A 57,671-nucleotide genomic window follows, 5' to 3' on the forward strand; every position below is an offset into this window, starting at 1 on the left:
TTCCGCCTTTTCTTCTTTAGTCAGGCTTTCCCTGTTTTTATATTTATTAAACAGATTCTTAATACCATCCACCGGATTATTTACAATATCTTCTACAGATTCTATTACATCATTTACTTTTCCGGCTTTCTCCAATTGTTCTTTAGTTAGTAGATCGTCTGCATTTATTTGCTTGTCATTTACAGGTTTTTCGGGTTGTTTAGCAACCTCATCACCCCTCTTTATTTCAACAGGTGGAATTTCTTTTTCTGTTTCCGGTCGAATAATTTCATCCTCTGGCTGTTCTGGCAACTCCGGCAATGTCACATCCTGATCATCGGTAGCCGGTTGTACTGTCAGGCTATCAATTATTCCTTTATTATTCCAGTATGCAATTAGCTGAGGCAATTGTTTTTCGTAATGTTCAGCAAAGAAAGCCATATATTGCTCCAATCCCAGGCGAGGAAGCATACCTGTATAGTTGTCTACCGAAATAGGTAGTACAAGAATAGACGTATCCACCTTGTGCATCAATCCGTCTTCGCCAAAAGCCTTATTCATATACGATCTGATATTGGCAAACGATTCGAATCCTTTGATTTGTAGCATATCATAAGGCGGTTCTGTATCGAAGTTCAGGTCGAATGTTTGGATTACATAATTGGAAAAATTATAATCAGCCACCTGATAGAGTAATTCATTTCGGTCTATCGTATTCGATTTATACATTAATAAGAGCAAATACTCTGTATCCAGACTGTCGCTATACGCTAAAACCTTCCCGTTTTCGCCCACCATAACACTATCCCCCAGATAAGCCTTACTCCAGTCAAACTCCGTGATAGGCGTACCATCTGATAATATAATCCGGCCTTCTTTTATCCTTTCCAGAATGTCTGTTGCCAGTGGGGTGACATCAGCTTTCGGATATTTTTTCACCACTTCGGCCAGATTATCACCCAATGCCTTTACATCGCGGGTCTGAGCATAAGACAGTGCATTCAGGAAAGCAAACTTAGGCATCATATCCGTAAATGGATATTTGGCTTTCATTGCCTGATAATTGTTTCTTACAATCTGCACATCTGCCCTTTGATAAGCAGCGTAGGCTTCATTATACAACGAATCCTGCAAAAATGGCATATGCCTGAAATTCCACTCAAAATCAGGTTCGGACAATGGTATGGCATATTGCCCCTGAGGAAATTCTGTCAATAACTTATTCCGGTAAACAGCCAACATATCCTGATCCCCAAGTTGCATATAAATCAGCAATAACTGGTAATATATTTCTTCCAGATTAGGTGTAGCCGGGTAACGGCTTATATCGGCATTAAAAGTCTCTATGGCCAGAGGCAAGTCTTCCAGTTTGTCTTTATATATTTTCCCCATATTGAATAGGGCATTCTCTATTAATTCGTTCGACTCTTTCACAGCCTCCTCGGTAAGGGGCAATTGCTGCAAATAATAATCGACAGAATATTTATCTTCGATAGCACTCATCTCTCCCGGCTCCGTTACATTTCCTTGTCCTAAACCCGTTTGTCCCGAACTGATCGAATCTGACATGCTTATTTCATCCAGTTTATCAAAAGAGGAAATACCCGACTTGCTACGTCTTCGCCAGTCATCTTCGAGTTTGCGGTTGCCCCATTGCTTCTGAAAAGCGACTTTTCCCTGGGCTACAGTCTGATCATTATAGAAATAGAATTGAGTATCTGCACCTTGCTGACCAGCCGTTCCTGTCTGAAATGTTTGATTTTGGGGAATATTATGAGACAAACTTGTTTCCAGTTGGTCCCAACTTGTGATTCTGTTCCCCAGTTCTTCTGCCTGCTTTAGTCTTTCATCTTCTCTAAGGCGTTCCTCCTCTTCTTTTTTTAACTCGTCTATTTTTTTATGAATAATCTCAAGACGTTGTTCTTCGGGAAGGCTCGCCAAATGCTGCAAGCTATCCTGCTCATATACAACGATGGCATGTACAACCAACTCGTCCAAGACCTCGGAACGAAAAGAAACACGCGGATAACTTGCATCGTTTTTTTTCAACTGAGGTAAAGCCTCGGAATAACATGGCTGGGCCGGAATAAAATCTCTCCTGCCAAAATAAATATCCCCCAGCGCTACCTGCGCCATAGCTTTGTCATATCCGTTACGGACACTTTCTTTTATCGCGGTACGGTAATTTTCTATCGCTTTAGCTGTATCTTGCTGTTGCAGGTATATATTCCCGATGGTATTGTATACCTGATCCTTATAATCCTTATTCTTCGAACTTTTAGCCATACCTCTAAGAGAAGATATCACATCGGAAGTCTTCCTGGAGGTATCGAGCTGTAATTCCTGCAATTTGGAATTAAATGTGAACTTATAAGGAGTATTCATCCCGTATACATTCGAGAAAGCCTTGGCGGCGGCGGTTTTATTTCCCGTTTCGATATATAATTGTCCCAGCAGATATTTCAGGCGGAGCTTTTGATTCTTATCTTTTTCTTTCTTTATAGCATATTCCAGATGTGGTATCGCCTCCACGTATTCTTTATTTCTTATCAAAAAATTGGCTTTCACAGCCGAATACAACGCTTTCTGGTTTTCGGGAGCTCCTCCCGCAATTTCCATCTTATGCAATATATTGCCGGCCTCGTACATCCATCCCATCTCGGTGTATGCTCTGCTGATCCACAATTGGCATTCGGCTACAATATCGGGGTCAGAACTGTATATCTTGGTAATATACATAAAAGTGGTTATCGCCCGCAGGTAATTGGCTTCATAAAATTCGGCCTTAGCCAGCAGAAGCCATACCTGATCCATAAAAGGAGTATATTCCTTTTGCTGAAGCCATGCCTGATATTTCGTGTCATTCCTGCGTTTAGGGTCACGGCGGGGCTTGGCTTTTATGGAATGCAATTTTATAGCCTTCGTCGTTTTATCTATCGTAGTTGTAAAACTTCCGCCGGGAGCCTGCATAGTGGCAGAATCCGAATTGTCAGGAAAAATATACAACATCTGAGAAAAATTATCTTCCTGCCCCTGACTCCTCGTCTTCAGGGTTTCCTTATATGCTTCATTCGCATTGAAATGGATATTGTACCGGGTATTTACCGAATGGTAGAAACGTGTCAAACCGGTGTTCTTCTGGTTAGAACACGACATGAAAAAGAATACTAACAGTACACTTAGTCCGAGACATAGTGCACATACCGTTTTATTTTGTGACACGTATAGTTCGACGGCTGATTGTTACATATAATAAAACACAAAAATAAGCAATTTATTGTTTGGTCCGCACTTTGCTCCGAAAAAGCCAATTAGGAGAAAGAGTGTCAGATAAAAATTCCAATCACGTATCAGTATTATTGGAATTATACAATACTTTATACTTTGCCTATGGAAAAATAGATATATTTGCCTCTAAATTATAAAACAATCAATATACAACGGGTATGACAATATTCCAGAATCAATTTGATGACATCAAGAAACTCATTGGCTTTGAAGATTTCGTATTACTCACTAAACGCATAATCGATCTTACTTTAGACACCGGAAATATCAGTTTCTATAAAAAAACCTTGGACTTACTCGACTGGCTTGACCAGAATGCTGATAGTACCGAACAAAAGACAGAACGATTTTCATCCATACTGGACGATCTCTATCAGGAACTGGCTAATAAACCGACAGCGACTGATGCAGATAAACTTTTGCTTTCGACATATAATCTTATCAAATCCTATAAAAACTCTTCTTTTGCACTTGGCCCTGTTTCCTTTGATATAAAAGCAGGAGAAATTATCGGACTTGTCGGAGAAAATGGAAATGGTAAGACAACACTTCTGCGTTCGTTATGTGGAGAACTTCAACCTACAAGCGGCCATATAAAGTATCTCTTTTCGCATGTCAGTGGCTATGATCTGCGTTCAAAGCTGATTTATATTCCGCAACGGACAACTTCGTGGCAAGGCTCGTTATTATCTAATCTGCGCTTTACGGCTGCATCATACGGTATTATAGGTGAAGAAAACATCCTCACGGTTGAGTTAATCGTGGCACGTATGGGATTACGCAAATACCGTACTTACAAATGGAAGAATCTTTCATCGGGCTATAAAATGCGTTTCGAACTTGCACGTGCATTATTACGGAAACCCAAGTTGCTGTTAATAGACGAACCCCTAGCCAATCTGGATATATTAGCACAACAAATCGTACTCGACGATTTCCGTGATATAGCATGTTCCCCTTTTCGTCCGTTAGGTATCGTCCTCAGTTCGCAACAATTATACGAAGTAGAAAAAGCCTCTGACAGAGTTATTTTTCTTAAAAACGGTACACCCCGAAATCTGGATCAGGAGACGGATATAGCATATGCCGAAATACCGAAACTAATTATAGAGTTCGAATCGGGCTGGAAGCAGGACCAATTATATGCTGCATTTGCTGCCATTGGAATAGAAAAACTACAGATAAACGGAGGAACATATGTCGCCAGTTTTCCCGCTTGGGTTACGCAGGACGAATTTCTCAGGCTGATACTCGAACAGCAGTTGCCACTGACATACTTCCGCAATATCTCCAACTCTACACGTAGATTCTTCCTCTCTTAAAAAAACATTATCATGACAAAAAACATACAAAAATATCTACTGCTACACTACCCTAATATATGGAATATAAGGATAGTCCCAATGCTGTTTATAATGGTAGTCGTCCATCTCATTTTTTTCGGAATCGGTTATTTATCAACCGATATTTCGTTCGGAAAAACTCATTATTACTCTCCAGCGTCCGACTTAGGAATACTCTATCCTACATCAATCCTCATTAGCCTATTAATCCTCATTGGGTGGCTAGTTTTATTTAACAGAAACAACGGATTCAAGATATTCTACCCTAAAAAAACAGGACAATTATATGGAGAATGGTTAATGATCTTCCTTATCACCACATGCATTTCATGTATTCCACTTACACTTACTCAAGGTTATATCTTTAAATGGAACTCTGTATCAAGTTATGATGAAGCCACCAAAGCGATGGAACTACTGGATAAGGTTCGTGTACTGATACCTGGCGAAACAAAGAATTTTTCGTACAGCAGCGACTACGACAGTCCGATCCCCATCCCTCATAACATAATGCTAGATCCTGACACGCTCGACCTAAACCTGTATGAAGTCGATTATAACCGTAACGATGGTATCAGGATAGAAGGATATACTGGACCATCTCTTCTTTTTTATAAAGATTACAAATTCAACAGTTATTACTACTACCATAAGGATATACAGAACATAGAAGTTTCCGAAAGGCAAAAGATAAACCGCCAGAAACAGGTAAAAGAATGGCTTATCAATGGTCAAAAAGATAGTATATATACCATTATGCTCGCTTTTGAGAAACTTCAAAAGAAACATGGTTTACCTATAAAACTCACACCCGACAAGTGGATGGAAAGAATATACAATCCTCCGTTTTTTCCGGTGAATCGTTCTACATTGATAGCTAATTATCAGCTCGGTGAAGATGAAGTATACTATACAGATGAATATCCGGTTGCTGCCGCCGACTCAGATTCGGATGTCATTGCAGGCTATCCGGAATATTATCATACACAAACAACGCCCTCTCTCCCCTCTGAGGACTTGTCAGCCGGATACAGCCATATATTGGATTATTACGATTATAACTATAATAACGAACTTCAGACAATAGTCTTTATATGCCTGTATATGTCATTGGCTGCATCCATCTTTATATTTTCATTCAGGGTTACAGGAAGAAAGGAATGGTTGACAATGCTCATCTCTATGGGGATACTTATATTTATATCAGTACTTTTGGCTGCCGGTTTTTATGAAATAACAAGATGGGCAGATTCCGAAGTTATATCTATATTCATGATATCACTCTGGTTAATATTATTCCTGATTTTGGTAACGAAAATCATATTTAAAATTGTTACTAAAGGAAAAAAAGGTCGCTCAGGTATTTATATAAATCTCCTGATATGGATGATTCCATGCCTTATCCCATTAATTTATGCTATCTTAATTGCTTTCGAAGAGCTAACCCGAAACTACGAAGATCGTTATTACGGAAAAGACGAGCAGTTTATGACAATGCTGTGGATAAATATTCCTTTTATTATTCTTGCCATGTGTCTTGTTTCAGTATTAGTACGCAGGTGGAAAAGTATTGCTGAAGAATAATCTTTGCCAGAGGCGACGAATCGAAATACTAAAAAACAAGAAGGGATTGCTTCATCTGAAACAACCCCTTCTTATATGTTTAGAATATTTTATCCCTGCAATGCCGAAGCTCCGCCGATAATATCCAGCAACTGGTTAGTCACCGCCTGTTGGCGGGACTTGTTGTATTGGATTATCAAATCCTGAACCAGTTCATCCGCATTATCCGACGCTATCTGCATAGCCATTGTACGGGCAGCATGTTCCGACGCGTTAGCATCCAGCAACGCTGCATACAGACGCGAATACAGAACCGTAGGGATCAGACTCTCCAATATCTCTTCTTTCGAAGGTTCCAGAATATAATCGGTCTGAACAGCATTTTTGGTTGCAGTGTCATCCGACTGTGCATGGCTAAGGTCGAAGGGTAAGAAATCTACATTTATCAGTTTCTGGGAACCTGTGGATATAAAATGGTGGTATATCAAAACCACTTCGTCTATCTCCTTGTCAATATACTTCTTTATCAGATCTTTTGCCAAATCCTGTACCATCACATATGATGGTTTATCAGCCATTTCCTTATAATCTCCCTGAGATACCAGTCCCTGCTTTTTCACAGCATCAGCTATTTTTTTACCTATAGGATATATGAGGATATTATCCTTTCCCAACGCTTTATACTTATTGTATGTAGCATTAAATTCCTTCACAACATTGGCATTATAGGCTCCACACAACGAAGAATTGGAAGCAAAAGCTACTATTGCAACCCTTTTCACATCCCTTGTCTGGGTAAAAGGCGAATCGTAACTAGTATCCGAAGAAAGCAGATTAGTCAGAATGGCATCCAACTTTGCCTGATACGGTAGAAAGTTGCTGATGGCAGCCTGAGCTTTGTGAAGCTTGGATGACGCTATCATCTTCATCGCAGAAGTAATCTTCTTCGTACTTTTTACCGAAGTAATCCTGGTTTTTATTTCTTTAAGAGATGCCATAATTCAATCATTTTCTATATTGAGCGGCTGTATCTTTTGCAACCTGCTTAATAATATTCTCTATATCTGCGTTGATAACACCTTTTTTCAGTTGGTCCAATACATCTGCCTGATGCTGCATTTCCAATGTTCTCAGGAATTCAGTTTCAAAGTCATGGACTTTATCTTCAGGCACATGTCTCAACAGCCCGTTTGTACCGCAGTATAATATTGCGATCTGGCGTTCTACCGGCATTGGCGCATATTGCGGCTGAACAAGCAGTTGGGTATTCTTCTTACCTTTGTCGATGGTCATTGCCGTTACAGCATCCAAGTCTCCGCCAAATTGGGTAAATGCTTCCAGCTCGCGATACTGAGCCTGGTCTATCTTCAATGTTCCGGCCACCTTTTTCATCGCCTTCACCTGAGCCGAACCACCCACACGAGATACCGATATACCAACGTTAATAGCAGGACGCAAACCTGAGTTAAACAAGTCAACATCGAGGAAGATCTGGCCGTCGGTAATAGAAATCACATTGGTAGGGATATATGCCGACACGTCACCCGCCTGCGTCTCGATAATAGGCAACGCAGTAAGCGAACCTCCCGCTTTTACTTTACCTTTAAGGCTTTCGGGCAAGTCGTTCATTTGCTCGGCAACTTCCTGCTGGCTGATAATCTTAGCCGCACGCTCCAACAAACGTGAGTGCAAATAGAATACGTCTCCCGGATAGGCTTCACGACCCGGAGGACGGCGAAGGATCAGGGATACTTCACGGTAAGCTACCGCTTGTTTTGACAAGTCATCATAAACCACAAGGGCATGACGGCCTGTATCACGGAAGTATTCTCCGATAGCAGCTCCCGCAAATGCACCGAAATACTGCAAAGCCGCAGGTTCGGCTGCCGTAGCAGAAACAACAACGGTATATTTCATAGCGCCTTTTTCGCGAAGCGTTTCAACGATATTGGCTACTGTCGACGCTTTCTGACCGATAGCTACATAGATACAATATACAGGGTCTCCGGCTTCAAAGTTCGATTTCTGATTGATAATCGTATCTATGGCGATTGCTGTTTTTCCGGTCTGGCGGTCACCGATGATAAGTTCACGCTGGCCTCTCCCTATCGGAATCATAGCATCCACTGCTTTCAGTCCTGTTTGCAACGGCTGCGCAACAGGCTGACGATAAATAACCCCCGGGGCTTTACGCTCCAGCGGCATTTCGAGTAGTTCGCCTGTAATAGGACCTTTTCCATCCAACGGCTGACCAAGCGGGGTGATAACACGTCCGAGCATCCCATCCCCCACATTGATGGAGGCGATTCTCTTTGTACGTTTTACCGAAAAACCTTCTTTGATCTGATCGGACGGGCCAAGTAATACGGCTCCCACATTGTCTTCTTCGAGGTTCATCACAACAGCCATAATGCCATTGTCGAACTCAAGAAGCTCATTGGCTTCCGCATTCTTTAGTCCATATATGCGAACAACACCGTCCCCTACTTCAAGAACAGTACCCACCTCGTCGAATTGTACGCGGTTGCTAATGTTCTCAAGCTGCATTTTCAGCACTTCAGAGACTTCACTTGCTTTTATATTTTCAGACATATTTTTTAATTTGTAAATTTCAAAATTTGAAAATCAGCAAATAACATTTTCGAATTTGCTAATCTACTAATTTGCTAATTAGCTATTTGGCACATTAATTCATCTTACTGTTTTCGGCGACAAACTGTTGTTTAATCCGCTTCAGCTGAGTCCTCACACTGGCATCGAGCCGGTATGTATCGACATAGAGGACAAATCCTCCCTCAATATCAGGGTCTACACTTGTTTCAAAATCAAGGGTTCCGGGTTTGATCGTTTGCAGCAAACTCTTCATCTTCTCTATTACAGCAGCGTCTACAGGTGTAGCTGTCACCAGTTTTCCCGTATTGATATGTTTCGACTCACAATACAAGTCCACATAACTCAATGCTATATTCCGAAGATATACTTCCCTTTTATTTTTCACAACAAGATCGACAAACCGGACAAACACATCGCTGCCTTTTCCCCCTATGGAGGCTTTTATCAGCGCGAGCTTATCATCAGCGTTCAACGTAGGGTTATCCATTGCCATACGCAACCGGGGCTCGGCTGCAAATGCAGCTGCAAGCACCTTCATCTCCGAAAAGATAATATCTTCGGATTTATTGTCGATAGCAAATTGCAACAACGCTTTAGCATATCGCTTAGAGATCATCCCTTCATTCATAACAGTTAAGATTTAGATACCATAGCCTCATCAACCAGGCGATCAATCATTGACATCTGAGCTTTAGGGTCTTTCAGTGATTCGCGAAGAACTTTTTCGGCCACATCGACGGAAAGCTCAGCTACCTGGCGACGAATGTCGCGGATAGCCTGCTCTTTTTCCGCTTGTATCTGTTTCCTTATTTCTTCGAGTTCTTTAGCCCCTGCCACTTTTGCTTGTTCACGCGCTTCGTTTACAATACGGTCGCGGGTGTCGGCAGCATCTTTCAAGATCTTCACCTGTTCTGCTTTGGCCGAGTTAAGAAGTTCATCACTTTTTTCTTTTATCTTGGCCAACTGCTCATTCGCTTTATGGGCTGCATCCAATGAGTCCTGTATATAGTTTTTGCGTTCATCCACCATTTTGGTAATCACAGGGAAACCAAATTTAGCCAGGATAAAGAAAACGATACCGAACGAAAGGAGCATCCAAAAGAGAAGCCCAGATTCAGGTAATAGTAAATTCATATTTTATTTACTTTTAAGGTCTCAGACCTATTTGTTATTTTCTTTCTTATATTGTATTAAAGGATAAATCCGCATACAACAACAGCAAACAAGGCAACCCCCTCTACTAACGCTGCCGCAATGATCATAGATGTACGGATATCTCCGGCTGCATCCGGTTGACGGGCAATACCTTCCATAGCAGAACTACCGATTTTACCGATACCGATGCCTGCTCCGATTACAGCTAATCCTGCTCCAAGTGCAGCACCAAAACCTGTTAAGCTTGCAGCTTCTGCTGCTTGTAATAAAGTTGATAATAACATAACCTTTTAATTTTAAATTATTTAATTATTTATTTTGATTCAATTATTTCTAATCAATGTTTTTCTTCTGCTTGATGATGCGATTCGGCTTGTGCCAGACCGATAAATACAGCCGACAACATAGTAAACACATAAGCCTGAATGTATGCAACCAGAATTTCTACCAGACTGATAAATACAGTCAGCAATACGGAAACTACAGTCATCGAACCAAGGATTACATTGCCCAAATTGACCGTAACAAATATGAGACATGTCAATCCCAGCACAATGGAGTGTCCAGCTAGGATATTTGCAAAAAGACGAATCATCAATGCAAACGGCTTGGTAAAAACACCTACCAACTCAATAGCAGGCATGATCGGAATCGGAACTTTCAACCATGTAGGCACATCTGGCCAAAATACTTCTTTCCAATATTCCTTCGTTCCGAAAAGATTCACAGTGAAGAATGTAAACAGTGCCAATATCAGCGTGATGGCAATATTTCCGGTCACATTCGCCCCTCCCGGAAATATAGGTATCAATCCCATTATATTATTGAAGAAGATGAAAAAGAATACAGTGAGCAGATAAGGTGAAAACTTTCTGTAATTCTTACCCACGCAAGGTTTAATAATATCATCCTGAACGCTCATTATGAACATTTCCATAAAACCGACAAAACCCTTCGGAGCTTTCTTTTCCCCGCTTTTCGCCTGTTTCTTATACCAGCCGGCTACGCTCATCACTATGACAAGCAACAAGATAGAACTTATTATCAGACTGGTTGCATTTTTCGTTAGTGAAAAATCCCATGGGCGGACTTCTTCTCCGGCAGCATTCTTTTCTACTATCTTGCCTTTATAGTTACCTTCGGGGGCAATATAAAAACCTTCGTATGCTTCGTGCCCGTGATGGAATTTAGTTGACATAAATATGTGCCACCCGCTTGTTTCCCCTTTTACGATGATCGGTAAAGGTATAGTCAGATGGAAATCGCCAAAAGTAGCCATATGCCATTCATAGGAGTCGGCCAAGTGGTCGAGAATCAATTCTTTTACATTCAATTCGCCTTCCCCCTGCTCTACCTTAGCTTCATGTCCTTCTTCTGCGGCTACAGACTGTATGCCCGCGACTGCAAAGAGAAAGACTATGGCTATAACATATTTCAAATAGTGTTTCATATACTATTGTTGTTTTTTCTTTATCCGTTTTTCTATCTTAGTGAACAAATAGGCTTCAAAAGCCAGAAACAAAAGATAGAAAATCATAAAAATAAGAACGAAACTCTTTATATTTTCCTTGACGATAATTGCATATGCCCCAACAAAAATGAGTGCAGCAAATATCTTTATCACCTTTGTCAGCATATATGTATTCAGCATCTGCCGCGAAGTTGCCTTCCGGCTTGCCGATTCCACATAGACGAGAATCAAAGATTCCAACAACAGGAAAAAGAGCAAAATTCCTTCGTACCAGTGCGGATAATACTGCGGAAACTGATAGTACAACAAAGCACCGATCAAAGCCCCTGCAATAAGGCCGAACGCCAGTAACGAAGTAATTAATTTGGCTTTAAAAAAGTCCATTCTTTAAGCTACGCAAATTGTCACAACTCCGTTGTTTACTTCTGCTATACCGCCATTCACCTCTACTGTTTTTTCCGATCCGCCGACCGTGTAAATAATTACACCTTCTTTCAATGGTGAAATCAACGGTGCATGGTCGGGATAAACTCCGAAGCTACCCGATATACCGGGTATGACTACCGAAGCCACAGCACCCGAAAACAGTTTCTTTTCGGCTGATATAATATTAAGTTGGAGTTCTGTTTTTTTCATATTTTCAATTAGTAAATTATTCCGCCGCCTGAGCCAGTATTTTCTTGCCTTTTTCTATAGCATCTTCGATTGTTCCTACATTCAAAAACGCCTGTTCAGGCAAGTAATCCACTTCTCCGTCCAATATCCGCTGGAAACCTTTGATCGTATCCTGAATATCGACGATCACACCCGGTACCCCGGTAAATTGTTCTGCCACATTGAACGGCTGAGACAAGAAACGTTGGATACGTCTTGCGCGGTTCACAGTTTGCCTGTCCTCATCGGAAAGTTCTTCCATACCCAGAATGGCAATAATATCCTGTAGTTCCTTATTGCGCTGAAGTATTTCTTTCACCCGTTGGGCTGTATCGTAATGCTCCTGTCCTACAACGATAGGGTCAAGGCTCCGGGAAGTAGAACCCAGCGGGTCCACAGCCGGATAAATACCCATTTCGGTAATCTTACGGTCGAGAACGGTCGTAGCATCCAAGTGGGAGAATGTTGTCGCAGGCGCAGGGTCGGTCAAGTCATCGGCAGGCACATATACAGCCTGTACCGAAGTAATAGACCCATTCTTAGTAGAAGTAATACGTTCCTGCATCGCTCCCATCTCCGTAGCAAGAGTAGGCTGGTAACCCACTGCCGAAGGCATACGTCCCAAAAGGGCCGAAACTTCCGAACCGGCTTGTGTAAAACGGAATATATTATCAATAAATAAAAGGATATCTTTTGGTCCGTCTGATTTCGCATCGCGGAAGGATTCTGCGATGGTCAGTCCTGAAAGGGCTACGTCGGCACGTGCTCCCGGAGGTTCGTTCATCTGTCCGAACACAAGTGAAATCTGGGATTTTTCAAGTTCCTTAGGATCTACTTTCGACAAATCCCAATGACCCTCTTCCATACTTTTTTCAAACTCTTCTCCGTAACGTACAACTTTCGACTCTATCATTTCACGCAACAGGTCATTTCCTTCACGGGTACGTTCCCCTACCCCAGCAAATACCGAATAACCGTTGTGTTTTTTTGCAATATTGTTAATAAGCTCCATAATCAGTACGGTCTTGCCCACTCCGGCTCCACCGAACAAACCTACTTTACCTCCTTTTGCATACGGCGCCAGTAAGTCTACTACTTTGATCCCGGTGAAAAGAACTTCGCGTGTAGTCTGTAGTTCTTCAAATTTCGGAGGTTCCCTGTGGATAGGATTCCCATTGGCCTTATCCAAAGTACTCATACCATCAATGGCATCACCGACAACATTCATCAGACGGCCTTTTACCTGATCTCCGGCAGGCATTCTGATAGGTGACCCTAAAGGTATTACATCCAGTCCCCGGCTCAAACCGTCGGTACTATCCATAGCTACGGCACGTACAGTGTCTTCGCCTATGTGTTGTTTAACTTCGAGAATCAAAGAACGACCATCAGGCCTTTTAATTTCAAGGGCATCGTTAATATTCGGAAGATTGAGTGCCGGATTGGCTGTGTCGAAAAACACATCCACCACAGGTCCGATTATTTGAGATACATGCCCAACAATTTGTGACATAAGCTTTCTATTTATTATTTATTTTCTATTATTTCCGTCTTTAAAAAATATGCACTATGCAAGCCTCGAAGAATTGCCCTTGCAACTCCCTACCACTTTTTATAAAAGTTCTAAAATTAATAAAACTTTTGAAGAATCAGTAAATATTGAAGATCTTTCTGTATAATTTGTGGCACCAGACTCCTCTATAAATGTCGGGAACAAATATAGATATATTAATTTTTAATAGTAATTTTGCCAACAAAAAAAATAAGTACACTTATCACTTTTAAACTTTAGTTAACTACAATGTTTTAAATAGTTAAAAATACGCTATCTGTAATTTTGAGCTTAGAGATATTTTACATGAGTGATTAATAATATGATATAATGCTTGCAGTCTTACTATCGTGGAGTATAATATTCTATATCTTATTTTCGGCAGGGGATATACTAATCTTCCTGTATAATAAGATATGCCGGACAAAGGAACGCTACGGTTTTCTGGACACTTTCATTCTGGGCATTTGCTTTGTTTCTGCCATATTATCCCTCACGTCGATCTGGTTACCGTCCAATCATTATATATTATTTACTTTTGGTATTATCACCATTACATACTGGCTGATTCAACGCAACAGGCTCAGATCGTACATCATTACCTTTACTAATATGGTAAAGAGCCTTAAGCCTATACACAAAATACTATTCCCGATAGTCTTTATAGCTATCCTGATATATATACTTTTTCCGTCAGGCTTCTTCGACTCCATTCTTTATCATCAACAGAATATAAGGTGGAATGAAGAATACAGCGCTGTTCCCGGCTTGGGGAATCTGGAAGACAGATTCGGGTTCAATTCGAATTATTTGCTATTATCTGCTATCTTCTCCTTCCGTTTCATTTTTGGAGAAGCAGTATATACAGTGCAGTCTCTATTATATGCGCTCATACTATGCTGGATAATATTTAACATTTCAGTATCGAAAGGCAGTCTAAAATTCCTCGTATTATTAATCTTATTTCTTTACATAGTCCCTATAGACGGATACATGTTATCGGATACCAGTACGGACATTATCCCATTCCTCTGCCTATTCTATTATATAGCGAGAACTTCACTGAATCCCGGATGGATAAACGAAAAACCTTTGCTTGCCTTCATACTGCCAATTACACTTATCACATATAAATTATCGTCAGCTATATTTTGCATAGTATGTCTTATCATACTTTTGGAATTGATCAAGCAGCATAAAAACCGTATAATAACATTTCTCCTTTCGGCTTCCTTCCTGATAATATCGTTCTGGTGCATAAGGAATGTAATAATAACTGGGTATCTGGTTTATCCGGTATATCAGATCGATTTATTCAATTTTGACTGGAAGATGCCCCAAACCGCACTTGTTCTACAGAAGATCCATATATATGAGTGGGCAAAATATATCTTTGATATAGAGACGATAGGGATGGTATTTGATGTAGGGCTGAGAGGCAATATCGTTATCTTTGGAAGCCTCTGCATAAATCTCCTCATCTTTGCAACCGTGCTCGTCTCACCTGCTTTTATATTATACTGCTTATTTCATAAGAAGAGTATCAACAAGAACTTGTACTTTATATATGGGGTATCTGTTTCATGTATCATTTTCGGGTTAATATCGGCTCCCGATTTCAGGTTTATGAATGGGTATATATTCGGTTGCGCATTCCTTTTAATATGCATATCCTTGTCTGTGATAAATAAACCGAATGTATTATTTACGAATGCAGGTAAAGTTATTACACCACTTACAGTACTGGGATTATTCTTTTTTTGTATATGGATAAAGCAACAGAATTTAATTTTTGCATACGAAGCAGATAGATTGAAAAGCCTCATGCTTCTTCCTGTTAATCTTAAAGAAGATACATTTGATGAGTACAAAATGGGAAACACGACTATCTACCTTACAAAGAATCCATATGCCGCTACTTACGATAAACTGCCCTCCACAAACCCACAAGGTTTACCATTCTATCCTTATACAGGAAATAAGATGCAGAATATAGAAACAATAGAACTCAGGGGCAAAACCCTACAGGATGGATTCAGGACAAAGGAAGAGTATACAAATATACTGAACGAGAATACCGGAAAATATATAGAGCAATACCTTATCGAGCATCGAAAGAAGTATCCGGAAGGATATTTCAATAATAAATAAACCTGTTTTTAAATCGGGAAACAGATACTTTCTATTTATCATTTTTAATCGTATTTTTGTAAAGCGAATTTATTCATTATAAAATAATCGTCTTAAAATAAAGAAATGGGAAAAGTTTTAATTATCGGAGCCGGAGGTGTTGGCACAGTTGTGGTACACAAAGTTGCCCAGAATATGGATGTCTTCACTGAAATAATGCTGGCCAGCCGAACAAAATCGAAATGTGATGCTATAGCTGAAGCCATAGGTGGGAATAAAATACAGACAGCACAGGTTGATGCTGACAATGTTGAAGATTTGAAGAGGCTATTTAATTCTTTCAAACCGGAATTGGTTATCAATGTCGCATTGCCTTATCAGGACCTTACAATTATGGATGCCTGCCTTGCTTGCGGTGTCAATTATCTGGACACAGCTAATTACGAACCGAAAGAAGAAGCTAAATATGAATATAGCTGGCAATGGGCTTATCAAGAAAAATTTAAAGAAGCCGGACTTACAGCAATACTTGGTTGCGGATTCGACCCCGGAGTAACCAGTGTGTTCACAGCCTATGCCGCCAAACATCATTTCGACGAGATACATTACCTCGACATCGTAGATTGTAACGCTGGTGATCATGGAAAAGCTTTTGCAACGAACTTCAACCCGGAAATTAATATACGTGAAGTTACCCAGAAAGGTAAATACTGGGAAGATGGAAAATGGGTGGAGACAGAGCCTCATGCCATACATAAGCCATTGAATTACCCTAATATCGGCCCAAAGGAATCGTACGTGATCTATCATGAAGAATTGGAGTCACTCGTGAAAAACTTCCCTACACTGAAACGTGCCCGTTTCTGGATGACATTCGGACAAGAGTATCTCACACATTTGCGTGTCATACAGAATATAGGTATGGCGCGTATCGATCCTATTATTTACAACGGAGTGGAAATCGTACCTATCCAGTTTCTGAAAGCCGTATTGCCTGACCCGGGAGAACTCGGAGAAAATTACACAGGCGAAACATCTATCGGATGCCGTATCAAAGGTATTAAAGATGGAAAAGAACGCACATATTATGTCTATAACAATTGCTCCCACGAAGCAGCCTATAAAGAAACCGGCGCACAAGGGGTAAGCTATACTACAGGTGTACCGGCAACCATAGGAGCAATCATGTTTATGAAAGGCCTTTGGCGCAAACCGGGAGTATATAACGTAGAAGAATTTAATCCGGATCCGTTTATGGAACAGTTGAATAAACAAGGTCTGCCTTGGCACGAACTGTTCGATGTAGATCTGGAAATGTAATCAGATATAACCAGAAGCCTCTATTTCTGAGGCTTCTTTTTTTTACTGTAAAACAAATCAATTATCTCAAAAAAAGTATCTATCTTTGGACAATAATATAATAAAGATTGTCATGAGAAAATATATGCGAGATCATCATTTTATACCCGAAGACAATCTATTTATTTGTAATAACGATTTTAATATATAGATAATTTATCCTCGAAAAAGTTCTCTTTTTCGGGGATTTTTTTGATATCAACAAAGTTCTTAATAATATATTATCTCAGTAGAATTAGTTATCGCATTTAAACTTAATAAAGTAATAAATAGGTCTGTGACCTTAAAAACCGGATTAAATATATGTGCAACAAAAGCCTGGTATCCATTACTGATTATTCCAGAGAAGATATTCTGAGAATAATCAATCTGACTAAAAAGTTTGATGAAAACCCTAACCGAAGATTACTGGAAGGAAAAGTCTGTGCCACCCTTTTCTTCGAACCCTCTACGCGTACACGCCTTAGCTTTGAAACTGCGGTAAACAGACTGGGGGGACGCATTATTGGCTTTTCCGATGCTGCAACTACCAGTTCTTCGAAAGGGGAAACCCTCAAAGATACGATTGCCATGGTAAATAATTATGCCGATATCATTATTATGCGCCATCATCTGGAAGGAGCTGCACGCTACGCTTCGGAAGTATCTTCTATACCAATCATCAATGCAGGGGACGGAGCCAACCAGCATCCGACACAAACGATGCTCGACCTCTACTCTATATTTAAAACGCAGGGCACTTTGGAGAATCTCGAACTAACAGTGGTCGGAGATTTGAAATACGGACGCACCGTGCACTCTCTTATAATCGGGATGTCACACTTCAATCCTACATTCAACTTTGTAGCCCCTGAAGAGTTAAGACTACCTGAGACATACAAAAATTTCTGTGATTCGCACAATATCAAGTACGAAGAATACACAGACTTCTCTCCCGAAGTAATAAACAATGCAGACATACTCTACATGACCCGTGTACAACGCGAACGCTTCACAGACCTGATGGAGTATGAAAAAGTCAAGAATGTGTATATTCTCAAGAAAGATATGATAGCCGATACAAAAGAGAACTTGAGAATATTGCATCCTCTTCCTCGTGTCAATGAAATACAACAGGATGTGGACGACAGCCCTAAGGCCTACTATTTTGAGCAGGCAAAGAACGGAGTTTTTACCCGCGAAGCCGTTATATGTGATGCATTGAATATTAATGTAGAATAATTGCAATTAAAGACATGAAAGAACAAAGGAAAGAATTACAGGTAGCTGCTCTCTGCAATGGCACAGCTATAGACCATATACCTTCAAATGTAGTTTTCAAAGTAGTTTCACTACTCGAACTTGAAAAGCTAAGCAATCCTATTACCATAGGCAATAATCTGGAGAGCAAAAAGATGAATACCAAAGGCATCATCAAGATTTCCGACAAATTCTTTGAAGAAGAAGTCATTAACAAGATAGCCCTGATTGCGCCCAATGTTGTATTAAACATTATTAAAGACTATACAGTCGTGGAGAAGAAACGAGTTATCCTCCCTCAGAAGATAAAGGGCATAATGAAGTGTAACAACCCCAAATGTATTACCAACAATGAACCCATGCCTACAAAATTCGATGTTATCGACAGAGAGAATATTGAGTTGCAATGCCATTATTGCAGTGTAAAAATAAAGAAAGACGAGATTATCCTGAAATGAAACAAGACTGGAAACCGGGAACTCTTATATACCCCTTGCCTGCTGCCATGATTAGTTGCGGAAGTCATCCGGATGAGTATAATATCATTACCCTCAGCTGGCTGGGAACGATATGCACCAATCCGCCAATGTGCTATATATCTGTTCGCCCCGAGCGTCACTCCTATAATATCATCAAACGGGATATGGAGTTTGTGATAAACATCACCACCGAAGAACTGGCTTATGCAACAGACTGGTGCGGTGTCAGGTCAGGCAAAGACTTCAATAAATTTGAAGAGATGAAACTGACTGCAGGAAAAGCTTCTGTAGTACAGGCCCCAATCATTGAAGAATCACCTTTAAATATAGAGTGCCGGGTAAAAGAAATACTTAGTCTCGGTTCACACGATATGTTTATTGCCGACGTAGTAAACGTGAAAGCCGATGAGAAGTACATTGACAGCACAACGGGCAAATTCAGTCTCGAAGATGCAAATCCCATAGCTTATTCACACGGCCAGTATTACGAACTGGGCAATAAAATCGGAGGATTCGGCTGGACTGTCAGAAAGAAGAAAGACGAGGAATTATAAATATCCTATCACTATATAAATACCTCCAGCCCGTCATAGGATAAGAATACATTCTCAGGCAGAGTTCGCTGCACCACATCATGTAAACCTATGCCATGCGACATGTGGATAAGGTAAGCCCTCTTAGGTGCTATCTTCTCAATTTCCTCCAATGCTTGCGACAGGCTCAGATGTGATATATGTTCTCCCATGCGTAATGCATTTATGACCAATATATCCACGCCCTCCAATTTGGAATACTCTTCTTCCGGAATAAATTTTACATCGGTGAGATATGCAAATTTACCGATACGATAACCCAGAATAGGGAGTTTATAATGCATAACACCGATAGGCTGCACCTCCACATTCTTAATTATAAAAGATCTATCCTTATCTACTTCATGTAACAATAATGCAGAAACCCCCGGATACTTATGTTCCAGAAAAAAATAAGGAGTACGCTTCCTTAGAGCATCTAATGTAATATCATTGGCGTAAATATCAACATCTGCAAATTTGCAAAACGGCCGCAAATCATCTAATCCTCCAACATGGTCGTAGTGCTCATGCGTAAGCAATACGCCATCGATAGCAGCAAATTCCTCATGTATAATCTGCTCTCTGAAATCAGGGCCACAATCAATCAACAATCTTGTGTCATCTATACTCACCAAGACAGACGCTCGTAAGCGTCTGTCTTTTATATTATCGGAGGTACATACCTCGCATCGACATCCTATTTCAGGTACTCCTGTAGACGTCCCTGTCCCCAAGAATTTAATCCTCATTCTTTCAATTTATTCTAATTCGCTTATTTAAGTATCAAAATCCATAAATCGTCGAGAGGTATTCCAAAACGGCTTATACGCCTTGTCTTTGAAACTCCTTCTGTATATTTTTTTGTTACTTCTTCCAGTTTTTGAATAGCATCTGTCTCAGAATCATAACTACCTAACAAGGCATAATATATTCCCTGATTACTCTTCGCTACAGTAGAACGTTCTCCTAATCCATTAAATGTCCGCTTAATGAATTCAGCATTGTTCAGGCTCTTGAAAGTCCCCAGCACAATAGCATACTTCTTCATATATCCGTTATCTGCCTCATCTACCAATTTCACATCCACAGAACGAAACAGCTTCCAGTCTGAATCATTGAACGCACGAAATGATGTCGATGGTTTTGATGCTGGTGTTGCCGTTTCTGTTTTCGGAGCAGTTGTGGCAGCTTTCGATGCTGCAGCTACGGGAGCAGTTGTCGTACCCGACGGCGTTATAGTCGCACGCGCGGGTTCTGTAGCCTTTTTCGCAGGAGGAGGTGTAACTGAGGCAACCATCCGAGTTTTCTTCACCATCGGGAAACTCTGAATTTTCGGTTCCGGAGAGCCTTTCCCAACTTCAGGAACCCTGTCTAAAGTTTCAACACAGCCAAATAGAGCCTGAGAAGCTGAAGAATGAGGATCCAATTCCAATGTAACAACCGGATGCAATAACGATTTTCCGCCCTGCATGATATCCGTTACTCCTGCCAGATTTTTCATCACAGAGTCTAACTCGGCTACTGTAATTTTTTCGATTATAATATCCGGGTCTGCAACCCGGCTGGTTTGCACCGGCATTTCTCCATGTGCTTTATTCACTGAACGATAAAAACTTTTATATTTTTTATCTTGATTTTTCTGGGATTTGCATGGTAAAGCAAGAAAGATAAAAGCTAAAAGTAAAGTTGTGTGTACCGATATTTTCATAAAATCTATGTGTTTTGCGAATGAAATAGTAAGTCTTTATTGCTGTTTGATATGCAAAGATAGAAAAAAACAAAAGGAAACAATATTCTTATACAAAGAAAGTTACAAAACTACACCACTTTTAACTTGGTAAGATTAACCGCTTCTTTAAACTTTTGATTATTCACAATTACATAACAATTTCAGGAGTTCTGAAAGGGTTTCTCTTAACCCCTCACATATAGATAATTTTTTTTGAACAAGATAACAAAAAAACAGGGAAAACATTAATTGCTCCCCCTGCCTTATACTATTTATCTGTTGAATTAGTACTCTCTCTGAAGTATCCACCAGTCATTGAATGGGATACCATATTTAGCTTTCAATGTCGAAGGTTCTCCCAGTTCCGCATATTTTGCTAAAATTTCATTTTTCTTTGCTACAGCTTGCTCTTTAGAATCGTAACTTGCAATAATCACACGGTACATACCCTGTTCGTTACGAGCCAGAATAATATTGTAACCATCGTTTCCGAATCTTTCTTTCAATGATTCTGCTCCGGGCTTCATTGCCATAGCAGCAACTACAACACTATATGCTTTCAACCCTGCTGCATCGCTTTCATATACCGGAGTAACTTTCTCTTTTCGTACAGATTCATTCGTACTTGCAGTATATGTTGGCGTGGTTTCTGCCGGTTTAGAAACAGCAGCCGATGTTGTATTATCTTCCACATCCCTTTCTTTAGCTGCCTCGTATACCGATTTATAGGCACTCTGCTTTGGCTTACATGAACCAAAACCTATAACAAAGGCAATAGCCAATCCGATTCCAATTAATTTTTTATTCATAACTTTTTATAATTATCTTAGTTTTAACAATTAGCACAAAAATAATACATTAACTATTTAAAATAACAGTTTCTTGACTCAAATAGTTCCTTTTTCACTTTAATTAATAAATTCAAAACCGGTATACGGTACCAATGCGTCCGGTATACGAATACCTTCGGGCGTTTGATTATTTTCCAATAAAGCGGCAACTATACGCGGCAAAGCCAAAGCACTTCCGTTCAGAGTATGCACCAACTGTATTTTTTTATCGGCGTCACGGTAACGGCATTTCAAACGGTTGGCCTGATAGCTTTCGAAATTAGATACAGAACTTACTTCCAGCCATCGTTGTTGTGCCGCAGAGAATACTTCGAAGTCGAATGTAAGAGCTGAAGTAAAACTCATATCTCCGCCACACAGACGAAGAATACGCCAAGGCAAGCCCAACTCTTCTACCAATGACTGAACATGAGCAACCATTTCTTTCAGCGATTGATAAGAATGTTCCGGTTTATCGATACGCACAATCTCCACCTTATCGAACTGATGTAAACGATTCAGTCCTCTTACGTCTTTTCCATATGAACCTGCTTCACGACGAAAACAAGCCGAATATGCAGTGTTCATCACAGGAAAATCCTTCTCTTCCAAAATTACATCACGATAAATATTTGTTACCGGAACTTCTGCCGTCGGTATCAAATATAAATCATCTACAGTAGCGTGATACATCTGACCTTCTTTGTCCGGCAACTGGCCTGTACCGTAGCCAGACGCGGCATTTACCACATACGGAGGCTGTACTTCGAGATATCCGGCTTCGCGAGCCTTATCCAGAAAATAATTAATCAATGCACGTTGCAGGCGCGCTCCTTTTCCTTTATAAACAGGAAAACCTGCACCCGATATCTTTACACCAAGTTCGAAATCTATCAAATCATACTTCTTCGCCAGATCCCAGTGAGGAAGGGCATCTTCCCCCAAATCGGGAATGACACCTCCTGTACGTTCCACTACATTATCTTCAGGTGTGCGGCCTTCGGGCACCTCATCGGCGGGAAGATTGGGTATAAGCACCAATAAATCCTGCAAATCCTGTTCGGCCTGACGCAAAGCATCCTCTAGTATTTTATTTTCGCCTTTCAATTCCGACACCCTGTTTTTTGCGGCTTCGGCTTCAGTTTTTTTCCCTTCCTTCATCAGTTGCCCGATATGTTTGGATAAGTTATTGGATTCGGCGAGGCTTGCATCAAGTGTTGTTTGCGTTTTCTTTCTGGTCTGGTCTATATCCAGTACCTTCTCTATTATTTCTTTTCCGTCGAAATGTTTCTTAGCCAGTTTTTTAATAACCAGCCCCGGATTCTCACTAATGGTTTTCAGCGTCAACATTCTATCTGTTTTTTCAGGTCATAGACCTATTTTATTATTTCCGTATGTTTAATAACAATATTCGAGTTACAAAGTTAAAAATATTTTAAGTCCCGCCCATTGTTTCAGATTCTTTTTATCAGACATATTTCCTGTTAACAGCCCTTAATCCCAAAAGAGAAGACCATAGAAAGTAAAAGGTAACAAAAGTAACACAGAAAACAATTAATAATTAAGAATGAAGAATTAATAATTAGAAACTCTTTATTTTATCGACCACTGTCAACTGTCCATTGTCAACTTTCAACTGATTGAAAAGGTAACAAAGGTTACAGTTTTTGCATTCTTTTGTAGGGGCGGAATATTTTCCGCCCGCAGACCTTTTTCTATTTCGGGCGGAAGATATTCCGCCCCTACAGTTTTCCCAAAAAGTAACAAAGGTAACACATGTATCAGCAAACAATAAGCAGTTAATAACTTGTATCTCGTCTACTCGTATCTCATATAACTTTCAACTTACTACTCATTACTTACTACTTTCCCCTTCCTCAATCCGTTCTCGATGTGTATCCCGGAGGCAGAAACGGATAAAGATTCACCTTGGGTTTCTCCACCGGAGCGGCGGATGGTTGAGCGACAGTCATCTGTTCTATAACTTGCCCTTGTTCAGTTTGCTCTTGCCCATTTTTCACTTTTAATTCTTCACTTTTCACTTTTAGTTCTTCCTCCAGTTTCCTGTCCACGGCCGCCACTACCTCCGCATTGAGCGAGCCGCCCGGACGGAAGCCGTTCTCCTGTAAGATCATCAGTTGCCGTTTGGTTTCTTCATCCTGTACTTCGATGACCAACGGACGGCGCTCCGATGCCAGTAACCGGTCTTTGTCTTTCTTCCTTTCCTCCCGGTCAAGTACGTACTTTATAGCACGGATGCTCGGCGGGCAGAATTTCTTTTCCACTACACGGCATTTCTCCACATCGTTTACAGGATCGTTCTTATCGGGAACATAGGTGATCTTCTCTTTTTTCTGCACGTAGCCCTCGAGCAGTTGTTTCAGACCTATGCGTGCCGAAGCTATCATCACATCTTCGCGGTGGTCGATGGCCTCTTCTACCGCTTCTCCGAATTCAGGCTTTACCTTTTTCCATTCGTAAAATGTCTTACGGCTGATTTGAAATGATTTGCAGATTTCAGATATGCTGCACAAGTCCTGCTCTATCATCCGGATAATCTCTGTTGCAATTTTTTCTTTATACTTCATAAGATACTTAAATATTAATGTTAATAATTAGTTTCTTATATAGATAAAGTTTTTTTGATAAATTTGAAGTTCGTGCGGATGTCCCGTGCGAGCAGGTGAGCAGATGAATTTATGGAACACAATATGGTAGAAAATGAATGGATATACATAACAAAACAATTCTTTTTAAAAGAATTACCCAAATTTCATCTTAAATCGAGTAATTCATATGGTCCATATTGGAATATAGAGTTTGTTGATTGCAATATAGCAGTTGAAATTGGTGGGGACATAGGATTTCATATACAGATATATATATATGATTCAAAACATGATCTCTGCCAATATGATAGAAGTGTCAATGACAAAATGAAAACAACCAAAGAAAATATTCTTTACCAACTTAATATATTAAAGCGATTTCTATACGAAGTAATATAATTTTTTTCCCCTGCTGCCGCGCGATTGTATCGCGTGGTAATATATAAGTAAAAAGAAAATGACAGATAGTATGAGTCGTAATTATAAATTCAAAAATCCGGATGATATATATTTCATCAGTTTTGCTGTTGTAAATAGGTGGCGGTATTACCACGCGATGCAATCGCGCGGCAGCAGCGCGTAAGTGGATGGAAAAATGGATTTAATATTTTTTGTTCATCAAAACTTCTATTGGCACATCGTCCCTTTTTATTGTACGAACACTGCATTGATATACCAAAAATAAGATTACCGCTATAATAAGAAAAGATAACAGAAAATTCCAAAGACTTTGGAGATTAGGAGCTATAATGGTCTCATATTTCCTTCTCTTCCCTATTAATCGGAAGTATAAATAACGGATCCCAGCACCTATTCCAAAGAAGATATAAAATATAACAATAGGAAAATAAACCATGTATCAAAAGTATATAAAATAATTTAGTAACGTATAATAAATAACATGGCATTCTAAATTAGGGCAAACGGAATCCCCTGCTCGCACAGACGTCGCGTGTCCATATATTGCGTAGTTATAGCTTTACTATTTTTTGCCCTATACGGCCGGCAATACATCAATAAATATTTTATATATTTGCCTGCTATGAAAAATAAGGGCGACTTTCCATTTTTATTTTTCGAAGTAACAAATAGGTTTGCGGCCTTAATGATTCCGGCTAAATAATGATTGCAATACTCGTATCCTGGCTTATTATTTTATTCGTCCTGTTTTCCACAGGGGACTTTTTCATATACTTATATCAAGCCTTATGCCGAAGTAAATCAAATTATTCTTTGACTGACCGCTTCCTTATCGGGATGTGCGCCATTCTCATTCCCTTATCATTATCGTCGCTATTTATCCCGTCTAATCAATTTGTATTATTTACGTTTTTAGGTTTATTGATTATATATTGGGTTTTCAGGAAAAAGCACTTGCAAAAAACGGTTAATGGCGTTCTAAAAAAGATACAGGGACTTTCTATTATCCGGTTATTCATTATAGCTCTGGCTTTGTTTTCGTTCTGCATCCTGTGCCTCTATTCGTCCTTCCTCAGTTTCGATCCCAATTATTACCATTACCAAAATATCCGGTGGAATGAAGATTTTGCCGTTATTCCCGGATTGGGGAATTTCGAAGACAGATTGGGATTCAACTCTAACTACCTGTTGATTAGCTCCATATTTACATTACGTTTCCTGTTCGGGCAACCTGTTTATGGTTTACAGAGCGCATTGGCTATACTACTGGCCATATGGATATTATATGAAACAATAAATAGCCGATTCGAAATTAAGCGCCTGATTCTGCTCGTTTTATACTTTCTCTTATTTTATTTTTCGAAAGAAGGCATTGCAGATACTTCTACCGATACAATTCCTAATCTGGCCGTCTTCTATCTTATATCGAGCCTGATATTATATCCGGACAATCTGAGAAAAAAGCCGTTGTTGTATATATTTGTTATCATCAGTCTGGTAACGTATAAACTACTCTTCGCTCCGCTCTGCCTGATTAGCTTGTATGTAATTTACCAACTGGTCAAAGAAAAGAAATATAAAGAAATGCTGTTTCCGTGTCTCAGTGCTATGGCTGTCATCGTACTTTGGCTCATACGGAATGTAATCATTACAGGCTATCTGGTGTATCCGTTAGGAGAAATAGATTTGTTTTCCTTCGACTGGAAAGTGCCGCAATATGTCCTTATCAAACAACGTGAATACATCAGTGAAATCGGCAACGGAGGTTTCGGCTATGCTATACTCCATTATTTGGAAAACCTTACGTTCTCTACTTTTTTCCTGTCATGGACAACTTATTTCTTCCTGTCGGTTATCGCTGTCTTTATTACAGGCTTTTGGTATATCCGAAAGGAAGGAAACACCCCTGCATATATGTATTTCATTTTCGTTGTATTAAGTATAAATATGATATATTGGCTTTTGACAGCTCGCGATTTCAGGTTTTGCGCGGGAGTAATATTCGCCATGCTGTTTTTTGCCATTTCCTTGATACTGAAAGACAATAAAAGAATGGGGGCAAAAACGGGAAACATTATTATTGCAGGTTTTACCATGCTCATTTTCATATCTTTCGCCAAAGCCGGCAGTCAGTATTACCACGCTTTAAAAGAAAGAAATATAAAGGATTATGTTTTGGTAATGCTTTATCGCCCTTATCCGGCAGAATATAAAATGGAGGATTCAGCCCTGTTTGAAAAGACATCGCATAACCTGACCTTCGAAATAATCCCCTATAAAATCAACGATAGCATCACGATCTATATAACCACTCAAAGGACCGGTTCTTGCTTTGGCATATTTCCGTGTACAGGAGATGCGGCCATTGCCGAAGAATGGAAAATGCAGGATATAAAAACAGTGGAAGCCAGGGGAAACAGCTTGCAGAATGGATTCAGAGTGAAACAGCTGAAATAATATTTGCAGTTATTTATTCCTCGCTCGTCGGGAAATAGTATTTGTTTGTCGATTTATCATTGCCTGTTAACTTCAACAAATGTACTTTTACATCAGAAACTAATAAAACGCATTCTTATGGAAAGAAACTTTAAAGATAAACACCTGTTTAAAAGAGGAAATAGCAATGGTAATGGTATCGGATTTGCCCTCTTTTTAATTCTTTTTGGAGGAGTGTACCTGTTCCTCAATTTGGGCATTATACCTACAGAATACAAACGGATACTGATATCATGGCAAATGCTTCTGATTGTATTAGGTATATGGACGTTACTGAAAAGACAATATGTGGGAGGTTTCGTTCTTCTGGCTGTCGGTACTTTTTTTATTTACCCTGTTCTGTGCAATGTATTTCCCGAATATTTTGTGCGGTTCGATATAGATATCAAAACATACTGGCCGGTCCTGCTTATTGCCGGCGGTATTCTTTTAGTAATAAGCCGCTCATTCCCCTCTGCGAAAAAGAGCCATCGAAAAGAATACAAATATGAGTCTACAAATGATCACTTCAATCCGGCAGAACAAAACAGTGCCGACTATATTGACAAGAACCTGATGTTTGGCGGATCTGAGCAAATCGTCCTCTCTCAGAATTTTAAAGGAGGAGAAGCCAATGTGATGTTCGGAGAACTGATTATAGACTTACGCCGGGCAAATCTTAGCGAATTCGCGGGCGTACTCGAAGCCAATGTGATGTTCGGCAGTATTGTCATCTATATTCCATCCGACTGGGCTGTAGAATTAAAAAGCAACTCCTTGCTGGGTTCTTTCGAAGATAAAAGATACCATTTCAGTGAAAAAATAAGAGAAACCGGTATGCCACGTCTGGTAATCAAAGGGAGTGCCATGTTCGGAAGCGGTGAAATAAGAAACTAAGGTCTCATACCTATTTATTTACTTTTGTATCTGCGACAGTAATAGCCGGTTACTATTAAACGATGTTGCATCAAATACTTTCTTTCACTTAATACTCTGTGAAATGGAAAACCGCAAACTGGTTTACATACATATTCTCATAGCATTGTCAGCAGCCATTATTTTATATATATGTATGAAATCGCTGGTGGATGTATCAGAATCTGTGTTGACTACAGATTCAGCCATATCGGGGATTGTTCTTTCGGTATTGCTCCTATTATTGAGGAATATAGCTCAATACAGTCATATTTCATCGTTTCCGGTAAGGCAACAACTTATCAATTACAGCGCATTGGCCATCCTCTTTGTAGCTTGCTGGCTCTGTATCGAGTTTCTGGTTCTATACATGGTATTCCCCGAAGGTGAATGGACGGCCCTGCTACACACGGTCCCTATACGCGTAGTGCTGGCATTACTCGTATACAGTCTTACAATAGCAACATTTACACGATTGTACCCATCGGAGGAAAAGGTTGCCGGGATACCGATCGGGGAAGAGAAAGAAGACAAGGAACTCCCGGACAATATACAAGAGCCTGTGATTGAAACTGAAAATAATGAAACACTGGAACGTATCGCCGTAAAAAACGGGCAAAAGATAGATGTAGTGCTGGTATCCGAAATCATACACCTACAGGCCGAAGGCGATTATGTAATGATACACTCTACAAAGGGGAAATTCCTGAAGGAGCAAACCATGAAATCGTTCGAAAGCGGTTTGCCACAAGATAAATTTGTAAGGGTACACCGTTCCAGCATAGTCAATATAGAGTTTATATCGCAGATAGAGCTCTATGACAAGCAAAGCCAGTTACTGAAACTGAAAAACGGAGGACAGGTACGCATAAGCCTGAGTGGGTATAAGTCTTTGAAAAAGACGCTGGGTTTGTAAAAATAAAAGAGCTTGAATCAACACAGATTCAGGCTCTTTCTTTTATATTGAAACACTTACTTCTCTACCGTACTTTTTTCTTTATCAGCTTTCCATATCCTGTATTTCACCTCATAACCCTTTGGCGCGTATACTACAATCGGCAATTTGCTGTTGTATCTTACGATAAGAGTCTGACCGCTCACAAACCTGTTTTCGTTCGGTTTGTTACAAGCCATCATTGTAGAACGGGTTTGCCCGTCGGAAGTAAACTCATAATAAGTATATCCCCAACCTTGCAGGTCTTTTTCCTCCAGTTTACCCATAAGCGAGTGATGATTACAGTCTACGCTCATCACTTTTCCCGGAATTATTTCTACTTTGTATAAAGATTCGTCAGACTTCTTTTTCAACTCTATTACATGCCTGACCATATCACCCTCTGCTTTAGGGAAGGCAGCCAGTTCTTTATCTAAATCTATTTTTTTACCCTGTGCATTCATTGAAGTTGTGAATGATAATAATACTACAGCCGAAAGTAGTGTCAGCATTGTTTTTGTTAAGTTCTTCATTTTTCCTTATTTTAATTAATACTTATATTCAGAAACTGTTTAAATTTTAGCGAAAAATATAATTATGATAGAATCTGATAAATATTCTTAGCAACTTTTTAATGCTCTTTTTAGCGTATTTTGCCCTTTTTCCTTTGGGTTTAGCCCGCTAAACCTGCAAGTAAAAATGACTAAATCCATCTAAAATCAGCTATGAAAAAGCTTTGCTATAAAATTTAAACAGTTTCTTAATCACTTATACTATATAGATGAATAAAATGTTAAAAAGCTGCATCCATATATCCGGTTAGTTAACACCCAGACAGTCCGATTTGTTTATATAATCTTCTTAACATGGAAAATAGAAACGAATTAATTTATAAAAAAAATATCTTTTCCTTTTTAGTTTCTATCTTTGCATCCTGATATTCTGAAAAAATATAAAACAATATACTATATGACTAAGAAATTCAAAAGAACCCTCGTTACATCGGCCCTCCCCTATGCCAACGGGCCTGTCCATATCGGACATCTGGCAGGCGTTTATATCCCTGCCGACATTTATGTGCGTTACCTCAGGCTGAAAGGCCAGGAAGTAATACACATCGGAGGTTCTGACGAACATGGCGTACCTATTACCATACGCGCCAAGAAAGAAGGTGTGACGCCACAGGATATCGTAGATAAATATCACGCCATAATCAAAAAGTCGTTTGAAGACTTCGGCATATCTTTCGATATCTATTCACGTACAAGTTCGGAGATACATAAGCAAACGGCTTCTGACTTTTTCCTCAAACTATATCAAAACGGAGATTTTGAAGAAAAGACAAGCGAACAATATTTCGACGAAGAGGCGCAAATGTTCCTTGCCGACCGCTATATAATGGGTGAATGTCCGCATTGCGGCAATCCGAACGCATACGGAGACCAGTGCGAATCGTGCGGAACATCTTTAAGCCCTACCGACCTGAAAAACCCCCGTTCCACAATTTCCGGTTCAACGCCTGTAATGCGCGAAACAAAACACTGGTATCTGCCTCTCGATAAACACGAGTCATGGCTTCGCCAGTGGATACTCGAAGACCATAAGGAATGGAAATCGAATGTATACGGACAATGCAAATCATGGCTGGATATGGGATTACAACCCCGTGCCGTAAGCCGGGACCTCGACTGGGGGGTACCTATTCCTCTCCCGGATGCCAAGGGAAAAGTGCTTTATGTATGGTTCGATGCACCTATCGGCTATATATCGAATACAAAAGAATTATTGCCTGACAGCTGGGAGAAATGGTGGAAATCGGAAGACACAAAATTGCTTCACTTCATCGGTAAAGACAATATCGTATTCCATTGCATCGTATTCCCTGCTATGCTCAAAGCAGAGGGTTCGTTTATTTTGCCTGAAAACGTTCCGGCAAATGAATTCCTGAATCTCGAAGGAGATAAAATATCCACATCCCGCAACTGGGCTGTATGGCTGCATGAATACCTCGAAGATTTTCCGGGACAGCAGGATATTCTGCGCTATGTGCTTACGGCAAATGCTCCTGAAACTAAGGATAATGACTTTACGTGGAAAGACTTCCAAGCCCGTAACAACAACGAATTGGTCGCCATACTCGGAAACTTCATCAACCGTGCGCTGGTACTTACTCAAAAATATTTCGACAACAAAGTCCCGCAGATACACGAGTTGACCGACTACGATAAAGAAACCCTGAAAGAGTTTGCCGACGTAAAAGAAGTGGTGGAGTCGTATCTCGAAACATTCCGCTTCCGCGACGCGCTGAAAGAAGCTATGAACCTGGCCCGTATAGGGAATAAATACCTGGCAGATACCGAACCGTGGAAAGTGGCTAAAACAGATATGGCACGCGTGGAAACCATTATGAATATTTCATTGCAGCTGACAGCGAATTTGTCTATTGCATTCGAACCATTCCTACCATTCAGTGTACAGAAAATCCGGCAGTTTATCAATAAAGATAATCTGACATGGGAACAACTGGGCAGAATAGATCTATTGCCGGCTGGCCATCAGCTAAACCCTTCGGAACTGTTATTTGCCAAGATAGAGGATGAAACGATCGAAAAACAAATACAAAAGTTACTTGACACGAAGAAAGCAAATGAACAGGCAGTGGAGATAAAGGTTGCCCCTCAGAAAGCAAATATAGCATTCGATGATTTTGCAAAACTCGACCTTCGTGTAGGCAAAGTATTGGAATGCATAAAAGTGCCGAAAGCTGATAAACTGCTCCAATTCCTTATAGACGACGGAATGGGCAAACGTACAATCATATCGGGTATCGCAGCATGGTACAAACCCGAAGACCTTGTAGGCAAACAGGTATGCTTTGTGGCTAACCTGGAACCACGCAAGCTGAAAGGCGTGGAGTCGCAGGGAATGTTGTTGTCTGTGGAAGACAGTGATGGAACACTATCATTGATACAGCCGCCTAAAGACGTAACTCCGGGTAGCCAGATAGGATAATAATTTAATGAGATAATGTGCCGGTATGCCAATGTAGAATGGGATATCGGCATTTTCTATTCCGAAAGGATAATAGAGTCATATTTGAGTTGTGGTTCTTCATTCAGGATATTCTTATAATCCAGACAAAATTTATCATAGCATTGTTTTGATAAACCTTTTTGCCCTAACTTATATAAACTCCGGCACTTGATCTGCACAGAATCTTCGTCTATACTATCATGAATAAGTATTACATCGGCCAACTTTACCAATAAGCGGAAATCATCTTTTATTTCTATTGTTTTTGCCGCTTTCAGTAAGGTAGTGATAAGCAGATCCGAATAACCGGACTGATATCTATCGACCCACCTCTTATCTATATTCGGCAACAACAAACCAGCTGATGCAATTCCAATAATTTTCTCTATCACCGACTTTTCTATTACTCTATCAGCAGATGATATTTCATGTAACAGATTCATTACCGTCACATAATCGCAAAAAGTATCGTCCCCAATACTTACATGCCAGTAGCTGTTATCTTTCTGAAAAGTTACATCTCCTATTTCCTGAAGAAGGAGTCGTAGTTTACGGATATTCACATTCCGGTTATTAGTAGCCTTATTTTTACCCATATCAAACCAAAACTCCTCATCCAAACGCTCAGATGTCACCCCTTTTCCCGTAGCAATATATTCAAGCAAGCACATTAAAAACATCTGCCTGATTACCGGAGTGAAGAAGCCTGTTATATCATTCCCTCCCCTATCGAAAATTTGAAAGCCACCCAGTAACGATATTTTTGAGCGTTTCTTTTCTTTATATGCGTGAGGTACCTGAGGCAATACAGGGGGAGAAACGAACGCTTTATCTCCAACGACAGGCGACAACGCGGCTTTCTCTATCCGATTCTTTCTCAACAGATAAATTACCACAAGAATTACAATAACTAACAGTCCTATAATTATATAAGTTACCGGAGAATTACCAAATGTATTCCTTGCACCGGGTACCTGCAAAATATCAGTTTGTGATAATGGCGGATAAAGCAATGAATATATACCGGTTTCAAATGCACCCCTTTCTGTCCTTTGTAATATAACCGCATATATCGCGGAATTCTTATACCTGAACATATCGCAAAAAGACTCGGTATCCTGAAAATTGTATGGTATGGAATCGGACAGGAACCGGTAAGAAAAGTCATTCATATTCACTTCCATCAGGCGTATGGAGGATTTATAAACATCGCTTCTGTTAGCAAGAGTATAAAACTTATTCTCCCCCACATCGATTATCATCGAATTACCAAAAACATAAGGTTCCGGCATTCCCTCAAGTGTCCCCAGCTCCTTACTGGTTTTAGCCTTAGTATCCACCAAATGAAGATCATAAAGGTTATACGATGAAGCCTCCTGCAATCCGGTCTTACTCCCATATCCGCCAAAAATCAGGATCTGTCCATCTCCCAGATACCCCATCGAAGACAAATAGCGGGGGCTTAGTTGGTCTATAAGATCATTTGTTTCCCACTGCCCTGTGTTCAAATCATAGGTTGATAAAGCGGCGCTATACCTATACAGTCCATAACCGCCAAATACCACCAATTGGTTTGTATCCGGATTTATAAACCTGTTGTGGTGCTGAACATACAAAGACATATCCGACGGGCTGCCCGACCACATGTTCGTATCAAAGTTATACAACATCGGTTCGGGATGGCTTATACTGTATGAGACCAACCTATCCGCTATATAGTCATAAATAAGATAACTGGATGCCCCCTGAAAAGGTCTTCCTCCACCGACCTTTATACGTTGTACCGACTTATTTTTCAGATGCATTATATATAAGCTATCATTTGTAGCTACAAATACTCTGTTATTAATAGAATCCGTTGCAATCTGGGGATAAATATTCCTGGTAATCAAACTCATTTCCTTATTCCAGTTTGTATGACGGTCTATTTCCCAAATGCCATTCGATACTGTGGCCCTGTATCCATTGGTATCATCATATACTGCAGCCACAGTATGCCTGCCCATATCCCACCTACGGACAATTTTTCCTTTATCATCTTTTATTTCTATATTTTTTACCGACATAGGAGGAACATCAGATGTATAGAAAAACTTATGCCTGTTAGCCCCAAAGTATATCTTTTCGATAGTAGATATTCCCAATGAATTATCCGGTGTATCAATCAATATTTCTTCTCCATCTATGGAAAATGTCACTGAGCCTGCACGAACCTCTATCTTTACTTTCACCCATTTGCCTTCCAGTTGTTTGCGCTCGTATTTATATTCCGATGAGGCTTTTGTATTATGTATGCCGTTAAGTATGAAATTGATGCGATTATTTCCCAGATAAGACGTCATATCCAGACTTGTAGTATCATTTGCAATAATTCTGAATATATATCCGTATGTATGATTACTGTTGGTAAGTTTAAGATCAAATTCGAGTGTATATCCTTTTGAGAGTTTTAAAAATCCATCGGGAAGTAAATCAAGAGAAGTCCTGTCGTCTTTATTTACCTCATGAGACTTGAAGTTCAATCCATATGAAAAGCTTTTATCCATATCTTTGGATTGTGAGATAATAGTAAGGAAAGGACAAAAAATAAAAACAAAAAGTATGGTAATTTTCATCTTATTTCTTTTAAGGTATCGCACATAGTACAAAATTATATAAAATTAGTTATTCATAATCAGATACAAAATTTTAATTATTCATTGAAAACAAACCCACTAAAAAGCTCTCTTCAGCTAAGTAGAATCTAACAATCTATTCCTCAGCACAATTACACTTCACGCCAGCATCAATGACTTACCTTATTGTATACTTTAACGGATAGCTTAGAGGTATACAAACAAGACAAAAGTGTTCCTTTTCGCGCCAATTAATAATTAATTAATACCCCGGTTAATAGTATAGACATATGTTTGTATAAACATTTTCAGCAATTTTTTTTAACCCTAAAATCGAATAGGCCATTATTTGAATATAACATTCCTACAAAATATGAAGAAAAGTATATTCGTCTCTTATACCTTAATTTTACTGTTTTTACTAACAAACAATATAAATGCCCAGAACAAAAGTCAGCCTGTCGACTATGTAAATCCGTACATCGGTAACATAAGCCACCTTTTGGTGCCAACCTATCCGACTGTGCATTTACCTAATAGTATGCTCAGGGTATATCCCGAACGCGAGAATTATACAGGCAATACTATTGCAGGACTTCCCCTGATCGTCACAAGCCATAGGGGAAGTTCTGCCTTTAATCTGAGTCCGTATCAGGGAGCGGTAGAAGATATAAAAAATACAATCAACTTCGGCTACGACAACGAAATCATAAAACCATATTATTACAGTGTCGATCTCGACGATTATAATATACATGCCCAATATGCACCGTCGCATCAGGCAGGAATCTATTACATCGATTTCGAAAATAGTAATCAATCCGCTTATCTGATCCTCAATACCCGGAACGGGGAACTCAATTCGGATAAAAATACAGTATACGGATATCAGAATCTTAGCAACAATACAAAAGTATACATCTACTTCGAAACTGACATACAACCTTCAGAAGTTGGAACTCACAAAGGAAATACTATAAATAGCAACGAAAAAACCACACAAGGCCGGAACGCTTTTTATGTGATGAAATATCCTGCCGGGACCAAACAAATAAAGGTGCGTTACGGAGTCTCATTTATAAGTTCCGAACAGGCTAAAAATAATCTAAGGAGAGAAATAAAAGACTATAATCTGGAAAACATAGCGCAAAAAGGCCGCGACATATGGAATTCAACACTGGGAAAGATACAGGTTTCCGGTATTGATGAAAACGCCAAAACAGTTTTCTACACCTCTCTTTACCGTACTTACGAACGTATGATCTGTATTTCGGAAGACGGGAATTACTTTAGCGCCTATGATGGAAAAGTCCACAATGACGAAGGCCGTCCATTCTATACCGACGACTGGATTTGGGACACTTACCGTGCTACTCATCCGTTGCGCATAATTATCGAGCCTGAAATGGAAAATGATATGGTTAACTCATACATAGTAATGACCCGCCAGATGAAAAATCCGTGGATGCCAAACTTTCCCGAAGTGACGGGCGACAGCCGCCGTATGAATTCGAATCACGGGGCAGCTATGGTCGCCGATGCCTACATAAAGGGACTGAGAGGATTCGATCTTGAAGAGGCATACAATGTGAGCAAAGCGGCAATCACCGAAAAAACGCTGGCTCCCTGGTCGTCCAAACCGGCCGGAGTATTAGACCTCTTCTACAAAGAACACGGATACTTTCCTTCTCTGGCAAAGGGGGAAAAGGAAACAGCTCCGGAAGTTCACGGATGGGAAAGACGCCAGCCTATCGCCGTCACTCTAGGTACAGTCTACGATGAATGGTGCCTGTCGTTAATTGCAAAACAATTAGGGAAGGATGATGAAGCCGATTATTTTTCAAAACGTAGCCTAAACTACCATAAGGTATTTAATCCAGAGACTAAGTTTTTCCATCCTAAAGATGCTTCAGGCAAATTTATGGAAGACCTTGATTACCGCTTTCCTCCGGGTATTGGCGGACGCGATGCTTATGATGAAAATACCGGATATGTATATCGCTGGGACGTGCCGCACAATATTGCTGATTTAGTGAACATGCTCGGTGGAAAAGAAGCCTTTGTAAAAGAGCTTGAAGATATGTACAGTACCCCTCTGGGGAAGGGGAAACCCGATTTTTATCATATTTATGCCGATCATAGCGGTAATGTCGGACAATTCTCGATGGGGAACGAACCTGCAATGCACATTCCGTATTTATACAATTATGCAGGACAGCCCTGGCGTACTCAAAAGCGTGTACACACACTGCTTAATCAATGGTTCAGAAACGATGTGATGGGTATTCCCGGCGATGAAGACGGGGGCGGCCTCACTGCATTTGTCGTATTTTCCCAGATCGGATTTTACCCCGTCACCCCCGGATTACCGATGTATGTAATAGGAAGTCCTACTTTCGAGAGCGCAAAACTGGATATCGGCAACGGCAAATCATTTGAAGTCGTGGCAATTAACTACTCTCCCGAAAATAAATACATCCAATCAGCAAAGTTGAATGGTAAAGATTGGAATAAATCCTGGTTTTCGCATGAAGAACTGATGCGCGGAGGAAAACTCGAACTGGTTATGGGAAAACATCCGAATAAAAAATGGGCTTCAGACGATAACGCTGTACCCCCATCGTTCAGTATGAATAAATAATAAAACTCAATCACTATACTATCATACGACTATGAATATTAAAAACACGATTAAGAAAGCAACCGCTTCGGGTATATTCTTTTTATTTGCAATTATCTCTTTTGCGCAAATAAAAACAGAACCGGTAGACTATGTAAGCATCCTGACAGGGACATTATCTAAATTTGAACTATCGACAGGTAACACATATCCGGCAATAGCCCGTCCGTGGGGAATGAATTTCTGGATGCCTCAGACCGGGGAAATGGGGAATGGATGGTCGTATGTATATACTGCCGACAAAATCAGGGGATTCAAGCAAACACACCAACCCAGCCCATGGATGAACGACTACGGACAATTTTCCATCATGCCGATTGTAGACAAACCTGTTTTCAATCAGGACAAGCGGGCCAGCTGGTTCTCGCACAAATCGGAAGTAGCAAAACCTTATTATTATAAAGTATATCTTGCCGATTCGGATATAACAACCGAAATAACGCCAACCGATCGCGCGGCAATATTCCGTTTCACTTTTCCCGAAAAAGATAATTCCTATGTTATTATCGATGCTTTCGACCGGGGATCTTATGTGAAAATCATTCCGGAACAGAACAAAATCGTAGGTTACACAACGCGTAACAGCGGCGGGGTACCCGATAATTTCAAGAACTACTTTGTCGTTGTTTTCGACAAGCCGTTTACCTATCAGGCAACTGTAGGAGACAGTGAAATCCGTAAGAACGAACTTGAAGCCAAAGAAAACCATACAGGCGCTATTATCGGCTTCGCCACCAAGAGAGGTGAAACTGTTCACGCACGTGTGGCATCATCATTTATAAGCCCCGAACAAGCCGAGCTGAACCTCAAAGAACTCGGCAGTGACAGTTTCGATCAGATAGCCGACAAAGGCCGTAAGGTTTGGAATGAGACATTAGGGCGGATAGAAGTGACAGACGACAACATAGACAACCTCCGTACATTCTATTCCTGTTTTTACCGTTCGGTGCTATTCCCTCGCAGTTTCTATGAGATAGACGCCAAAGGAGAAGTTGTTCACTATAGCCCTTATAATGGCGAAGTTCTTCCGGGATATATGTTTACCGATACTGGTTTTTGGGATACATTCCGATGCCTGTTCCCATTCCTGAACCTGGTGTATCCGTCAATGAACGAAAAAATGCAGGAAGGTCTGGTAAACGCATACAAGGAAAGCGGGTTCTTGCCTGAATGGGCCAGTCCGGGTCATCGCAATATTATGGTGGGGAACAACTCAGCTTCTGTTGTTGCCGATGCATACCTGAAAGGATTAAGAGGTTATGAGATAGAAACACTATGGGAAGCTCTGAAAAACGGAGCAAACAATGTACATCCTAAAGTTTCGGCTTCAGGCCGCCTGGGATATGAATATTACAACAAACTGGGTTATGTGCCGGACGATGTCAGAATAGGACAAAGCGCAGCCCGTACATTGGAATATGCATATGACGACTGGACTATCTACAGATTGGGTAAAGCATTGGGCAAACCCGAAAGTGAAACAAGCATATATAAAGAGCGTGCCATGAACTACAAGAATCTCTACAATCCGAAGTTCAAACTGATGACCGGCCGTAATGAGAACGGTGAATTCGATAAAACGTTTGTAGCCGAAGACTGGAGTCGTGCATTCTGTGAAGGTAACAGCTGGCATTGGAGTTTCTGCGTATTCCACGATCCGCAAGGTCTGATAGACCTGATGGGAGGAAAAAAAGAATTTAATACAATGATGGATTCTGTATTCATAGTACCTGGAAGCAAAGGGATGGAAAGCCGCGGCATGATCCACGAAATGCGTGAAATGCAGGTGATGGACATGGGACAATATGCGCATGGAAACCAGCCGATACAACATATGGTTTATCTATACAACTATTCCGGCGAACCATGGAAGGCTCAATATTGGGCTCGTGAAATAATGGATAAACTCTACAACCCTAATCCTGATGGATACTGCGGCGATGAAGATAACGGACAAACATCGGCTTGGTATGTCTTCTCTGCACTTGGTTTCTATCCCGTATGTCCGGGCTCTGATGAGTATATACTGGGATCGCCATTATTCAGGTCAGTCACCCTGAATCTGGAGAATGGTAAAAAAGTAGTCATTAAAGCAGACAATAACAGTAAATATAACAGGTATATATCATCTATGACTGTCAATGGAAAAGTTCATAGTAAAAACTACCTGACTCACGATACCTTACTGAAGGGAGCGAATATCAATTATAAAATGGCTACTACCCCTAATATAACAAGAGGTATAAATGCTGCTGATTATCCATATTCATTCTCTAATGAGAAATAATAAAAAATAAATTTCTGTATTAATCAAAAACAACCCTGATACCCAGGTATCCCAAATTACCAAAGAAGTATATATATACGCCATTGGCCGAATTATAGACTTCTTTTGGTAAAGCGGATAGTAGAAGATATTTTAATATTAATTAATATTGCATGCAATCTTTCCTCTTCAATGCGAAAGAAACCTAAAAAAAATCAATTATATAAAAGATTGGAATTGACAAAGAATTGACCCTTAATTTATCCTCATATATATGCTCTATATTATACAAAATACAATAACAATGAAAGGCATTTTTTCGACTGAAAATTTGGCGGTTAGCTGTATTTTTCTAGAGAGAGAGAGAGAGAGAGAGAGAGAGAGAGAGAGAGAGAACATATTAATTAAAAAAAGGCAAAAAAACAATAGGGCGGATATAACAGATAAAATCCGACTATTCTTTTCTATTAAGAAAACCTTCTTTCGAAGAACTGACCAGTTCTTCGAAAGAAGGTTTTCCGTATTTATATGCATCTGTTAAAGTTATAGTTTGGAAGTAGGGAAAACATCCATTCATATTAAAAATCCAATTATTAACCTCTAAAATTTATAGCCTATGGGAAAACAAAAAAGATAACAGTAGATCAGAGATTTTTAACAACTAACCTTATTCGTAATTATTATAACAATGAAAATAACAAAAAACTCCTATCGACTGGACATTCCTCTGTGTCTAAGAGTTCTAAAACGCCCCTCTGAGACACGATTAAATAGTAAAGAACCGCAAATTACTAACTTTAATTAACCTATTATGAAAGACATTTTTACTAAAAAAGTATTTATGCGCATAAGAACGGGATTGCTTATAATAACGTTATTAGCAATAGGAAGCCCGCAATACATATCGGCTTCAGTACACAAAACCGAACAGACCCAAAAAGAAGTGACAGGGAAGGTTTTCGATAGTTCTACCAAAGAGACATTGCCCGGTGTCAGCGTTTCTGTAAAGGGAACAAACATTGCTACTATGACAGATGCAGATGGTAACTTCTCCATAAAAGTTCCGTATGCAGAAGCAACTCTTGTTTTCTCATACATCGGATTCCAACCACAACAGATAGAACTGAAAGGGAAAACAACATTAAACGTGGATCTGGTAGAGGACATCAAAGCGCTGGATGAAGTAGTAGTCGTGGGATACACTACTCAAAAAAGGGAAAACATCACTGGTGCCGTAGCAACCATTACCACTAAAGACCTTGTGCAAAGTCCTACTGCAAACATTAATAATGCACTGGCTGGACGGCTTCCGGGCTTGATTGTTAACCAGTTTAGCGGAGGAGAACCGGGCGTGGATAAATCCGAATTATTTATTCGCGGTAAGTCCACTTATGGGGATCAATCCCCCATCGTAATTGTTGACGGAGTAGAACGCGACATGTCCTATCTGGCAGCAGACGAGATCGAAACATTTACAATACTGAAAGATGCTGCTTCTACTGCACCTTATGGTATCCGTGGTGCCAACGGTGTTATAGTTGTTACCACCAAGCGTGGTAAAGCTTCGGAAAAGGCATCTGTGAACTTCAAGGCTTCTTTTGGTTTTAATAAAGTAGGTAAAACGCCCAATTTATTAGGCTCCGCCGATTATGCCACTCTATATAATGAAGCATCGCGAAATGATGCCATGATGAACGGAACATTGGAAAACTTTAAATATCCGTTCACAGAAGAGGCTATTGCCAACTTCAGAATGGCCAGAGGTGATAATTCCGACGGCTTAGGATACAACTGGGATTATTTCGACTATATGTTTAAGTCTGCGGCACAGCAAGATTATAACCTGTCGGTTCGCGGAGGTACAGATAAAGTAAGATACTTTGTTATGGCCGGACATATGAATCAGGGAACCAATTACAGACATGTAGACCTATCCGATTATGATGCATCACCTAATTTCAAGAAATATAACTTCCGGTCTAATATAGATGTAGATATTACAGATAAGTTCTGGGTGAAACTCGATTTGGGCGCTCGGATAACAGACCGTACCAATATTGGTTCCGCGGCCAGCCGTCTGGTGAATATTGCAATGACACAACCTCCTTATCTGCCTATTGTACTGGAACAGAATGATAATCCGGCCAATCAAAGCTATTTTGTCAATAATCCTAAAGGAATGCTGTTCGGAGACCAGATTTATCGTTTCAATCTATTAGGAGAACTATCCCGTTCGGGTTATCACACCCAAAAGTACACTTATCTGGAAGGTAGCTTTTCGATGGGATACGATCTGGACTTCATTACAAAAGGATTAAAAATCGAAGGAACTTTCTCTTATGATGCCCGTGAAGAGCAATGGACCAGAAGAGAAGTTAATACCTATAGCGAAGGTTATCGCCAATATCCTTCTTACGCTACATTCAAGCCTAAAGATGGTATTGATATTTACAGGACTCCCGGTCATTACGACGGAGTATATTCTACCGGTAATAAATACAACACAGACCAGACGGTAGGTAATAACTTCACCCAGAGTAATCCTTCTAACAGGACATACTATCAGGCAAAATTAATGTATCAGAACTCATTTGCGCAAAATCATAATGTGACCGGAATGTTTTTGTTCAATCGTTCCACAGAAGGACAATATGACGGAGATAAAGTTCGTGCCGACCACAGATATCAAGGCCTGACAGGACAGTTTACCTATAATTTCTCAGACCGCTATTTTGCAGAATTTAACTTCGGGTATAATGGTTCCGAGAACTTTGCGAAAGAAAAACGTTATGGATTCTTCCCTGCCGGGTCTGTGGGATGGGTAATTTCCAATGAATCATTCATGAATAACACTAAATCATGGATGGACTTCTTAAAGATCAGAGGTTCATACGGCCTGGTTGGTAGTGATAAGCTCCCGGGCGGAAGGTTTGGTTATCTACAGTTCTTCGAAGGTGGTGAAGGCTACAACTTCGGTGAAGGTGGCTTCAACACAAACCCGGGTGGATGGAGAGAAGGTGGTCTGGCTAATAGAATACTGACATGGGAAAAAGCAAAAAAATTAAACCTCGGACTAGATGCTAATTTCCTAAGACAAAGACTGCGAGTATCATTCGACTACTTCTACGAAAACAGGTATGATATCCTCACCGAACTGACAGGTGACAAACTTGGTTTCCCTGATATAGTAGGGAAAGATGCCCCTCGTATAAACTCAGGTAAAGTAAAAAATCATGGTTTCGAATTTGAGGTAACATGGTCTGATAAGATAGGCAAAGATTTTAGATATTTCATCAAACCCAATTTCACATTTGCCCGTAATAGAGTTGATTACATGAATGAAGTTGTCTATGAATATGTATGGAGACGGAAAACAGGGCAAGCGCTGGATGTAAATATGCTTTATGTGTTCGACCACTTTGTTGCAGACCAAGCCGAAGCAGACAGATTGAATGCTGATGGTTATCAGCCATGGGGCACCTTGATACCGGGAGATGCTGTTTACAAAGATCTGGACGGAGACGGTGTTATTACCGATAAGAATGACCGTATGGCGATGGGATATCCCCGCAGCCCTGAGATTCAATTCGGATTACCTATCACGTTACAATATAAGGGATTCGATTTTAGTGTTCTCTTCCAGGGTGCGACAAACTCTACCATCATGTTGAAAGATGCTGCAGTATTCGATTTCCCTAACTTCGACCAAGACAAGATAGGGCGTGTAAGACCAATGCATCTCGACAGATGGACTCCAGAAACTGCTGCGACAGCCAAATATCCGGCTCTGCATATTGGCACACACTCTAATAATAAGAATGAAAGCAGTTCTCTGTTCATGTATGATGGTTCGTATGTAAGATTAAAGAATATAGAACTTGGTTATACACTGCCTCGAAAAATAATAAGAGTAGCAGGACTAAGTAATGTCAGAGTGTATGCTCAGGCTCAAAATCTGGCTACTTGGGACAAACTTGGAGATGTAGATGTTGACCCTGAAATGCGTAATGGAGGAGGAGATTGGTATCCTATATTGAAGGTATTTAATTTTGGTGTGGATATTACATTTTAATAAAATAACAAGAATATGAAAAGTTTCAAATATATATTAAGAGGTATGCTGGTAGTCATGCTGATGTCTCTTGCCGCATGTAGCGAATATCTCGACAAGCAACCCGACGATCAGATTCCTGAAGAAAAAACCTTTGCCAGTTATGAGAAGGTAAACCAGCTTGTAACAGACTTATACCTGAGAACAAAAAGATGTAATGCGCCAATGACATGGCTGTCGCACTTTTCTTCTGCGGGTTTGACCGATGAAGCCGAGGCTACTAATGTGGAGGGAAATATCACAAACCGTTACAATAGCGGCGACTGGAGCCCCACAGCTGTGCCTCAGCCTAACAACGATATGTTCTGGAAAGGTATTTATAATACTATACGCCGGGCCAATGTAATCATTGCCGGAGTTACAAAGTATAACACTCCCGACAATCCTATCAATCCGGGCGACCTGAATAAAAGAGTCGGAGAAGCATATTTCATCAGAGGCTATTTGCACTATTTACTAGTACGTATGTATGGAGAAATACCGTATATCGATTATGTAGTAGATGCCAACCAACCTATGGACTTCAAGAAAGAATCGGTACATACGATTGTTGACAAGATTACAGCCGATGCCAATGAAGCTGCTAACCGTCTGCCTGCAAATCAGACAGGGATAGATTTTGCCCGTGCCGACAAAGGAGCTTGCTTAGGACTGATTGCTATCGCAAAATGGACTGCTGCTGCACCTATGTACAACGGAGCTGCCAGTTATGGTTATACAGGAAAACGCGAATTTGAATCTGAATATGCTTATGATGTTAAGCGTTGGGAAGCTGCCCGTGATGCAGCCAAAGCTGTGCTTGATTTTCAGGCTGATGGCAAACCTCGATATTCCCTCTATACCAAATATACTAATGCAGACTTCAATGATAGCGGTGGTAAAGACTATAACGGGTCTACTGTATATACCCGCCTTTGGCAAATGTTCTACGACGAAGAAGCATTCAAGAACGAAGCCGTTTGGTTTGTAACAAAGGACAAGTATGAAGGATGGTTTGGTGATATGTATCCTCCTAGCCGTGGAGGTGGATCCCGTCAGCAACCTGTACAGGAACAGGTAGATGAATACGAGTATATTTCTCCTGACGGATACGGTTATCCTATCTATGACAGTAAAGCTGTAGCAGACGGATATGATGACACTAATCCATATATGTCAGTCAGACGCGACCCTCGTTTCTACCGTGATATTATATTCCACGGAGCCGCGTTCCGCGATGGTGGAAACAATCCATCCGTTACAAATACAGCCTCAGGCAGTGACAAAATCGGGGCAAGTAATGCTACCACCACCGGTTATTATCACCGTAAATACCTGCAAGAAGGCTGGAACAGAAGTGGTAGTGTTTCCATAAGTGCCCCTGCAGTATGGCGATTACCGGAATTTATATATATCTACGCTGAAGCTGTAAATGAGGTATCGGGACCTAATCAGGCAATATACGATCTGGTGAATACCGTTAGAGCCCGCTCTTTTATGGCACCTATGCCAGTAGCCTGCAAAACAAACAAAGACCTGATGCGGGAATACATAAAGCGTGAGCGCCGTGTGGAATTCTACTATGAGAATAAGAGAACGTTCTATAGCCGTTTGTATCTGGAGCCGACAACCGAATCGGAGTTAAAGAAAGAGCAACAATGGCTGGCTGCAGGTTCTACAAACAACGAAAGGTCTAAAAACTACTGGGCTCAATACCATCAAGCATATCCTAAATGCCAACGCATGATCAACGGTATGATGCCTGTCGAAGACGCTAATGGTAAAATCGAAGTTGGAGGCAAGAAATACAGGATGGAACGCTTCTGCAAGGAAACACGGGTATTCGAAGCTCCTAAACATTATTATTGGCCTATTATGCAGACTGAGTTACAGAAGGCTGTGAATCTGGTACAGAATCCAGATTGGTAAATTTTTATTGGTTATCTTGTGAAAGAGAGTTTGCAGCTCTCTTTCACTGTTTTATGGCCTTTATTATTTATCTTTAGCCTTTAATATAAATATGAGAACCTTAGAATAGAAATGATAACAAAAATCAATTGAACATGAAACACTTAGGAGCATTTTTCTCTCTGATCATCTGTTTTAGTATACTTTCCTGCAGTAGTAAGAAAGAAAGTAAAGCATCTGTATCAGATAACTCTAACATCCTTCCGGAATGGGCTTTTGGCGGATTTATCCGTCCGGACGGAGTCAATCCACTAATCGAACCCAATCCGTCCACGAAATTCTTCTGTCCTATGCAGAAAGATTCTATAGGATGGGAAGAGAGTGATACATTCAATCCGGCAGCAGCTGTAAAAGACGGGAAGATCTATGTCTTATACCGTGCCGAAGACAATTCTGCCACAGGCATAGGCAAACGTACATCCCGTATAGGCTTAGCCGAAAGCACAGATGGTATCACAATGCAATTACGCAATACCCCGGTCCTATATCCGGCTGAAGATAACAATAAGGAATATGAATGGGAAGGCGGCTGTGAAGACCCGCGTGTTGCCATGACCGAAGACGGAACATTTGTAATGATGTACACCGCATGGAACCGGCAAGTTCCGCGCCTATGTGTAGCCACATCCAAAGACCTCATTACATGGGAAAAACACGGCCCGGCTTTCGCTAAAGCATATGATGGCCGCTTCAAAGACCTCGCGAGCAAATCAGCATCGATTGTCACCAAGGTAGTAGACGATAAACTCGTAATTACCAAAGTAAACGGAACCTACCTGATGTACTGGGGCGAACACATGATCAATGCCGCTACATCGACCGACCTGATAAACTGGACTCCTCTCCTCAATGAAAAGAACGAGCTGAAAGGCCTTATCTATCCACGCTATAAGTATTTCGACAGCGCCCTTACCGAGTGCGGCCCTCCGGCGATAATGACCGATAAAGGCATCCTGCTCCTGTACAATGGCAAGAACAGAACTGATGATAGACGTGACGAACGCTTCAATGCGGGCACATACAGCGCCGGGCAGGTCTTATTCGATTTGCAGAACCCATATAAAGTCATCGGACGGCTCGATACTCCTTTCTTCCGCCCAATGGCCGAATTCGAAAAAAGTGGTCAATACACTGATGGTACTGTCTTTATAGAAGGGTTGGCCTATCTCAATAACAAATGGTTCCTATACTATGGTTGTGCCGATTCTAAAGTTGGGGTTGCCATTTATGATCCCGGCAAACAAGCTCCTGGAGATCCTATCGAATAATAACGACACATCATCAATAAACTATATGCCAACATCTAATTCAGAGTTGGCATATTTTTTATCCGACACTCTGTTCAGAAACTCTCCAGATTAGCCATATTCCAAAGATTCAGAAATGCCAGTTTAGTGACATCCACCACCTTATCGTAATTTATCTTATCGGCTTCATCACTAGGTTTATGATAATCGGGATGCAGATCGGTATTATAGAAAATCACAGGAACACCTTTCTGCATAAACGGCATATGGTCACTCCCTCCCGGCGAACTGTCTAAGGAAGGATAGTCAGGGGTGAGTTTCAGACTGTAAGTTTCTATACCGGACTTTATCCATTCCCCGAATACCGGTTTACTATCGCTATAAAATACAGAAACATGAGCACCGTCTCCGTTTTTGTTGCGCCCTATCATATCACAATTGATATATCCTTTTATCGGGATAGGTGAAAGCAACGGAATAGCTATGTATGAAAAATGTTCTTCCACAAAATGGGAGGAGCCCAAAAGCCCCATTTCCTCACCATCCCAGAGTGCAAAAACAACAGTTCGTTCCGGTTTCTGCCCCGAAGCAACGAAAGCCTTTGCTATCTGCAATACAGCCGATACGCCCGAAGCATTATCGTCAGCTCCGTTATATATGCTATCGTTTGTTTCATTTGCCCTTATCCCTAGATGATCATAATGAGCACCTACCATTACTATTTCATCACTATTTTTTCCCGGAATATATCCCAGTACATTGCATAACGATAGTTTCTTACCCGATAAACTTTGAAAACGAGATGGGGTAAAAGGCTGAAAATATTTCCCACGCCAAGGTTTTATACCTATGCTATCCAGCATACCCTTTAAATATCCGGCGGCTTTAGCACCTCCCGGTTCGCCTCCCTTTCGCCCTTCGAGGCTGTCACTGACCAGAACCCCTATATAAGTAACGGCATCCTGACGGGTAATAGCTGACAAACCCTTTTCTACAGGGGTTTGAGAAAAGCAACAGATAGAGAGTAAGAGTAGTGTAGAAGTAAGTATATGTTTCATGTTTTTAAAAGTTTTTCAGGTTTGCCATATTCCATAGATTAAGGAAAGAGGCCTTGGTAATATCCACCAGCTTATCCCAGTTTATTTTATCTGCGTGATCGGTAGGCTGATGATAATCGGGATGTCCGTCGGTATGATACCAGATCAAAGGGATATCTCGTTTTGCAAAAGAAGCATTATCACTTCCTCCTATCGGCTTATCCCACGGTCTGTAGTCTGGTTTCAGATTCAGTTTGTATGCTTTTATATCATCCTTGAGCCATTCTCCGAATGCCGGATGCGATTCGGTATAAAAGTAAACGACGTGTTCCGGTTTCGCCTCATCCTTATTACGGCCTATCATATCAAAGTTAAGGTATCCTTTGACAGATGATACAAAAGGACAATCAGCCACAAAATATTCCGAACCCAGCAAACCCAATTCTTCCCCGTCCCAGAAAGCAAATATAACCGTTCTCTCAGGCTGCTGACCTGAAACGACAAAAGCTTTTGCTATCTGCAATACAGCTGATACCCCGGAAGCATTATCATCGGCACCGTTATATATTTTATCTCCGGCCAGGCTCTCATCCATTCCCAGATGGTCGTAATGAGCGCCGACAATCACATATTCATCTTTCCTTTTACCTTCGATATATCCCAGAACGTTTTTCAACTCCAGCTTTCTGTAGGCTCTTTCCTGCTTATATCTAGCTATAGAATCAGGATGTACTGAAAATCGCGCCCGTGTCTGACGCTCACGGCTATATGCTTCGAACGGCTGGAAATAAGAATCTGTATTCAGAGGCTTAACACCCATATCCTGCAACAGAGATTTGATATACTCCGCAGCTATACAACTGCCATTCTGACCCGCTTCACGTCCTCGCAAAGCATCACTGGCAAGGAACCCGATATAAGCTTCGGCACTTTCCTTGTTGATACTGCCGAGGCCTGTATCTTTTCCCGACTGCCCGAGTACAGACAGAGATATAAGAAAAGCGATTATAAGAAGTATTTTATCCATCTATCTATTGGTTATATCTGTACTAAACAAATTAATAAACTAGTCCTAATGTAATCCTAAAAGCATATTAGCTACAATAATACATAAAACAATTAAGGTTATCACCACATACATGTAGTCTTTTTCTATCAGAAAGCCAATTACAGAAAAAGCAACCCGCAATATAGGTGTCGCAATCAACACACATACCCCAAATTGTATAATAGCAGCGCCATCGAAAGATAAAACACGGGGAATTATAGTAGACAATTCCCTCAGATAATGTTCTACTCCGGGAAATGGCTGCCCGTCCGGAATCGGTTTGTAATGCTCCATAGACACCCCGTGATTCTGGAAAAGGTAAATAATACCTCCCAGAAGTGTAATACCACAGGCAAGGGTAACTCCATAGCGAAGCAGTTTTCCTATAAAGAGCTCCATATCCCTTTCGGCCCAAAATTCTTTTGTAAATATATTCATACTGATGTTTTAGTTATGAGTTGTTTTACTGTTTACTGATGACTGTTTACAGTTTACCTGTTATACCATTATATATCATCGAAACAGCCAGGAAGAAAATCACGACACTGAAAAGCAAGCGTAATTTTTTCACATTCGTCTTAGGCAGTATTTTAGAGCCGAAGAACGCTCCCAATAATACTCCCACAACGATAGGCATTGCCAGTCCGGGGTCTATGTATCCGCGTTGCAGGTAAATAACCGCACTCGCGGCAGCTGTTACACCCACCATGAAGTTACTCGTTGTGGTAGATACTTTAAAAGGTATCTTCATAGCTGTATCCATTGCCAACACTTTCAAAGCTCCCGAACCGATGCCTAACAGTCCGGACAAAACTCCCGCCAATGTCATCAGTGAATAACCACCCACTACATTGTGTACATTATATTTTTCTATCGTCCCGTCTTTTGTGGGATAAGAACCGTTAAGCTTTAGTTTTTCGCCCAGCTTATCGCCCGGGGCAGCATAATCGATATTCTCTTCCTTCTTGCTGATAGAGCGTACTGCCGAAAAAATCAATACACAGCCGAATATAATAGCAATATATACTTTATCGAGATACATAGCCACTATAGCGCCTATCACGGCTCCGGTGGTAGTCGCTATTTCGAGGAACATCCCTATACGCACATTCGTTATTCCTTCTTTGATATAAGCCGCCGCCGCACCCGACGATGTAGCAATCGATGTTACCAAAGCCGCTCCTATCGCATAGCGCATGTCTACGCCAAACCCCAAAGTAAGTAAGGGGATTACCACAACTCCCCCACCCAATCCTGTCAGTGAACCGATAAATCCGGCAAAGCAAGCACCGAAAAATAGGATGATGGAGAATACTTCTAAATTTAAATCCATTTCATTTATTTTTTTACGAGTGTAAAGATACTATTTCACAAGGGAAACAGGGAAAGCAAACAGTAATATTATCAAATATAAAACCTGCGAATCCTGTCTAGTAAACAAGTTAGCTTTATTTATGTTGACATAAACCTAAGATAGCATCTCTTTAACCCTCATAAACGATTCACATACATTAACTATGTTTAGTTAAAAGGTAACAGGTATTTCAGCTTTTAGCTGATAGCTTTTAGCCGTTAGCTATCGCATAAGTGATTTACAGTTAGCAGCAAACAGTATTTTCACGCACAGATGCTAAGGTGCAAAGTCCAATTCATCATTTATAACTCATAATTCATAACTTATTGCCAAATTCACGTTTATTAACTATATTTAGTTAAAACCTGACACATCTGACAGTTTTTTTATTGTTTTTATCTTGTCATTTTTGCATCTGCTAACTATATATGGTTAAAAAGTAACAAAGGTAACAGGGAAAGCAATTAAGAATTAAAGCCAATCAGTAATTGAGACAGTATATTGTAATATAAAAATGTTCGTTTTTTTACTACGCGCAATCAAAGATTGCTTGTGTTCCTTTTGCCCAAAGCCCCAAAAGGAACCAAAAACGCTTTAGCACCCCACTTCAAAGGCCGACCCGTTAGCAGAAGAGACGGCTAAACGAAAAAATTCGCTCTGAGGTTTGTATAGCCCGAATCGCCGGATAAGCTCAAACATGTTTTCGTTTTTTAGCCTTTCTCTCCTGACGGGTGCCCGTCCGTGAAGCATACGGCGCCTGCTGACGCGTATTTATTCTTCAAAGGGCTTTGCCTTACTAAGGCGTCAGCGGATGCGCATTAGAGACGCAGGCGGGCACCTGTCAGGTGCAGTCGGCGTAGAAAGGGACGGGGCGATAGCCCGTTTGTCCCCTTCAGCCGGCAAACCGTTGACAGGTCGCCGAGGAACGAAGCGCTAGCCTTTTGGTTCGTTTTGGGCAATGCCAAAATGAACATTCTGACGAAACGAAGTGAAGTCGATAAGAATAGAACGTTAAAATGTAACAAACATAACTGTCTTTTCAGTCATTTACTAATATGCCATTCAATACATCAAAGAACTATCAGCTAATAGCTAAAGACTATCGGCTCTTATTATATAGATAAAATTACTCCATTCCCATCATAGAAGAAAACTTCATTTTTTCGTTTTTATAGAAACAAAAAAGATGTATCCAATGAATACATCTTTTTTGTGAATGGAATACCTAATTATAAAAACAGGTATAATCTATTCATATAATCATCTGTAAAAAGACTGACTTCCCAACCGAGTTTCTTACAGTTTCTTTACTATCTGAGTAACATCAACAAGGCTGAAAGCTTCTCTGAAAATCTTCAAGATTTCATTGTAGGTAGAAGAATATTCAGCTTCTACTTCAAAACTCTGAACGCCGAACGGACGACATTCGTTAATTTTGGCCTCATGGCTACTTCCAATGTTGTAAATTCTTTCCATAACTTGATTTTTTTAGAGAAAATAAAACAGCAGTATAACTTATTTTGAAACATAAAAAACCATCAATACTTTGTCTTATTTCACTGTATAAACAAATATAACGATAATAACATATTTTTGCAAACTTTTGTTTCGTAAAAATTCATTTTTAACATCACAGATTTATCGCCATCTTCAACAAATAACTAAATAACTGTATATGAGCTATTTAAAATAAATAATCATTTACTAAACTTCAAGACAAAGAGCTATAGAGAACAAATTATATTTCAGATCAAAACTTTTTCGATTTCGAAAAGAAACTTTTAGAAGATTTCGTCGAAACTTTATTCGAAACCTAAATTAACCCAAAGCTTTTGCTAAAATCGAAATAGGATGTTCACAACACTTTGTTGTGGACATTTCTATCTGCCATTTACATGTTTCGCAATCGGTTACTACATAATCTATATCACTAGCTTCTATCTGCCCGAACAAAGGCGCGCCAATATCCTGAGATGTTTTATAATTCTCCTTCTTAAACCCATAGGTCCCCGCGATACCACAACATTGCGAATCAAGAACTTTCAGTTCTATATTCGGAATCAGTTTCAATAATTCTATCGAATAGTACGACCATCCCAGTTTTTCCATATGACAGGGTGTATGATAGGCTACCTTTATTTTTTCTTTACCGAATTTCAACTTTACATCTGTTGTACTTAACAGACGATATATATAACGCGTCGCAAGCTCTACATTATCCCTTACATCGGATGTATCTATATCCAGTAAATGAGGATATTCGTCCCGTATGGTAAAAGTACAGGTAGAAGAAGTTGCCACCACGGGGATATTCTTTTCCGATACCGATTCCCTGATAGAAGTCATATTCACCTCCGCCTGTTTCTTCGCCTGATCTATAAGGCCATTGGAAATCAATGCCACACCGCAACACTTCTCTTTTCTAAGCAACTGAACACCAATCCCAAGTGCATTAAACACCTTTACCAAATCTTTTCCCAACTGCGGATTATTATAATTGGCATAGCAGCCATGAAAATAGCTGACTTGCTCCTTAAATTTCTTTTGCTTATCCGCCTGCTTCTTATACCAGCTTTCGAATGTACCAAACGAATATTTCGGGAAAGTACGGTGATGATCTATCTTCAAAGCAACATCCAGTACTGACTTCATCGGCTTCAATCCTAAAGCCAGATTCACGATGGGTGCAAAGGGAGTAGCCAGCGAGCCTACAATATCCGTATTGGCAAGAATATAATCCCTCAATTTCGGTTTTTTCTTACTGTATTTTATACGTGCCGACTGAATAATGTCGCCAATCTTCACATTAGAAGGGCATGCCACTTCACACCTCTTGCAATTGATGCAATATTTCAATGCTTCATCGTAAAAATTCGACTTTTTCAGACGCAGACGTTCTCCGTCAGGACCGGCCTGCTTCGGTCCGGGATAGTCGGGGTTTACAGCTGCCACAGGACAATATACCGTACAGATGGTGCATTTGATACATTGTTCGAAATTATTATCGCTTATGTTATGTTGCTGAAGATTCATAACCGTTCTCCTTCCAGGTCTCAGACCTATTATTTTTTTTACTTACTTAATATTTTATCCGCTATAAACAAGGCGCTAAGGATGGAAACCCCTGCCCCACTGCCCTCTTTTACGGGATTGAATCCCTCCAGAACCGCACCGGAAACATATAGGTTTTCTACAACTTTACCTTTACGCAAAGCATTGAATGTTTCATTTGTCTTTACGCCAAATTCCTGATAATTCTGGCTATCGAACATATTCCGGTTGTACCAGTCTTTCCTGTCGGAATTGAAAGACACATCCAGGTCGAATACAGGCTCGTAAACCCGCGAACGGGTAGCAATCAATCCCTGACTGAAATAGCTTCCTGTTGCCAGAACTATATTATTAGCACTGAAAGGGATATTACCGTGATTGTAGGAATAAACCTTCGTCACCCTGTTATCTTCCACATCAGCCCGCTTCACCGTATCGCCCAACATATACACACCTCCCGAATGAATAAAATAATCATGCATATACTGTTGCGTGTGTATTCCTATTATAGACGGCGGCAATGTCGGAATCAGGTATATCGGCTTACCTGTAGCCCTCCCCAAGGCAGGAAGCATATTTGCATTTTCCAATCCGAAACACGCCGGAAAGATGATAGCATCGCTATCCGGCGCCGCCTTACCCAATATCCTTATCAATTCATCTTTATTAGATTCCTTATCGAGTATCCGTGCGATATTTGTCGAACGCAACTCACTCGGATTGCGGCGGAGATGATCCAGACCGGGCAGGCTAAACAGATGAATATCGCTCTTCGTACCTATTTTAGCAAATTCGTCCGCTATAAACTGAGGATAGAAATCAAGGAATCCGGCAATATTAAAAATCGAGACTTTCCTCCACGGCAATTCCCGTTCCGATTTACTGACAGCAAAATCAGATGTCGACAACCAGGTAGGTTTCAATGTTCCCATAGGAGTTATCCGGTAATGATTTCCCATAGAATCACCTTGAAAAGAGAGGCCTATTCCTCTGAGAAAAGCTTCTGATTCACCCGCCAATTCACAAAATTTATCTCCACCTAATTTTGCATACGGATGGCAAGGCGACATCCGGATCAAATCCTTTACAGACTTCTGCGGATTAGTCACTACTTCGCCATCAGGTAATGCATTCAACAAGTCGAACGAACCTGATGAAAAATGCAACGCACTCTGCCCCGAAGATACAATCGCACAACGGTGTCCGTGCTGCAACAAACGTATTCCACATACAAGGCCGGATAAGCCTCCTCCTATAATTACAGTATCAAACTTCATCTTTTCCTTCTTGTTTTTGTGACAACTTCAATCCGCACACACTTTCGTATACCCAGTTTGTATATTCGCTCTCACGCAACGTATCGCCCCATGCTATGGGATAAATACCTTTCCAGCGTTCGTTCAGGAAGTAAGCCAGGTCTTCTTTGGCACTCTTTGTGCACAACTTATCCACATCACTCATAATACCGGCGGCACGGCAGGCACACAGCTCTCCCTGACATGTTCCCATCCCTACACGTGTACGGCGACGAAGGTCAACCAGATTGGTCACATTCAGTTCTTCCAACGCATATTTCACCTCACCTACCGACACCTCTTCACATTCGCAGACCAAACTGTTATCATCCTCTGTATTTCCCGATAAATTACCGGCCACATCACCATGACGATAAATAGCGGATTTACGCTGTGCCGTGGGAAGTGATATTATTCTTTTACTTATATCTTCCATTTTCTCCCGCGAGCCGGGCAGATTCTCTTCGGCTGTAGTACATTTATTTGACACATTCAGCTTTTGACACACAAGATCGGTAGCCCATTCTGCCATCAGGCGGTAAGTCATTAATTTACCCCCTGTAATAGTGATATATCCTTCCAAACCGTCACGTTTTGCATGATCGAGCAAGACAATACCCCGGCTTACACTACGTCCTGTAGGGTCATTATCAGAAGCGACTAAAGGCCGTACTCCTGCATAAGCCCGTAATATACGTGTCCGATTGAGTATCGGGGCTAACTTCTCCCCTTCACGGATAAGCGTATCCACTTCTTCCGGAGTTACAATCATATTATCTATCTGATCGTATGGAATATTGCTCGACGTAGTGCCTATCAGCGATATTGTATCTCCGGGTACAAGTATGTCGGCATCGGCAGGCTTTCGACACCTGTTCAGTACCATATTATTTATCCGGTGACCAAAAATCAACAAAGCCCCTTTAGCCGGAAGCATACTTACTTTTACTTCTGCAAATTCAGATATATGTTGTCCCCAAATACCTCCTGCATTTACTACAACAGAAGCATACAGTTCTTTTGCTTCTTTCGTTTTATGGTCAAAAGCCTTTACCCCCACAATCCGATCTTGTTCGCGAATCAGTCCTACTACTTCATTATATGTATAAACTACTGCACCGTAATTCTTCGCATCTATCATATTGGAAGCAGTAAGGCGAAAGGGATCGACAGATCCATCGGGCACTTTTACTGCACCTATGATATCCTTATTAGCAGATGGCTCCATTGACAGTGCTTCCCCCGGATCTATTATTTGCGCATTGATACCCGCGACAGTACAGGCTTCAACAAATTTCGACTGATAAGCTATGTCATCTTCAGGCAACGTGAGAAATAACCCATCTGTTTCCTCTATACAATGACTGGCTATTCTTTTCAGAATCATGTTCTCTTTTATACATTCTTCTGCCGACTCCCTATCAGTGACAGCATAACGCGCACCACTGTGAAGCAAACCATGATTGCGTCCGGTAGCACCTGTCGCTATATCAAATCTTTCCAACAACAGTACATGCAAGCCACGGCGGGAGCAATCACGGGCAACTCCTGCTCCGGTAGCACCTCCTCCGATAATGATAACATCGAACAACTTAGCTGAATTAGGCTGATTGATATCCATGCATTAGTTTTTTTAGTTTCACTATACAAAAAAAGTAAAATTTCGGAATATTTCAAAATATTTTCGAAACTATTTGAAATATTTCGAAACTTATTCTTATAAAGAAAGCTGAGACAATTACCTGTCCGCTAAACTTTATTGGTAATTAATTGTTTTATTATTGACATATTTAAATACAAAAGGTATGAAACAACTGACACTTGCTTTATTTTTTAGCTTAATAATGATATCCATGGTTCAGGAGGACAAAACCGTATATGATTTCAAGGTAACGGATATCGACGGAAAAGAATTTGATTTTTCATCCTTAAAAGGAAAAAAGATTCTGGTTGTAAATGTAGCTTCTAAATGTGGTTTAACTCCTCAATATACAAAGTTACAGGAACTATATGAAAAATATAAAGATAACAATTTTGTGATCGTAGGCTTTCCGGCCAACAACTTCAATGGACAGGAGCCAGGAACAGACGAGGAGATCAAAACATTCTGTACGCTAAATTATAACGTATCCTTCCCGATGATGAGTAAAATAGATGTAGTTGGAGAAAACAAAGCCCCAATCTATAAATGGCTTACCGAAAAAGCCGAAAATGGAAAATTGGATACCGAAGTACAATGGAATTTTCAAAAGTTTATGATTGACGAAAACGGCCATCTGGTTGATTTCGTTCCTCCGCGTGAAGATCCATTTTGCGACAAAATAGTAAAATGGATTGAACAAAAATAAACACTTAATTGTCTATTTATATAATTAAGTTTTTAGAATCTATCAAGATAAAGCTACGGCTAGATAAGATAGTGACAAAAATATACCTCAAATCATTCAAGCCATAATCTTACTTTTAGTAAGACCCCACCCTATAGACAAAATAAATGCAAGAGGGCATCCGCAATTATATGCGAATACCCTCTTTGTTATATTTATATGTCTATATAATTATAATTCTAAAGATTGTTTCGTCGTCTCGATGTGGTCACTCCTCTATATACCATATATAATAATAATATAGACAAAATAATAGGTAAGGAAATATCACCTATCGGAGCACCGACA

44 protein-coding genes (2 of these 44 running past the window's edge) are annotated in these 57,671 nt (G+C 40.4%); 19 read left to right on the plus strand and 25 right to left on the minus strand.

Annotated features, from left to right (window positions below):
• Positions 1–3,135, minus strand: partial view of a tetratricopeptide repeat protein gene (locus IR083_RS12980; protein WP_194224637.1) — the 5' portion only. The gene continues 480 nt to the left of window position 1, outside the view; 3,135 of the gene's 3,615 nt are visible here — the first part of the coding sequence; its start codon is at positions 3,133–3,135; the stop codon falls past the left edge of the window.
• Positions 3,136–3,425: 290 nt separating this feature from the next.
• On the opposite strand from IR083_RS12980, the gene IR083_RS12985 reads away from it, so the two are divergent.
• Both IR083_RS12985 and IR083_RS12990 read left to right on the plus strand, forming a co-directional pair.
• The gene (locus tag IR083_RS12985) at positions 3,426–4,589 is read left to right on the plus strand and encodes an ATP-binding cassette domain-containing protein (protein ID WP_194224638.1); all 1,164 of its coding nucleotides are present in this window, start codon (positions 3,426–3,428) and stop codon (positions 4,587–4,589) included.
• Positions 4,590–4,601: 12 nt separating this feature from the next.
• A complete protein-coding gene (locus tag IR083_RS12990; protein ID WP_194224639.1) occupies positions 4,602–6,194 on the plus strand; it encodes a hypothetical protein in 1,593 nt (530 codons plus the stop codon).
• 89 nt (positions 6,195–6,283) lie between these two features.
• On the opposite strand, the gene IR083_RS12995 is transcribed toward IR083_RS12990, so the two are convergent.
• The 9 genes from IR083_RS12995 to atpD form a co-directional block, all read right to left on the minus strand.
• Positions 6,284–7,171 (minus strand): F0F1 ATP synthase subunit gamma, encoded by an 888-nt coding sequence (locus IR083_RS12995; RefSeq protein ID WP_194224640.1) that lies wholly within the window; start codon positions 7,169–7,171, stop codon positions 6,284–6,286.
• 7 nt (positions 7,172–7,178) lie between these two features.
• A complete protein-coding gene (gene atpA / locus IR083_RS13000; protein WP_194224641.1) occupies positions 7,179–8,765 on the minus strand; it encodes a F0F1 ATP synthase subunit alpha in 1,587 nt (528 codons plus the stop codon).
• A gap of 94 nt (positions 8,766–8,859) precedes the next feature.
• The gene (locus tag IR083_RS13005; protein ID WP_006799679.1) at positions 8,860–9,414 is read right to left on the minus strand and encodes a F0F1 ATP synthase subunit delta; all 555 of its coding nucleotides are present in this window, start codon (positions 9,412–9,414) and stop codon (positions 8,860–8,862) included.
• A 5-nt stretch (positions 9,415–9,419) separates the two neighbouring features.
• On the minus strand, positions 9,420–9,920 hold the full coding sequence (gene atpF, locus IR083_RS13010) for a F0F1 ATP synthase subunit B (protein WP_006799680.1): 501 nt from the start codon (positions 9,918–9,920) through the stop codon (positions 9,420–9,422).
• 56 nt (positions 9,921–9,976) lie between these two features.
• Entirely contained in the window at positions 9,977–10,225 is a 249-nt protein-coding gene (gene atpE, locus IR083_RS13015) for an ATP synthase F0 subunit C (RefSeq protein ID WP_006799681.1), read from the minus strand.
• Between the two features lie 53 nt (positions 10,226–10,278).
• Complete coding sequence (gene atpB, locus IR083_RS13020) at positions 10,279–11,391, minus strand: F0F1 ATP synthase subunit A (protein ID WP_194224642.1); 1,113 nt, start codon at positions 11,389–11,391, stop codon at positions 10,279–10,281.
• A 3-nt stretch (positions 11,392–11,394) separates the two neighbouring features.
• Complete coding sequence (locus IR083_RS13025; RefSeq protein WP_194224643.1) at positions 11,395–11,796, minus strand: hypothetical protein; 402 nt, start codon at positions 11,794–11,796, stop codon at positions 11,395–11,397.
• A gap of 3 nt (positions 11,797–11,799) precedes the next feature.
• Complete coding sequence (gene atpC / locus IR083_RS13030) at positions 11,800–12,048, minus strand: ATP synthase F1 subunit epsilon (RefSeq protein WP_006799684.1); 249 nt, start codon at positions 12,046–12,048, stop codon at positions 11,800–11,802.
• A gap of 16 nt (positions 12,049–12,064) precedes the next feature.
• Complete coding sequence (gene atpD / locus IR083_RS13035; protein ID WP_006799685.1) at positions 12,065–13,579, minus strand: F0F1 ATP synthase subunit beta; 1,515 nt, start codon at positions 13,577–13,579, stop codon at positions 12,065–12,067.
• A 369-nt stretch (positions 13,580–13,948) separates the two neighbouring features.
• Between atpD and IR083_RS13040 the strand changes: the two genes are divergently transcribed.
• The 5 genes from IR083_RS13040 (at position 13,949) to IR083_RS13060 (ending at position 19,379) form a co-directional block, all read left to right on the plus strand.
• Entirely contained in the window at positions 13,949–15,769 is a 1,821-nt protein-coding gene (locus IR083_RS13040; RefSeq protein ID WP_194224644.1) for an LIC_10190 family membrane protein, read from the plus strand.
• A 105-nt stretch (positions 15,770–15,874) separates the two neighbouring features.
• Positions 15,875–17,068: a saccharopine dehydrogenase family protein gene (locus IR083_RS13045; RefSeq protein WP_194224645.1), complete on the plus strand. Its 1,194-nt coding sequence runs from the start codon at positions 15,875–15,877 to the stop codon at positions 17,066–17,068.
• A 342-nt stretch (positions 17,069–17,410) separates the two neighbouring features.
• Positions 17,411–18,328, plus strand: coding sequence for an aspartate carbamoyltransferase (pyrB, locus tag IR083_RS13050; RefSeq protein WP_194224646.1), 918 nt, complete (start codon positions 17,411–17,413; stop codon positions 18,326–18,328).
• Between the two features lie 14 nt (positions 18,329–18,342).
• A complete protein-coding gene (gene pyrI, locus IR083_RS13055; RefSeq protein WP_006799690.1) occupies positions 18,343–18,804 on the plus strand; it encodes an aspartate carbamoyltransferase regulatory subunit in 462 nt (153 codons plus the stop codon).
• Positions 18,801–19,379, plus strand: a complete 579-nt coding sequence (locus IR083_RS13060) for a flavin reductase family protein (protein WP_006799691.1) — start codon at positions 18,801–18,803, stop codon at positions 19,377–19,379. Before pyrI ends, IR083_RS13060 begins: the two co-directional genes overlap by 4 nt.
• Positions 19,380–19,390: 11 nt before the next feature.
• Here the strand turns inward: IR083_RS13060 and IR083_RS13065 are convergent, their stop codons facing one another.
• The 5 genes from IR083_RS13065 to IR083_RS13085 form a co-directional block, all read right to left on the minus strand.
• Entirely contained in the window at positions 19,391–20,149 is a 759-nt protein-coding gene (locus IR083_RS13065) for an MBL fold metallo-hydrolase (protein ID WP_194224647.1), read from the minus strand.
• A 23-nt stretch (positions 20,150–20,172) separates the two neighbouring features.
• Positions 20,173–21,000: an SPOR domain-containing protein gene (locus IR083_RS24900; protein WP_194224648.1), complete on the minus strand. Its 828-nt coding sequence runs from the start codon at positions 20,998–21,000 to the stop codon at positions 20,173–20,175.
• Between the two features lie 413 nt (positions 21,001–21,413).
• A complete protein-coding gene (locus IR083_RS13075) occupies positions 21,414–21,938 on the minus strand; it encodes an SPOR domain-containing protein (protein WP_006799694.1) in 525 nt (174 codons plus the stop codon).
• A gap of 99 nt (positions 21,939–22,037) precedes the next feature.
• On the minus strand, positions 22,038–23,309 hold the full coding sequence (gene serS, locus IR083_RS13080; protein ID WP_194224649.1) for a serine--tRNA ligase: 1,272 nt from the start codon (positions 23,307–23,309) through the stop codon (positions 22,038–22,040).
• A 527-nt stretch (positions 23,310–23,836) separates the two neighbouring features.
• On the minus strand, positions 23,837–24,547 hold the full coding sequence (locus tag IR083_RS13085; protein WP_194224650.1) for a phBC6A51 family helix-turn-helix protein: 711 nt from the start codon (positions 24,545–24,547) through the stop codon (positions 23,837–23,839).
• A gap of 1,143 nt (positions 24,548–25,690) precedes the next feature.
• On the opposite strand from IR083_RS13085, the gene IR083_RS13090 reads away from it, so the two are divergent.
• The 3 genes from IR083_RS13090 (at position 25,691) to IR083_RS13100 (ending at position 29,294) form a co-directional block, all read left to right on the plus strand.
• A complete protein-coding gene (locus IR083_RS13090; protein WP_194224651.1) occupies positions 25,691–27,445 on the plus strand; it encodes an LIC_10190 family membrane protein in 1,755 nt (584 codons plus the stop codon).
• Positions 27,446–27,562: 117 nt separating this feature from the next.
• Positions 27,563–28,360: a LiaF transmembrane domain-containing protein gene (locus IR083_RS13095; protein ID WP_006799698.1), complete on the plus strand. Its 798-nt coding sequence runs from the start codon at positions 27,563–27,565 to the stop codon at positions 28,358–28,360.
• Between the two features lie 103 nt (positions 28,361–28,463).
• Positions 28,464–29,294 carry a LytR/AlgR family response regulator transcription factor gene (locus tag IR083_RS13100; RefSeq protein WP_194224652.1) on the plus strand — a complete coding sequence of 277 codons (831 nt, stop codon included), beginning with the start codon at positions 28,464–28,466 and terminating at the stop codon, positions 29,292–29,294.
• 56 nt (positions 29,295–29,350) lie between these two features.
• On the opposite strand, the gene eco is transcribed toward IR083_RS13100, so the two are convergent.
• Complete coding sequence (gene eco / locus IR083_RS13105; RefSeq protein WP_194224653.1) at positions 29,351–29,845, minus strand: serine protease inhibitor ecotin; 495 nt, start codon at positions 29,843–29,845, stop codon at positions 29,351–29,353.
• Positions 29,846–30,254: 409 nt separating this feature from the next.
• On the opposite strand from eco, the gene metG reads away from it, so the two are divergent.
• Complete coding sequence (gene metG, locus IR083_RS13110; protein ID WP_410492885.1) at positions 30,255–32,324, plus strand: methionine--tRNA ligase; 2,070 nt, start codon at positions 30,255–30,257, stop codon at positions 32,322–32,324.
• 56 nt (positions 32,325–32,380) lie between these two features.
• Here metG and IR083_RS13115 read toward each other — a convergent pair whose 3' ends face one another.
• The gene (locus IR083_RS13115; RefSeq protein ID WP_194224655.1) at positions 32,381–34,960 is read right to left on the minus strand and encodes a kelch repeat-containing protein; all 2,580 of its coding nucleotides are present in this window, start codon (positions 34,958–34,960) and stop codon (positions 32,381–32,383) included.
• A gap of 373 nt (positions 34,961–35,333) precedes the next feature.
• On the opposite strand from IR083_RS13115, the gene IR083_RS13120 reads away from it, so the two are divergent.
• The 5 genes from IR083_RS13120 (at position 35,334) to IR083_RS13140 (ending at position 47,232) form a co-directional block, all read left to right on the plus strand.
• The gene (locus IR083_RS13120; protein WP_194224656.1) at positions 35,334–37,601 is read left to right on the plus strand and encodes a GH92 family glycosyl hydrolase; all 2,268 of its coding nucleotides are present in this window, start codon (positions 35,334–35,336) and stop codon (positions 37,599–37,601) included.
• Between the two features lie 31 nt (positions 37,602–37,632).
• The gene (locus tag IR083_RS13125) at positions 37,633–39,927 is read left to right on the plus strand and encodes a GH92 family glycosyl hydrolase (protein WP_194224657.1); all 2,295 of its coding nucleotides are present in this window, start codon (positions 37,633–37,635) and stop codon (positions 39,925–39,927) included.
• Positions 39,928–40,717: 790 nt separating this feature from the next.
• On the plus strand, positions 40,718–43,978 hold the full coding sequence (locus IR083_RS13130; RefSeq protein WP_194224658.1) for a SusC/RagA family TonB-linked outer membrane protein: 3,261 nt from the start codon (positions 40,718–40,720) through the stop codon (positions 43,976–43,978).
• Between the two features lie 15 nt (positions 43,979–43,993).
• Positions 43,994–45,925 (plus strand): RagB/SusD family nutrient uptake outer membrane protein, encoded by a 1,932-nt coding sequence (locus IR083_RS13135; RefSeq protein ID WP_194224659.1) that lies wholly within the window; start codon positions 43,994–43,996, stop codon positions 45,923–45,925.
• Positions 45,926–46,059: 134 nt separating this feature from the next.
• A complete protein-coding gene (locus IR083_RS13140) occupies positions 46,060–47,232 on the plus strand; it encodes a glycoside hydrolase family 130 protein (RefSeq protein ID WP_006799709.1) in 1,173 nt (390 codons plus the stop codon).
• A gap of 74 nt (positions 47,233–47,306) precedes the next feature.
• Here the strand turns inward: IR083_RS13140 and IR083_RS13145 are convergent, their stop codons facing one another.
• From IR083_RS13145 to IR083_RS13160, 4 genes are read right to left on the minus strand one after another with little or no spacing between them, the layout of a single operon-like run.
• The gene (locus tag IR083_RS13145) at positions 47,307–48,269 is read right to left on the minus strand and encodes a M28 family metallopeptidase (RefSeq protein ID WP_194224660.1); all 963 of its coding nucleotides are present in this window, start codon (positions 48,267–48,269) and stop codon (positions 47,307–47,309) included.
• Between the two features lie 4 nt (positions 48,270–48,273).
• Positions 48,274–49,275 carry a M28 family metallopeptidase gene (locus IR083_RS13150; protein ID WP_006799711.1) on the minus strand — a complete coding sequence of 334 codons (1,002 nt, stop codon included), beginning with the start codon at positions 49,273–49,275 and terminating at the stop codon, positions 48,274–48,276.
• A 45-nt stretch (positions 49,276–49,320) separates the two neighbouring features.
• Positions 49,321–49,734 (minus strand): DUF1634 domain-containing protein, encoded by a 414-nt coding sequence (locus tag IR083_RS13155; protein ID WP_006799712.1) that lies wholly within the window; start codon positions 49,732–49,734, stop codon positions 49,321–49,323.
• A gap of 46 nt (positions 49,735–49,780) precedes the next feature.
• The gene (locus IR083_RS13160; RefSeq protein ID WP_006799713.1) at positions 49,781–50,629 is read right to left on the minus strand and encodes a sulfite exporter TauE/SafE family protein; all 849 of its coding nucleotides are present in this window, start codon (positions 50,627–50,629) and stop codon (positions 49,781–49,783) included.
• A gap of 832 nt (positions 50,630–51,461) precedes the next feature.
• On the opposite strand from IR083_RS13160, the gene IR083_RS24800 reads away from it, so the two are divergent.
• A complete protein-coding gene (locus IR083_RS24800) occupies positions 51,462–51,587 on the plus strand; it encodes a hypothetical protein (RefSeq protein ID WP_262893171.1) in 126 nt (41 codons plus the stop codon).
• Between the two features lie 359 nt (positions 51,588–51,946).
• On the opposite strand, the gene IR083_RS13165 is transcribed toward IR083_RS24800, so the two are convergent.
• The 4 genes from IR083_RS13165 to glpA all read right to left on the minus strand — a co-directional run bounded on the left by IR083_RS13165 (position 51,947) and on the right by glpA (position 56,617).
• Positions 51,947–52,126: a hypothetical protein gene (locus IR083_RS13165; protein WP_006799714.1), complete on the minus strand. Its 180-nt coding sequence runs from the start codon at positions 52,124–52,126 to the stop codon at positions 51,947–51,949.
• Positions 52,127–52,468: 342 nt separating this feature from the next.
• Positions 52,469–53,683, minus strand: a complete 1,215-nt coding sequence (glpC, locus tag IR083_RS13170) for an anaerobic glycerol-3-phosphate dehydrogenase subunit GlpC (protein ID WP_194224661.1) — start codon at positions 53,681–53,683, stop codon at positions 52,469–52,471.
• 38 nt (positions 53,684–53,721) lie between these two features.
• On the minus strand, positions 53,722–54,978 hold the full coding sequence (gene glpB / locus IR083_RS13175; RefSeq protein WP_194224662.1) for a glycerol-3-phosphate dehydrogenase subunit GlpB: 1,257 nt from the start codon (positions 54,976–54,978) through the stop codon (positions 53,722–53,724).
• A complete protein-coding gene (glpA, locus tag IR083_RS13180; protein WP_194224663.1) occupies positions 54,968–56,617 on the minus strand; it encodes an anaerobic glycerol-3-phosphate dehydrogenase subunit A in 1,650 nt (549 codons plus the stop codon). Before glpA ends, glpB begins: the two co-directional genes overlap by 11 nt.
• Before the next feature lie 184 nt (positions 56,618–56,801).
• On the opposite strand from glpA, the gene IR083_RS13185 reads away from it, so the two are divergent.
• Both IR083_RS13185 and IR083_RS13190 read left to right on the plus strand, forming a co-directional pair.
• The gene (locus tag IR083_RS13185) at positions 56,802–57,344 is read left to right on the plus strand and encodes a glutathione peroxidase (protein WP_194224664.1); all 543 of its coding nucleotides are present in this window, start codon (positions 56,802–56,804) and stop codon (positions 57,342–57,344) included.
• A gap of 225 nt (positions 57,345–57,569) precedes the next feature.
• Positions 57,570–57,671, plus strand: partial view of a hypothetical protein gene (locus IR083_RS13190; protein ID WP_044215992.1) — the 5' portion only. Its footprint extends 105 nt past the window's final position; the window shows 102 of its 207 coding nt (coding positions 1–102); it begins with the start codon at positions 57,570–57,572; its stop codon lies off the right edge, out of view.

This window comes from Dysgonomonas sp. GY75, from assembly GCF_015234155.1.
GTDB classification, from domain to species: domain Bacteria; phylum Bacteroidota; class Bacteroidia; order Bacteroidales; family Dysgonomonadaceae; genus Dysgonomonas; species Dysgonomonas gadei.

What these genes read in the sequence shown, in the direction of transcription:
- IR083_RS12985 (WP_194224638.1), top strand. Translation starts at nt 3,426, where the DNA reads ATGACAATATTCCAGAATCAATTTGATGACATCAAGAAACTCATTGGC.
- IR083_RS12990 (WP_194224639.1), top strand. Translation starts at nt 4,602, where the DNA reads ATGACAAAAAACATACAAAAATATCTACTGCTACACTACCCTAATATA.
- IR083_RS12995 (WP_194224640.1), bottom strand. Translation starts at nt 7,171, where the DNA reads ATGGCATCTCTTAAAGAAATAAAAACCAGGATTACTTCGGTAAAAAGT.
- atpA (WP_194224641.1), bottom strand. Translation starts at nt 8,765, where the DNA reads ATGTCTGAAAATATAAAAGCAAGTGAAGTCTCTGAAGTGCTGAAAATG.
- IR083_RS13005 (WP_006799679.1), bottom strand. Translation starts at nt 9,414, where the DNA reads ATGAATGAAGGGATGATCTCTAAGCGATATGCTAAAGCGTTGTTGCAA.
- atpF (WP_006799680.1), bottom strand. Translation starts at nt 9,920, where the DNA reads ATGAATTTACTATTACCTGAATCTGGGCTTCTCTTTTGGATGCTCCTT.
- atpE (WP_006799681.1), bottom strand. Translation starts at nt 10,225, where the DNA reads ATGTTATTATCAACTTTATTACAAGCAGCAGAAGCTGCAAGCTTAACA.
- atpB (WP_194224642.1), bottom strand. Translation starts at nt 11,391, where the DNA reads ATGAAACACTATTTGAAATATGTTATAGCCATAGTCTTTCTCTTTGCA.
- IR083_RS13025 (WP_194224643.1), bottom strand. Translation starts at nt 11,796, where the DNA reads ATGGACTTTTTTAAAGCCAAATTAATTACTTCGTTACTGGCGTTCGGC.
- atpC (WP_006799684.1), bottom strand. Translation starts at nt 12,048, where the DNA reads ATGAAAAAAACAGAACTCCAACTTAATATTATATCAGCCGAAAAGAAA.
- atpD (WP_006799685.1), bottom strand. Translation starts at nt 13,579, where the DNA reads ATGTCACAAATTGTTGGGCATGTATCTCAAATAATCGGACCTGTGGTG.
- IR083_RS13040 (WP_194224644.1), top strand. Translation starts at nt 13,949, where the DNA reads ATGCTTGCAGTCTTACTATCGTGGAGTATAATATTCTATATCTTATTT.
- IR083_RS13045 (WP_194224645.1), top strand. Translation starts at nt 15,875, where the DNA reads ATGGGAAAAGTTTTAATTATCGGAGCCGGAGGTGTTGGCACAGTTGTG.
- pyrB (WP_194224646.1), top strand. Translation starts at nt 17,411, where the DNA reads ATGTGCAACAAAAGCCTGGTATCCATTACTGATTATTCCAGAGAAGAT.
- pyrI (WP_006799690.1), top strand. Translation starts at nt 18,343, where the DNA reads ATGAAAGAACAAAGGAAAGAATTACAGGTAGCTGCTCTCTGCAATGGC.
- IR083_RS13060 (WP_006799691.1), top strand. Translation starts at nt 18,801, where the DNA reads ATGAAACAAGACTGGAAACCGGGAACTCTTATATACCCCTTGCCTGCT.
- IR083_RS13065 (WP_194224647.1), bottom strand. Translation starts at nt 20,149, where the DNA reads ATGAGGATTAAATTCTTGGGGACAGGGACGTCTACAGGAGTACCTGAA.
- IR083_RS13075 (WP_006799694.1), bottom strand. Translation starts at nt 21,938, where the DNA reads ATGAATAAAAAATTAATTGGAATCGGATTGGCTATTGCCTTTGTTATA.
- serS (WP_194224649.1), bottom strand. Translation starts at nt 23,309, where the DNA reads ATGTTGACGCTGAAAACCATTAGTGAGAATCCGGGGCTGGTTATTAAA.
- IR083_RS13085 (WP_194224650.1), bottom strand. Translation starts at nt 24,547, where the DNA reads ATGAAGTATAAAGAAAAAATTGCAACAGAGATTATCCGGATGATAGAG.
- IR083_RS13090 (WP_194224651.1), top strand. Translation starts at nt 25,691, where the DNA reads ATGATTGCAATACTCGTATCCTGGCTTATTATTTTATTCGTCCTGTTT.
- IR083_RS13095 (WP_006799698.1), top strand. Translation starts at nt 27,563, where the DNA reads ATGGAAAGAAACTTTAAAGATAAACACCTGTTTAAAAGAGGAAATAGC.
- IR083_RS13100 (WP_194224652.1), top strand. Translation starts at nt 28,464, where the DNA reads ATGGAAAACCGCAAACTGGTTTACATACATATTCTCATAGCATTGTCA.
- eco (WP_194224653.1), bottom strand. Translation starts at nt 29,845, where the DNA reads ATGAAGAACTTAACAAAAACAATGCTGACACTACTTTCGGCTGTAGTA.
- IR083_RS13115 (WP_194224655.1), bottom strand. Translation starts at nt 34,960, where the DNA reads ATGAAAATTACCATACTTTTTGTTTTTATTTTTTGTCCTTTCCTTACT.
- IR083_RS13120 (WP_194224656.1), top strand. Translation starts at nt 35,334, where the DNA reads ATGAAGAAAAGTATATTCGTCTCTTATACCTTAATTTTACTGTTTTTA.
- IR083_RS13125 (WP_194224657.1), top strand. Translation starts at nt 37,633, where the DNA reads ATGAATATTAAAAACACGATTAAGAAAGCAACCGCTTCGGGTATATTC.
- IR083_RS13130 (WP_194224658.1), top strand. Translation starts at nt 40,718, where the DNA reads ATGAAAGACATTTTTACTAAAAAAGTATTTATGCGCATAAGAACGGGA.
- IR083_RS13135 (WP_194224659.1), top strand. Translation starts at nt 43,994, where the DNA reads ATGAAAAGTTTCAAATATATATTAAGAGGTATGCTGGTAGTCATGCTG.
- IR083_RS13140 (WP_006799709.1), top strand. Translation starts at nt 46,060, where the DNA reads ATGAAACACTTAGGAGCATTTTTCTCTCTGATCATCTGTTTTAGTATA.
- IR083_RS13145 (WP_194224660.1), bottom strand. Translation starts at nt 48,269, where the DNA reads ATGAAACATATACTTACTTCTACACTACTCTTACTCTCTATCTGTTGC.
- IR083_RS13150 (WP_006799711.1), bottom strand. Translation starts at nt 49,275, where the DNA reads ATGGATAAAATACTTCTTATAATCGCTTTTCTTATATCTCTGTCTGTA.
- IR083_RS13155 (WP_006799712.1), bottom strand. Translation starts at nt 49,734, where the DNA reads ATGAATATATTTACAAAAGAATTTTGGGCCGAAAGGGATATGGAGCTC.
- IR083_RS13160 (WP_006799713.1), bottom strand. Translation starts at nt 50,629, where the DNA reads ATGGATTTAAATTTAGAAGTATTCTCCATCATCCTATTTTTCGGTGCT.
- IR083_RS24800 (WP_262893171.1), top strand. Translation starts at nt 51,462, where the DNA reads ATGCGCATTAGAGACGCAGGCGGGCACCTGTCAGGTGCAGTCGGCGTA.
- IR083_RS13165 (WP_006799714.1), bottom strand. Translation starts at nt 52,126, where the DNA reads ATGGAAAGAATTTACAACATTGGAAGTAGCCATGAGGCCAAAATTAAC.
- glpC (WP_194224661.1), bottom strand. Translation starts at nt 53,683, where the DNA reads ATGAATCTTCAGCAACATAACATAAGCGATAATAATTTCGAACAATGT.
- glpB (WP_194224662.1), bottom strand. Translation starts at nt 54,978, where the DNA reads ATGAAGTTTGATACTGTAATTATAGGAGGAGGCTTATCCGGCCTTGTA.
- glpA (WP_194224663.1), bottom strand. Translation starts at nt 56,617, where the DNA reads ATGGATATCAATCAGCCTAATTCAGCTAAGTTGTTCGATGTTATCATT.
- IR083_RS13185 (WP_194224664.1), top strand. Translation starts at nt 56,802, where the DNA reads ATGAAACAACTGACACTTGCTTTATTTTTTAGCTTAATAATGATATCC.